The 57,671-nt window shown below is 51.2% G+C and carries 55 protein-coding genes (2 of these 55 cut by a window edge); 16 read left to right on the forward strand and 39 right to left on the reverse strand.

What is annotated here, in order from left to right; translation table 11 throughout:
• On the reverse strand, positions 1-805 hold the 5' portion of the coding sequence (locus tag EG028_RS11235; protein ID WP_120516430.1) for a sulfatase family protein. Its footprint begins 596 nt before the window's first position; only the first 805 of its 1,401 coding nucleotides appear in the window; it begins with the start codon at positions 803-805; its stop codon lies off the left edge, out of view.
• Between the two features lie 360 nt (positions 806-1,165).
• Between EG028_RS11235 and EG028_RS11240 the strand changes: the two genes are divergently transcribed.
• The gene (locus EG028_RS11240) at positions 1,166-1,831 is read left to right on the forward strand and encodes a class I SAM-dependent methyltransferase (protein WP_206614431.1); all 666 of its coding nucleotides are present in this window, start codon (positions 1,166-1,168) and stop codon (positions 1,829-1,831) included.
• Between the two features lie 272 nt (positions 1,832-2,103).
• Here EG028_RS11240 and EG028_RS11245 read toward each other — a convergent pair whose 3' ends face one another.
• The 3 genes from EG028_RS11245 to EG028_RS11260 form a co-directional block, all read right to left on the reverse strand.
• Positions 2,104-4,272 carry a TonB-dependent receptor gene (locus tag EG028_RS11245; protein ID WP_120516428.1) on the reverse strand — a complete coding sequence of 723 codons (2,169 nt, stop codon included), beginning with the start codon at positions 4,270-4,272 and terminating at the stop codon, positions 2,104-2,106.
• Between the two features lie 68 nt (positions 4,273-4,340).
• Entirely contained in the window at positions 4,341-4,661 is a 321-nt protein-coding gene (locus tag EG028_RS11250) for a DUF6660 family protein (protein ID WP_120516427.1), read from the reverse strand.
• A 429-nt stretch (positions 4,662-5,090) separates the two neighbouring features.
• The gene (locus tag EG028_RS11260; protein ID WP_120516425.1) at positions 5,091-5,321 is read right to left on the reverse strand and encodes a helix-turn-helix domain-containing protein; all 231 of its coding nucleotides are present in this window, start codon (positions 5,319-5,321) and stop codon (positions 5,091-5,093) included.
• An 82-nt stretch (positions 5,322-5,403) separates the two neighbouring features.
• Between EG028_RS11260 and EG028_RS11265 the strand changes: the two genes are divergently transcribed.
• From EG028_RS11265 to EG028_RS11280, 4 genes are read left to right on the forward strand one after another with little or no spacing between them, the layout of a single operon-like run.
• Positions 5,404-6,090, forward strand: coding sequence for a winged helix-turn-helix domain-containing protein (locus EG028_RS11265; protein ID WP_120516424.1), 687 nt, complete (start codon positions 5,404-5,406; stop codon positions 6,088-6,090).
• Between the two features lie 12 nt (positions 6,091-6,102).
• Entirely contained in the window at positions 6,103-6,321 is a 219-nt protein-coding gene (locus EG028_RS11270) for a hypothetical protein (RefSeq protein WP_123864639.1), read from the forward strand.
• Between the two features lie 6 nt (positions 6,322-6,327).
• Positions 6,328-6,777: an MbcA/ParS/Xre antitoxin family protein gene (locus EG028_RS11275; RefSeq protein WP_120516423.1), complete on the forward strand. Its 450-nt coding sequence runs from the start codon at positions 6,328-6,330 to the stop codon at positions 6,775-6,777.
• Positions 6,778-6,787: 10 nt separating this feature from the next.
• Positions 6,788-7,219 carry a hypothetical protein gene (locus EG028_RS11280; protein WP_120516422.1) on the forward strand — a complete coding sequence of 144 codons (432 nt, stop codon included), beginning with the start codon at positions 6,788-6,790 and terminating at the stop codon, positions 7,217-7,219.
• A 5-nt stretch (positions 7,220-7,224) separates the two neighbouring features.
• Here EG028_RS11280 and EG028_RS11285 read toward each other — a convergent pair whose 3' ends face one another.
• The 16 genes from EG028_RS11285 to EG028_RS11360 all read right to left on the reverse strand — a co-directional run bounded on the left by EG028_RS11285 (position 7,225) and on the right by EG028_RS11360 (position 20,193).
• A complete protein-coding gene (locus tag EG028_RS11285; protein WP_120516421.1) occupies positions 7,225-7,812 on the reverse strand; it encodes a hypothetical protein in 588 nt (195 codons plus the stop codon).
• Between the two features lie 15 nt (positions 7,813-7,827).
• Entirely contained in the window at positions 7,828-8,787 is a 960-nt protein-coding gene (locus tag EG028_RS11290) for a relaxase/mobilization nuclease domain-containing protein (RefSeq protein WP_120516420.1), read from the reverse strand.
• A complete protein-coding gene (locus tag EG028_RS11295; protein WP_120516419.1) occupies positions 8,768-9,166 on the reverse strand; it encodes a plasmid mobilization protein in 399 nt (132 codons plus the stop codon). The genes EG028_RS11290 and EG028_RS11295 overlap by 20 nt, the downstream gene beginning before the upstream one ends.
• A 122-nt stretch (positions 9,167-9,288) precedes the next feature.
• Entirely contained in the window at positions 9,289-9,597 is a 309-nt protein-coding gene (locus EG028_RS11300) for a hypothetical protein (protein ID WP_120516418.1), read from the reverse strand.
• A gap of 30 nt (positions 9,598-9,627) precedes the next feature.
• The gene (locus EG028_RS11305; RefSeq protein WP_120516417.1) at positions 9,628-10,587 is read right to left on the reverse strand and encodes a toprim domain-containing protein; all 960 of its coding nucleotides are present in this window, start codon (positions 10,585-10,587) and stop codon (positions 9,628-9,630) included.
• A complete protein-coding gene (locus EG028_RS11310) occupies positions 10,584-10,898 on the reverse strand; it encodes a helix-turn-helix domain-containing protein (protein WP_120516416.1) in 315 nt (104 codons plus the stop codon). Before EG028_RS11310 ends, EG028_RS11305 begins: the two co-directional genes overlap by 4 nt.
• Positions 10,899-11,136: 238 nt before the next feature.
• Complete coding sequence (locus EG028_RS11315; protein ID WP_120516415.1) at positions 11,137-12,135, reverse strand: hypothetical protein; 999 nt, start codon at positions 12,133-12,135, stop codon at positions 11,137-11,139.
• A 298-nt stretch (positions 12,136-12,433) separates the two neighbouring features.
• Positions 12,434-13,441, reverse strand: a complete 1,008-nt coding sequence (locus EG028_RS11320; protein ID WP_123864640.1) for a hypothetical protein — start codon at positions 13,439-13,441, stop codon at positions 12,434-12,436.
• A gap of 71 nt (positions 13,442-13,512) precedes the next feature.
• A complete protein-coding gene (locus EG028_RS11325) occupies positions 13,513-13,860 on the reverse strand; it encodes a helix-turn-helix domain-containing protein (protein ID WP_120516413.1) in 348 nt (115 codons plus the stop codon).
• 4 nt (positions 13,861-13,864) lie between these two features.
• Positions 13,865-14,992, reverse strand: a complete 1,128-nt coding sequence (locus tag EG028_RS11330; RefSeq protein ID WP_120516412.1) for a tyrosine-type recombinase/integrase — start codon at positions 14,990-14,992, stop codon at positions 13,865-13,867.
• Positions 14,989-15,384 (reverse strand): helix-turn-helix transcriptional regulator, encoded by a 396-nt coding sequence (locus EG028_RS11335; protein WP_120516411.1) that lies wholly within the window; start codon positions 15,382-15,384, stop codon positions 14,989-14,991. Before EG028_RS11335 ends, EG028_RS11330 begins: the two co-directional genes overlap by 4 nt.
• A 267-nt stretch (positions 15,385-15,651) precedes the next feature.
• Positions 15,652-17,034: a tRNA uridine-5-carboxymethylaminomethyl(34) synthesis GTPase MnmE gene (gene mnmE, locus EG028_RS11340; RefSeq protein ID WP_120516410.1), complete on the reverse strand. Its 1,383-nt coding sequence runs from the start codon at positions 17,032-17,034 to the stop codon at positions 15,652-15,654.
• A 79-nt stretch (positions 17,035-17,113) separates the two neighbouring features.
• Positions 17,114-17,950, reverse strand: coding sequence for an energy transducer TonB (locus tag EG028_RS11345; RefSeq protein WP_120516409.1), 837 nt, complete (start codon positions 17,948-17,950; stop codon positions 17,114-17,116).
• Between the two features lie 48 nt (positions 17,951-17,998).
• Positions 17,999-18,586 carry an ExbD/TolR family protein gene (locus tag EG028_RS11350; RefSeq protein WP_120516408.1) on the reverse strand — a complete coding sequence of 196 codons (588 nt, stop codon included), beginning with the start codon at positions 18,584-18,586 and terminating at the stop codon, positions 17,999-18,001.
• Positions 18,587-18,639: 53 nt separating this feature from the next.
• Entirely contained in the window at positions 18,640-19,287 is a 648-nt protein-coding gene (locus EG028_RS11355; protein ID WP_120516407.1) for an ExbD/TolR family protein, read from the reverse strand.
• Between the two features lie 72 nt (positions 19,288-19,359).
• Positions 19,360-20,193: a MotA/TolQ/ExbB proton channel family protein gene (locus EG028_RS11360; protein WP_241559101.1), complete on the reverse strand. Its 834-nt coding sequence runs from the start codon at positions 20,191-20,193 to the stop codon at positions 19,360-19,362.
• Between the two features lie 602 nt (positions 20,194-20,795).
• Between EG028_RS11360 and EG028_RS11365 the strand changes: the two genes are divergently transcribed.
• The gene (locus tag EG028_RS11365; RefSeq protein WP_120516405.1) at positions 20,796-23,357 is read left to right on the forward strand and encodes a zinc-dependent metalloprotease; all 2,562 of its coding nucleotides are present in this window, start codon (positions 20,796-20,798) and stop codon (positions 23,355-23,357) included.
• A gap of 166 nt (positions 23,358-23,523) precedes the next feature.
• On the opposite strand, the gene EG028_RS11370 is transcribed toward EG028_RS11365, so the two are convergent.
• Complete coding sequence (locus EG028_RS11370; RefSeq protein WP_120516404.1) at positions 23,524-24,087, reverse strand: HPP family protein; 564 nt, start codon at positions 24,085-24,087, stop codon at positions 23,524-23,526.
• A 64-nt stretch (positions 24,088-24,151) separates the two neighbouring features.
• On the opposite strand from EG028_RS11370, the gene EG028_RS11375 reads away from it, so the two are divergent.
• The 3 genes from EG028_RS11375 to EG028_RS11385 are packed head-to-tail and all read left to right on the forward strand — an operon-like array spanning position 24,152 to position 26,280.
• Complete coding sequence (locus EG028_RS11375) at positions 24,152-25,183, forward strand: LacI family DNA-binding transcriptional regulator (RefSeq protein ID WP_120516403.1); 1,032 nt, start codon at positions 24,152-24,154, stop codon at positions 25,181-25,183.
• Between the two features lie 27 nt (positions 25,184-25,210).
• Positions 25,211-26,029: a hypothetical protein gene (locus EG028_RS11380; RefSeq protein WP_120516402.1), complete on the forward strand. Its 819-nt coding sequence runs from the start codon at positions 25,211-25,213 to the stop codon at positions 26,027-26,029.
• 53 nt (positions 26,030-26,082) lie between these two features.
• Positions 26,083-26,280 (forward strand): hypothetical protein, encoded by a 198-nt coding sequence (locus EG028_RS11385; protein WP_123864641.1) that lies wholly within the window; start codon positions 26,083-26,085, stop codon positions 26,278-26,280.
• 188 nt (positions 26,281-26,468) lie between these two features.
• Here the strand turns inward: EG028_RS11385 and EG028_RS11390 are convergent, their stop codons facing one another.
• A complete protein-coding gene (locus EG028_RS11390) occupies positions 26,469-27,884 on the reverse strand; it encodes an alpha-L-fucosidase (RefSeq protein ID WP_120516400.1) in 1,416 nt (471 codons plus the stop codon).
• Positions 27,885-27,914: 30 nt separating this feature from the next.
• On the reverse strand, positions 27,915-30,464 hold the full coding sequence (locus tag EG028_RS11395) for a beta-mannosidase (RefSeq protein ID WP_120516399.1): 2,550 nt from the start codon (positions 30,462-30,464) through the stop codon (positions 27,915-27,917).
• A gap of 76 nt (positions 30,465-30,540) precedes the next feature.
• Here EG028_RS11395 and EG028_RS27680 point away from each other — a divergent pair, with 76 nt between their 5' ends.
• On the forward strand, positions 30,541-30,714 hold the full coding sequence (locus EG028_RS27680; RefSeq protein WP_162946431.1) for a DUF6728 family protein: 174 nt from the start codon (positions 30,541-30,543) through the stop codon (positions 30,712-30,714).
• Positions 30,715-30,734: 20 nt separating this feature from the next.
• Here the strand turns inward: EG028_RS27680 and lpxB are convergent, their stop codons facing one another.
• The 7 genes from lpxB to metG all read right to left on the reverse strand — a co-directional run bounded on the left by lpxB (position 30,735) and on the right by metG (position 39,334).
• Positions 30,735-31,835 (reverse strand): lipid-A-disaccharide synthase, encoded by a 1,101-nt coding sequence (gene lpxB, locus EG028_RS11400; RefSeq protein WP_120516398.1) that lies wholly within the window; start codon positions 31,833-31,835, stop codon positions 30,735-30,737.
• A gap of 25 nt (positions 31,836-31,860) precedes the next feature.
• A complete protein-coding gene (locus tag EG028_RS11405) occupies positions 31,861-32,160 on the reverse strand; it encodes a hypothetical protein (protein ID WP_123864642.1) in 300 nt (99 codons plus the stop codon).
• Between the two features lie 10 nt (positions 32,161-32,170).
• Positions 32,171-32,944 (reverse strand): 5'/3'-nucleotidase SurE, encoded by a 774-nt coding sequence (gene surE / locus EG028_RS11410; RefSeq protein ID WP_120516396.1) that lies wholly within the window; start codon positions 32,942-32,944, stop codon positions 32,171-32,173.
• Between the two features lie 53 nt (positions 32,945-32,997).
• On the reverse strand, positions 32,998-33,780 hold the full coding sequence (locus EG028_RS11415) for an ABC transporter permease (protein WP_120516395.1): 783 nt from the start codon (positions 33,778-33,780) through the stop codon (positions 32,998-33,000).
• A 23-nt stretch (positions 33,781-33,803) separates the two neighbouring features.
• Positions 33,804-34,697 (reverse strand): ABC transporter ATP-binding protein, encoded by an 894-nt coding sequence (locus EG028_RS11420; protein ID WP_241559100.1) that lies wholly within the window; start codon positions 34,695-34,697, stop codon positions 33,804-33,806.
• 33 nt (positions 34,698-34,730) lie between these two features.
• Complete coding sequence (locus EG028_RS11425) at positions 34,731-37,130, reverse strand: 3-hydroxyacyl-CoA dehydrogenase/enoyl-CoA hydratase family protein (RefSeq protein ID WP_120516394.1); 2,400 nt, start codon at positions 37,128-37,130, stop codon at positions 34,731-34,733.
• A 113-nt stretch (positions 37,131-37,243) separates the two neighbouring features.
• Complete coding sequence (gene metG, locus EG028_RS11430) at positions 37,244-39,334, reverse strand: methionine--tRNA ligase (protein ID WP_120516393.1); 2,091 nt, start codon at positions 39,332-39,334, stop codon at positions 37,244-37,246.
• Between the two features lie 150 nt (positions 39,335-39,484).
• Here metG and EG028_RS11435 point away from each other — a divergent pair, with 150 nt between their 5' ends.
• A complete protein-coding gene (locus EG028_RS11435) occupies positions 39,485-40,399 on the forward strand; it encodes a S66 peptidase family protein (RefSeq protein ID WP_241559099.1) in 915 nt (304 codons plus the stop codon).
• Between the two features lie 130 nt (positions 40,400-40,529).
• Here EG028_RS11435 and EG028_RS11440 read toward each other — a convergent pair whose 3' ends face one another.
• Genes EG028_RS11440 through EG028_RS11450 form a run of 3 tightly spaced genes read right to left on the reverse strand, consistent with a single transcriptional unit; the run spans position 40,530 to position 43,548 of the window.
• On the reverse strand, positions 40,530-41,348 hold the full coding sequence (locus EG028_RS11440) for an alpha/beta hydrolase (protein WP_120516392.1): 819 nt from the start codon (positions 41,346-41,348) through the stop codon (positions 40,530-40,532).
• A 20-nt stretch (positions 41,349-41,368) separates the two neighbouring features.
• On the reverse strand, positions 41,369-42,175 hold the full coding sequence (locus EG028_RS11445; protein WP_120516391.1) for a HesA/MoeB/ThiF family protein: 807 nt from the start codon (positions 42,173-42,175) through the stop codon (positions 41,369-41,371).
• Between the two features lie 29 nt (positions 42,176-42,204).
• Positions 42,205-43,548 (reverse strand): sensor histidine kinase, encoded by a 1,344-nt coding sequence (locus tag EG028_RS11450; protein ID WP_120516390.1) that lies wholly within the window; start codon positions 43,546-43,548, stop codon positions 42,205-42,207.
• Positions 43,549-43,999: 451 nt separating this feature from the next.
• Between EG028_RS11450 and EG028_RS11455 the strand changes: the two genes are divergently transcribed.
• Positions 44,000-44,551: a YqgE/AlgH family protein gene (locus EG028_RS11455; protein WP_120516389.1), complete on the forward strand. Its 552-nt coding sequence runs from the start codon at positions 44,000-44,002 to the stop codon at positions 44,549-44,551.
• A 93-nt stretch (positions 44,552-44,644) separates the two neighbouring features.
• On the opposite strand, the gene atpC is transcribed toward EG028_RS11455, so the two are convergent.
• Complete coding sequence (gene atpC, locus EG028_RS11460) at positions 44,645-44,896, reverse strand: ATP synthase F1 subunit epsilon (RefSeq protein ID WP_120516388.1); 252 nt, start codon at positions 44,894-44,896, stop codon at positions 44,645-44,647.
• 24 nt (positions 44,897-44,920) lie between these two features.
• Positions 44,921-46,420: a F0F1 ATP synthase subunit beta gene (gene atpD, locus EG028_RS11465; protein WP_120516387.1), complete on the reverse strand. Its 1,500-nt coding sequence runs from the start codon at positions 46,418-46,420 to the stop codon at positions 44,921-44,923.
• Between the two features lie 216 nt (positions 46,421-46,636).
• On the opposite strand from atpD, the gene EG028_RS11470 reads away from it, so the two are divergent.
• On the forward strand, positions 46,637-47,887 hold the full coding sequence (locus tag EG028_RS11470; protein WP_206614430.1) for an FN3 domain-containing metallophosphoesterase family protein: 1,251 nt from the start codon (positions 46,637-46,639) through the stop codon (positions 47,885-47,887).
• A gap of 213 nt (positions 47,888-48,100) precedes the next feature.
• Here EG028_RS11470 and EG028_RS11475 read toward each other — a convergent pair whose 3' ends face one another.
• From EG028_RS11475 to EG028_RS11490, 4 genes are all read right to left on the reverse strand, one after another.
• A complete protein-coding gene (locus EG028_RS11475; RefSeq protein ID WP_148086764.1) occupies positions 48,101-48,721 on the reverse strand; it encodes a hypothetical protein in 621 nt (206 codons plus the stop codon).
• A gap of 65 nt (positions 48,722-48,786) precedes the next feature.
• Entirely contained in the window at positions 48,787-50,259 is a 1,473-nt protein-coding gene (locus tag EG028_RS11480; protein WP_120516385.1) for a TolC family protein, read from the reverse strand.
• On the reverse strand, positions 50,252-51,598 hold the full coding sequence (locus EG028_RS11485) for an ABC transporter permease (protein WP_120516384.1): 1,347 nt from the start codon (positions 51,596-51,598) through the stop codon (positions 50,252-50,254). Before EG028_RS11485 ends, EG028_RS11480 begins: the two co-directional genes overlap by 8 nt.
• Positions 51,599-51,616: 18 nt before the next feature.
• Complete coding sequence (locus EG028_RS11490; RefSeq protein ID WP_120516383.1) at positions 51,617-52,864, reverse strand: efflux RND transporter periplasmic adaptor subunit; 1,248 nt, start codon at positions 52,862-52,864, stop codon at positions 51,617-51,619.
• 279 nt (positions 52,865-53,143) lie between these two features.
• On the opposite strand from EG028_RS11490, the gene EG028_RS11495 reads away from it, so the two are divergent.
• The 3 genes from EG028_RS11495 to EG028_RS11505 all read left to right on the forward strand — a co-directional run.
• On the forward strand, positions 53,144-54,310 hold the full coding sequence (locus EG028_RS11495) for a hypothetical protein (protein ID WP_120516647.1): 1,167 nt from the start codon (positions 53,144-53,146) through the stop codon (positions 54,308-54,310).
• A 128-nt stretch (positions 54,311-54,438) separates the two neighbouring features.
• Entirely contained in the window at positions 54,439-56,343 is a 1,905-nt protein-coding gene (locus tag EG028_RS11500; RefSeq protein ID WP_120516382.1) for a DNA polymerase III subunit gamma/tau, read from the forward strand.
• A 109-nt stretch (positions 56,344-56,452) separates the two neighbouring features.
• Positions 56,453-57,671, forward strand: partial view of a pyruvate dehydrogenase complex dihydrolipoamide acetyltransferase gene (locus EG028_RS11505; RefSeq protein WP_120516381.1) — the 5' portion only. 473 nt of this gene lie beyond the right edge of the window; 1,219 of the gene's 1,692 nt are visible here — the first part of the coding sequence; it begins with the start codon at positions 56,453-56,455; its stop codon lies beyond the right edge, outside the window.

A 57,671-nucleotide genomic window follows, 5' to 3' on the forward strand; every position in this document is an offset into this window, starting at 1 on the left:
CCGCCCAGCAAACAGCCAGGGGCAAACGGGCACCGCCGTCATATACATTTGCCTTTGCACGTGGAAATGGGATGCCGTTATCGCTGGTCACCACTATTAGGGTATTCTCCAGGCGGCCCAGGCTATCCAGGAGCGTCAATATTTTATCCAGGACATTGTCAAAGCGCTGTACTTCGTAATAATAATCCAGCATATCATTCCTTGTTACAGGTACATCGGGCAGGAACGATGGTACTTTTACCTTGTTTGCTGCCAGACCTGCCGATGCGCCGGAGCCTTCCACATAAGAGCGGTGCGGATCGTTGCTACCATACCAAAAGCAGAAGGGTTGATCTGCCGGGAGATTCCTGAAAAACTCACGGTATTGTACCTGCGGGCCTGCCGGGTTATGATGATAGCCTCCAGCCTGATAATTGCCCGGCCCCCAGCCTTTGCCCTCTGAACCAACAACATAGCCGGCCTCCTTCAATAATTGCGGAAAGGTAGGGAATTCGGAAGGCAGGAACCCCCACAGGTTCACTCCCTGTTGCAGGCGATGCGGATAAAGACCGGTAAGCATAGCGGCGCGGGAGGGCGTACACGAAGGTGCAGCGCAATAAGCATTGGTGAACAGCACACCGTTCTTTGCTATACGGTCAAAGCCAGGCGTTTTCACGACGGGATCACCATAGGCGCCGGCATGAGGATAACCCCAGTCGTCAGCTAGTACAAATAATATATTGGGACGATCTTTCTTCTGCGCATATGCTATATGGGTAGCCAACAACAATAAAGAAAAAAACAGTGGTGTAAGATATCGGTTCATTATTATGTTTATTTACTGTATGTCTGGAATAGCTACATGGCTACCAGCTTTCTTATTTTGCACCTCCATTCCTATTACTAATTTAGGGTGTAAAAGATCAACAAAGAGAATAAAATGTGGAAAAAGTTGTGAACCCTCCTAAAATAAAATACTGATAAGCATTTTATTAAGCAAATAAGAGAAAGTACGTGCCATTAAAAGTAAATAGAAGTAAATAAAGAAAAGGGCTTACTTCCCGATACAAAAAGTGCAAGTTATTAAATATCAGTACTTTATCAGCAAAATGGTACAGGAAAGTTCATAAACCGCCCAAATCAGCCAATCCTCTCCCTGGGCTGACGCATTCATCCGAAAAAGTAGATGGAACGTCAGGAGTTAAGTATTTTTACAGAAATATTATTGCAATATATGGCCGCAGAAAATAAAAATCATTGGGAAAATGTATATGAGCAAAAAGGTCCCAGCGAGGTAAGTTGGACACAGGAAAGCCCACAGACTTCCCTCGACTTCATAAATGGCTTTGGTGTCGATAAATCAGCCAGCATAATTGATATTGGAGGAGGGGATAGCAAGCTCGTTGATTACTTACTGGATGCGGGTTATGAAAATATAACGGTATTAGATATCTCGTCAAAGGCCCTGGACAAGGCTAAGGCCAGGTTAGGGGAAAAGGCAGCAAAAGTAAAGTGGATTGTTAGCGATATTACCGAGTTTGATCCCCCCACCAGTTACGATATTTGGCACGACCGGGCTACTTTTCATTTCCTTACCACTCCTTCTCAAATTGAGAAATATCTTCATATTGCAGGTGAAAATGTTAAGGGATTTTTATCGATTGGGACATTTTCAGAAAACGGCCCTGAAAAATGCAGCGGTTTATTTATAAAAAAATATTCGGAGGATGAACTTTCAAGTGCTTTAAATAAATACTTTGACAAACTCGAATGCAGAAAAGAGGATCACATTACCCCTTTCGGAACTTCACAAAATTTCCTTTTCTGTAGCTTCCAGAGAAGGAGGAACTAGTAATCTCACTACCGCTGGCTATATCAGTCTTCTTGTTGCCTTCTTGTAGTCTACATATTCCTGGCCATGATGCTGCTCCAGATGGGTTTCTTCCAGCCTGATCTGCATCTGTATAATAACATAGGTCAACACGGATAATCAGAAAGTTACTGCATTGGGCAGTATCAGGAAGATGCCCGCCACCGTTAGGATCATTTCACCGCCGAAGGAAATTTCCATAATGCTATGCAATAAAAACTCACGGCACCCAAAAGCGCCGTGAGAAGAGTTTCTTACAATCGCAGCTTCAGGCCGCCGTTCACCACGAAGCCGTCCAGCGGGGCGTAAATATCCCTGAAAACCGGTTGCGATACCGTGCCGGTGTAAATCGTATCAAAGCGGGTTTGCCTTGCATCAAGGAAGTTCTCAAAGTTCACAAACAGGGAAAACCGCTCCCATATCTTCTCCACCATGAAACCGCATATCCAATACGGTTTGCCGGTGGTGCCGTCGCTTAATTCCTGTTTGCTGTAGTAATAGGCTTCCAGGCCGATCTTCCATTTTTCCTCCACCTCATACATCAACACATTATTCAGGCGGTGGCGGGCGGTCAGCGGGTTTTCCCGCTTCATGCCGTTTTCATTCAGCTGCGCATCGGTAAAGGTGTATCCTACAAACAGCTTAAAATCGCCGTAGCCGAGCTTTACATTCGTCTCCCAGCCCTTCGTGTTGATATATCCATCAACATTTTCCAGCCTGAAAAGGTTGCCCGGGGCATTGTTCAGCAGCAGCGGATCGTTGATACGGGTGTAAAAGAACAGCTGATTGATGCTGAAGCTGATCTTATCATCAAAAAGCCCGGTTCGGTAGTTTACATCCAGGTTCACGCCGTAGGAGCGTTCCAGTTCGTTTTCGTCCGCGTTGATGGGCAGCACAGACTTATACTGTATCCGTTCTGTTTCCTCTGTGAAGATGGTGGGCGTTTTGTAGCCCAGCCCACCACCCAGGCGGGACGATACTTTCGGCGAAAACTTGAATAACGCGGAAAGCCGCGGCAGTACAACGAATCCATAATCTACAATGTAATCGCCGCGCAGGCCAGTCTCTAGCTGGAGCCATTCGGTAGCTTTCCAGGTGTTCTGCACGAAAGCGCCCACGGTGTTCTGGTCGTAATCCCTTTTGGGAATGGTATCAGTCTGCTTTTCTTTGAAGTTATCAGTGTAAACGTTCAGGCCCATCACCCAATCCATATTCTCCCGCTGACGGCTATAAGTCGCCTCTGTATAGGACGACAGCTGTTTGCCGTCAAAAACATAATCGGGGATGGATATTTTGCGGTTGAAAAAGTTAACGGAGTTTTTGACCGTCAGGCTGCTGCCTTCACTGAGCTGGTGATCGAAAGCCAGCTGGGTGGAGAAACGGTCGGTTTTGTTCTTTTCAAAATAGCGGCGCGTATTGTCACCGCGGCCTTTGATATATTCAATATCCCCACCGGTACGATCTTCCGTGATATAATTCACACCGAAATTCATTTTCGTCCGTGGGCTGAAGTACAGGAACAGCTTTGGATTAATGACATACCGCTCAAACTTCGGGATGGCGGTAAAGCCGGTATTGGAGGGGTCATAGGCGCGGTTACTGTTACGGGAAGCAAACACCGTTAGCCCAACTTTCTCAAACCGCTGCCCATAGAACCCGCTCAGGTCAAGCCCGCCGGCGGATGTGCCATTTACCAGGAAACGAAGATCGCGTTCCTCGGTGGGCGTTCGGGAAATAAGGTTCACCAGGCCGGCGATAGCCCCGCCACCGTACAGCGTGGAGGCCGATCCCTTTATCACTTCCACCTGCTTCAGGTCCAGCGGCGGGGTTTGCAGCAAGCCCAGCCCACCGGAGAACCCGGCGTATAACGGGAAGCCGTCTTTGAGAATCTGCGTATAGCGGCCATCAAGGCCCTGTATCCTGATGCTGGAGTTCGCGGAAGTGGCTGAAACCTGCTGCGTCTGGATGCCGGTGCTTTCGTTCAGCATCATACGAATATCACCCGGTTTCATGTTTCCCTTTTCTTCCAGTTCCTCACCAGCGATAAACTCTACGCGGGTAGGGATGTCGCTGATACTGCGGTTGCTGCGGGTGGAGGAAATGACCACCTCTTCAATTTCTTCGCCTTCATGCTCCAGCAGAATGGTCAAGGCCTCTGACAACGGGAAGGTAAGGGTGTCTGTTCTTTCGGCGTAACCGACGAACCGGAAAATCACGACCTGCTTACCGGAAGGGATACCCGTAATGGTAATAAGGCCGTTTTCGTCCGCCGTTGCTCCTTTGTTCGTGCCCGCCAGGATGGCCGTAGCGCCAGCTAAAGGTTCTTTACTATCTGCGTCTTTGATTGTTGCGTTCAGTGTATGCTGAGCCATGCCCATCTGCGCCATGCATAGCATGAGCAGGGTGCTGATTATCTTACCCATTTTAATTTTTGTGAGTGCCTTAAAAATAATTGCAAAGCCCGCGTGCAAGCGGGTCATAAGAATGATGGTCAGGCTGCCTGGGGAGGTTGCCAGATGGCGGTGGCATATTCTGAAAGGAAATGCTCGATATATTCAAACTGGATGTTCTTACTGATCGCGGGTTGTGGAGTTAGAGCCAGCGTGAACTGCGGGATCACAGCACCGTGGCAGGTACTACAGGAGAAAAAAGGGCTGCACGGTGGCTCTGGCCGGTTGTGGTCGTGATCCTCTTCACCTGCACCGCCATGTTGCATGGCTATTTCATCTTCGCAGCAGAAATCATCCCCACAGCAGGGTACTGCCGATAAGGTCAGCACATACAGTGAAAATAAGATCATCAGCCATTTCATATGGTCAAATATACGAATGATTGGATTCTTATGCAATGGCGTAAAGCGGTTGGATTAAGCAGGGTTTTGTTCAGTACTATGTGGAGCAGATTCTACAAACGCCACTTCCGGCAAAAAATCCTTTGGCGAACAATTGAATATAACCGCGAACTTATTAAGATGCTGAACATTATACCGCTTACTATACTTAGGGCTTTCCGCCTGGCCCACAAACCCGTTGGAATTGAACCCGGCCTTCTCTGAAAGCTGCTCCTGCGACATATCCGCCGCCTCGCGTTTTTCGCGGACCTTGTCAATAACGTATATATCGATAGCGGATCTCATAGTAATCACCTATTGGTAAGTACAAAGGTGCCGGGATACGAAAACTTTGTCAATCACCTATAGGTAAGTATTTCAAAAAATCCCCTATCTTTGATGAGGATGCTACTAGGATAACGGCTTCTTTGGCAGGAAGTCCTGGGGACTGCATTCAAGTATCTTAGCTAACTGGTTCAGGTGCTTGATGTTATAATGAGAAGGATACTTCGAACTTTCCACCTTACCGATAAAACCCACGGACATATTCAGCTCAAACGCCAGCTCAGCTTGCGAGAGATTCTTCTCCAGGCGTTTCTCCTTTACTTTATTGATTACATAAGTATCGATCTTGCTTTTCATAATCACCTATAGGTAGGTATAAAGGTCAGGTGTTCCTGTCTTTAAGACAATCACCTATAGGAAAGTAAATAAAACAGATACCATGGAAACAGTAAAAATTGTCGTCATCAGGGATGATGTACTGGCTGCGGACACGGAGAAACTTTCCGCACAGCTATCGCAGGAATTTAGCCAGGTAACAACCAAATGCTGGAAGGTGGCTAAATCGCCGGACATCAAAAACAATTTGCACATCATCGGGCCTGACCTTCGCCATGAAAAAGCAATACCTGTCACAAAAAGCATCAGGAACAAAAACGAGGCAGTGCCGATCATAGCCGTCCGTACGGAATCCAGTCTTCCTTTCAAGCTATCAATGTTTGATGCAGGTGTGGATGACTACTTAGGGACGCCTTATGATGCCGGGGAACTGATCCGCCGTATCAGGGTTTTCCTGAAATGGACAAAGCGCCTGGAAGCAGACGGGTCGGTAATTTTTAAAATGGCTGACCTGCTCTTTGACTATAACAACCTGGTCGCAAAATTCGATTGCGGCTCGGTTAGCAGGTTAACCCAGCGGCAGGCCGATCTGCTGCGCTTCTTCAGCGAACATCCTGATGTGATACTGGATCGGGGAGAGATTCTTTACCATGTATGGGGGAAAGACGATTATTTCCTGGGCCGGAGCATGGATGTAATCATTACCAGCATTCGAAAAGTCCTTTCCGCCAGCCTGGCGGTCAGGCTGGAAACCATCCACGGGAAGGGCTTCATCCTTCACACTAAATAAACTATGAACATCATGAATAACACAGCGAACCGCCTGGATTCTATTTCCACGGCATTCAGACAGTTGGACGATCAGTTTCGTAAAAAAGTATGTGAGAAATGCGCGTGGAGCGAGGCCACCTATTACCGCAAGCGGAAGGAAGCCGGTCGTTTGTCGCCAGCTGAAAGCGCCACCATGCTGACTATTGCCCGGCAGTTAATCGGAAATCTTACTAAAACAGTTTCTAAATAATAAGCTATGAAAAAGAACACCACTGAAGATAAAACCATGTTGCAGGAGTTCCTTACTTCACCAAAAGCCTTAGCCAGGCTGCAACATTTACCGCTACAGCAACGAATACAGTTCGTTCAGACGGGCATTTCCAAGGTCCAGCTGACGGCTGTAAAGAAAATCCTGCATTTTGACTATGATCTATTAAGCCGCCTGCTGCTGATCACCAACCGGTCCCTGCATTTGAAAAAAGAGCATGATCTGTTCAGCACCAGCGTCAGCGACCGGATCATGGCCGTCCTGGAACTGTATAGTTTCGGCTATGAAGTCATGGGAGGATATGCGGATTTCCATGAATGGATGAAACAACCCAGCGAAAAGCTGCTGGCCCAATGCCCGCTTGACCTGATCACAACGCATCCGGGCCTGCTTGCGGTAAGGAACGCATTAACTGACATCCAATTCGGTCACCCTTAAATTTATGCTCATGAAATTGTTCCGGTTTGCGCATGAGAATGTAGCACATCTGCTCGTTAAAGACGCTCTGTTGGGCTGCTCCTTACATAGCGGCAGCCCTTTTTTCTACGCCTTTGATTCCGTTCCGTCTGCAATTATTGAAAGCCCGGTCTATACTGCATTGGGCGAAATTCCTCCGAAAATATTAACGGTGGAATATACAGTTCCCGAAGGTAGCCTTTACGTGATGAACCAGCCGGGCAGTCCTGTACATGGTGATTACTCCCGCGGGAATTATTATTTGGGAGAGTGGGTAAGCGGCTTCCTTAAAAAGAATGCCGCCCTTCTCGCTGCATACCCTTCGAAACATTGGGTATGGCAGCAGAATTATATCGTCAACCCGAAACATGAGCTGTTCAGGCAGGTGAGGATAACGGACATCCGAAGCATCCACAGGAAATAACGATCTCATTCGTTAGCCCGCCTGCGCAACTCTTCAGCGTCGGCCTCTTTGCGGACGGCTTCCTCCAGCAATCCCCGGCGCCGTTGCTGTTCCTGCTCTTTGGCACTCACCGCATCACGCATAGAATCCGGGCGGGCCTGTAAAAGACTGTCCGCCTTATATATCCATAAAAGCAGCGCCTTGTCATGCTGCAGGTGAAGGAAGCGGTACTTTATATCGGAAGCCCGGAGGTCATTCAATTTCTGACCGGTGTTGTACCAACAGGCCAGAACCACGGAAAGCGCCAGGAGTAAACCGGCTGCTATCCATAGGACTTTAGGAATATAATGATGGTGTTCATGAGGCAGGGGCTTGGAAAGTTCCTGCTTCAGCCCATCGATCGCAATCCGCAGCTGCCGTTGCTCCGCTTCAATACTTCCAGCTTTTATGCTGGAAACATGCAAAGCCGACTCCAGCGATTCCATCTTCCCGCTCAGCTTTTCCAGGTTTACGTTCTGCTTATTTAGTTCCTGTACGTCCTGTACCAGCTTATTAAGAACAAACTCATGTCGCTCGGATGCTTCTCTTAAAATCTGTGAAAAAATCTCGCTCATAACATGCTCTTTAGGTTACTGCTTCCGGCCTTTCTTCTTCCGCTTCCTTGCCTCCTTTAATAATTCATACGGCAAAGTGTCGCCGCTATATTCAGGCTTCAGCAGATCTTCCAGCAGATCGCCCGCGCCTTTTGCCAAACCGTTCACAAGTTCGGATAAGGACTGATCGAGGCTGGTAATCATTTTTCCTACAGGCTGTTGAGGAGCGGATAAAACCTGAGCTTTCGGCGTGGCCTGCTGACTGTTCCGGAATTGTGCAGCCATGATCTTTTCCAGGTTAGCCAGCGAAAACTTTCGGTCAACCTTGCTGCCTTTAAATACATCATCGCCGTATTTGAAGCTCACGCCTTGCCGTTCGGTTGTTTGTCCTTTGTATTTGTATATGGTTTCTATGCCCATTTCTTTCAGCAACATTTCCAGGTCACCCATGTACCGGCAGGATGGCAAGCAGTGCAATATGGCTGCATACACCCGGTAGCGGTTTTCCTCCATTTGGCTGAGGGCTTCCAGGTTTGTTAGCGAAAGGTCTTTCCTATTCGCCGGGGTAAGCCGGTAGTCCTTGGTGAGTTGCTGCGCAACCTTCTTCCCCCTGAACGCGATCCAACCGTCGTCTATCCACACGCCACTATTATCTACCATATTGGCGATGATATGCAGGTGAAGATGCGCCCGGTCTGTGTGCTTGGCAATGGCGAACTGTGTATCGGTTACCCCGAGGCTCTCCAGGTATTTCCGGCCAATCTCTTCAAGCGTCTCATCGGTAGGCTTTTCCCCTGGATAAAAGCTCAGGACGGCGTGAAAACATGCCTGTGTTCTTGAAGGAAGCAGCCCGGCCTGCTGGATGAAATCGTCCGCCATGTATTTGTAATTGTATTCCCTTACCCCCTCCGCGGCGATCACTTCAGCCCCGTCCTTGTTGCATATATACCGGCAGGCATGATAAAAGTGATGGCCGTCAAGTACTTTGCTTATCATTCTTCAGAAATTTTAAAAGTTCATCAATTTTTGCAACTGTTTCCTGAAAGTGCGCGGCGGTTTTCGTCATCCCTGCCTTGTTAAATTCCCTCACCACCTGGTTCAGGTTGTTCCCCACTCCGGCGAATTGCCGGATATAAGCCATTTGTTCCCTGGTTAACCGCGCCACTATCACGCCTTTTATAGCCGCCTCCCGTATATACTTTGACAGGGATGCGCCGGCAGATTTTGCCTTTTCCCGCAGGATAAACAGGTCTTGCCTGTCTACACGGATGCGTATAACCATATCCTTTTTTATTGCCTTGGGCGGCCTGCCTCCTGTATTCCTCTTCTCTTGTCCCTCTTGCATTTCGCTGTATTTAGAATTTCCAGTTCTCATTTAGTCCCCCATTGCGACCAACGGGAGCAATGGGCAAGCAGTTTTCGTCCTACGAAAACACCGCTTGCCTTAAAACGTAGCAAACGAAATACGGCGCTGAGAGCGTTACCGCATACAATCTGTTACCTGATCGCTTCATGGTTAAAAACCTTTGGGCTGTCAATGCCATGTTTGCGGATGCTGGCCTTCAGGTTCATCCAGAGCTGGATATTAAAATCCGCCAGGTCCATCAGATCATCCCGGTTCAATCCGTGCGGATTTGTCACTTTGCCGGGCGCATCACCTCCAGTGGAATCTTCGGTGAAAGAAAAAATATTCGGCGCATATCCTTCGCCGATCTCCAGACTTTTTGAAATGGCGATACTGCTGCCGTACAATTTCAATTGCTTCCCGCTGGACAGCGCCAGCGTTTTCCTTTTGATGTCTGCCATTGTTGTTTTTTTTTAAAATGAAGAATTACGTTACCTGCGAATCTTTTTCCCGGTTGGCGGGTGATCTTCCGCCGACGAATGGCCCGGGCTTCTCGCCCTGACTTCCCGGGCGATCCGCGCTGCGTTCTGCACATGCCATTCGTTCAAATCCTTCGCGCCTGCATACAACCCGCTGCCGTCATGAAAGGCAGGACTTTGTTTTATCGCGTGGCTGGTAAGCGTGCGCCCCGCGTTGTCATGATCCAGGTAAAGATTGATCCGGGGAAACTGCTGCATAAACGGCAGGCTCGCCTCGAATGCGGAAAGAGAATTTAAAATGAGGTAATTAGTTTCCGGCAACGATTGTTGCGCACGGATAACCAGGTAAGAAAGGAAATCAAAACATCCTTCAAAAATAGAAAGCTCCGTTCCGGCGGTGCGGATAAAGGTGAAGAACTTTGGCGAACTGCTGCCTTTGAACTGAGCGTTCCGCAGTTCAAAACCGCCCTGATCATTCCTGAAGCCGATGGCGTAATATGACCGCTCGTTCAATTCAAAACGCACTTCCCGGCAATACTGACGCGCCAGCTCCAGCGGAATATTCCGTGCAGCCAGGTATTGAATGAGCGCCGGGGAAACGATCTCATGCTCTGAAAGCAGATGAATCTTTTTCTTTTCATCGGCTTCCGCGGAAATGCTGATCATGGTCCCGCGGCCCGCCGCGGGTTGTTGCCGGTGAAAAGAAAAACCATTGCCGAGCCTGTCCATAAATTCCGCAATGCCGCAGCCGAAGTACGCCACCCCAAAATCAATGATGCTGCCACCCTTCCCGTTCCCATGGTCGAACCACAGGTTCAGCTTCCGGTCAACCTTGAACGATGCCGTTTTTTCATCCCGAAGTGGCGAAAGATACCAGTGATCCGTTCCCCGCACCTTTTGCGGCGTGTGGCCGAGGGAGGCCAGGTAATCCACCAGGTCGATCCGTTTTGCCTCTTCAAATGTGAGCCTCATGACGGTTCGTTTTGGATGGGTAAATCCCCGCGTGACCGCAGGCGTTTAATATCTTCTTCCAGCTCTGAACGGTAGAATACCTTCTTGCGAGGCCCGAGGTCGTGGCGGCGTATTATGGACATTTCGACCAGCTTGCGGAGGGTGGGAGCGGAAATGCCCAACACTTTGCAGGCTTCCCTGATGGTCAGCGGAGTTTCAGCGGGATCTCTTGGCAGGGGGAGATTTTTCTGAAGGCAGGAGGTAACGATGCCTTCTATAAAGAGTCGGGCCTGCTCCAAACTAAAGCCTATAAACTGCATCTGTTCTGACATCTTCTAAAAGTTTGTTGCAGAACAAATATGCATCAGGCAAAATCCGGTTTAAGGCAAAGAGCGGAAAATGGGTGTAAAACCGGACTTTATTTTTTAATAATCAACTCTTTTTTTCATCTAACTACCTGAATATTAGCACATAGAACTCAAATAGAGGAAAATATATTCAACGATATAATACAGTATTTTTTTGCAGTAGATTTCCTAAAAACAGGAAAATGAGGGGTGCATTGGTATTCTAAGCCTCCGCTTCTTCACTTTCCAAAGCAGAAGCTCCTGCAAACAATTCTTCTCGGGTTATTGATTCTACTGTAAGTTTTCCAGTTTTTGAAGCGGATGTTTCAAAATTAAGGTTGACAAAAATGACATAGTAGACCTTACTATTAAATTCGATCCGGCAGGGGAACTGCGGCTTTACACCATTTTGCACAATCTCGATTTCCACAGGATCAACATTAAATACAACCAGGTAACCGACGTGTTTGTTGTAGTCATTCGTATACTTTACAATCTGACTGAAACCACTGATAACCCGGTTCTTTCTATATTGCTTGTCTTTATCATAGATCTTTATCTCCAGCACTAAAGGATTTTTAGTATCAATTAAACCTACAATATCTGTTCGTCCTGATGAAGTTTGAGGGGTCGAGAACGGATATTCAATCCCTTGGTCAAATAAATACATCCTAAGATCGTCCTCAAAAACTTTCTCAAAATTGGTCGCAACAGAACGATACTTTCCCAATAAGCTCCCTGCCAAGAACCATTCTGTCCGGCGTTTGTACTTTTCAAGTAAATAGAGTGTGGAATTTTCCTCGTCCAGTTGATCGTGGACATATGTTATCATAGGGTCAACATAATGCTCTGCAAAAAACCGCAGCTTATCGGTAAAACCTTTGCCCCATCCGTAAGTCTGAATTATAGCTACCGGCTGTCCATTCCTAAAAACTTGCATATTTAAAGCAAAAGCTACTGCTGCAGCAAATTTTGCGCTTGTATGCACTTTAGGGCGAACATTAGGATCATTATCAAGCTCTTCTTTAAATTCTGCTATCTTTTCTTGGGTTAAGCCACTATCGTCCACTGCTTCTTGAAGAATTGCCATTATATGAGCATTCCCCTCTAACTTTTCAATCAATTGGAAATACTGGCCTGCGGCACTGTGCAAGTCCGCTTTATAAAAGCGCGAACGCCATTCCTGCAGATTACTTCTTAAATTATGACCGGTATAAAGCATTCTTTGTTATTTAAACATTTTAAACAAATTGTCTAAGCCCTTTTGAATATCTCTTGCAGCATTATGAGCAGAACCACTATCGTCTATCAACTTAATATTTTCTTTGCAGTTATGGCATATGATGGTCCGCTCAAGCCGTACATCAATCAGCTCAATTTCGATCCCGAAGTCGCAGGTGGGGCACTCTATATTTAACGAAACAGAATCAATTTCAAACATGTTTGAGGATTTTCCAGTTGGATTTTTGAGTGTATCTAATTTACAGATTTCTTATAAATTAAAAAACACGCTGGGGCCATTACTTTTTCTTCCGAGTTTGTAAAAATTTATTAGTTATCTCGATCAAAGGGGATAAGGATTTCTGAACACGTCTTGCTTTCTCTGTATCAATCTTACCAGCGCTGAGTTCTGTAAAGTTTGCGAAGGGCTTTCCGTCTGCGCTAAAAACTCTGACTTTGCGATCAATCACAGGCCATGAAACAATAAGAATTCCACTATTCTTCAATTCCTGGAACAGTACTTTGTATTTCTGATTATCAAGATTCGGTCCCTTTACAAGTTCAAGCGTAGAACTGTCTTCTTTCGTGAAGAAAGTAGAAAAATCTTCTAATATATATGGTTGCCGGAAACCTTCTTCGAGATAGTCAAAAAGGAACTTTATTACCTTATGTATCTCGTCCGCCGGAATATCATCATTCAATTTCAAATACGTGTAAAGACTGGCCTCCCTTTCCCGCCGTTTCGCCGGTGCGGCTGGCAATTCCTCAGCAACATCTTCCGTCGTCTCCACATCCATATTCCGCAACAAAGTTTGCAGCTGTTCACGGAATTGCAGCCGCTGCTTTTTATCTATGTCCATGATATGAAGAAAATCCCCGTAATACTGAAACTTGGAATTTTTCAACAGCGCCCACTTCTGCCGGTGATCTGCATTCTGAAGATCGTACTGATAAGCCTGTGGAAACTGCTGTAGCAAATCGTCCAGGTGAAGTAATTGTTGCCGGCTCAGCTTCTCCAGTCGAGGGAAGATATCAAACAACAATATGGATTCCTCAAAATTGAAATACAGGTAACGACTGTACCAGTCGAAATGCGTTAGGAGGTTTTTATTATTCAGACGGTAGGGGCAGGTGAGAAAGGAAATGCAATAATGATTATACCGCGCGTGGGTAACTAACTTTTCATAATCCAGGGATATGATGGGGCGTTTCCCCTGGTCATTGTAAGGCACTTCCCGGAGATAAAAATTTGTCTCCGAAATCCTCACCATCATAGGCACATCTTTTACATCTTTCAACGTTGTCATACTCACAAGATTTTGCCGGTTCAATATATATGAATATACGAAATATGGCCCTTCGGACAAAATTCCCTCGTTTATCCCCTCAGGTTATTTTCCTGCAAATATCTGGTCACATAATCGTCTACCGAAAAACCACTGTCCTTATCCTGCTGCGCCATCCACCGCAGAATTTCCGACTTCCTGAATTTGTACAGCTTGCCTACCTTAAAGAATGGTATTTCTCCCCGCGAACATTTGCTGTAAATGATGTTGATGTCGAGCCGGAGAAAGTCCGCGACTTCGCGGGCGGACATGATGCTTTCCTCCAGATGCGGCTTCGATGCGTTGCGTGCCCATTCCAGCAGCTCCGCCAGCATTTCCTTCACACGGCGGATGTCTGATTCCATGTTTTCCAAACGTTGTTCAAAAGCTGTAACACTCATATCCTCAGTTTTTCATGTTATAACGAGCCTTGGCAGCGGCTTTCACCTTGTTCGTGTCCGGCACCTGGGCGTAAATCTGCGTAGTCTTAACGTGTTTGTGATTCAGCATTTTGCTGACGATGTAGATGTCTTCTCCTTTCTCGATGAGGTCGGTGGCGTAGCGATGCCGCCAGTTATGGAACTTCGCTTTATCGTGAACGCCCGCGCGGGCAAACCAATCCTTCAGCTTACTGCGGGTACGGTGATAATTCAGGTCCGGGAAGATCAACGCATCTTTCTCACCTGGCTTCCCCAAGATGTTCACCGCCTGCTGGCTGATGTAATGTTTAAACGAACGTTCCGGCTTTGGATCGATAATGTGGAAGTACCACGAATCCAGCGAGGCAGAATGATGCAGGTCACCCCACTTAATGATCTTGATGGCGCTGAACCTGAAGCCGGTCAACAATGCAAAGAGCGAAGAGCGGAAAACAGTATCATCATCAATCAGCGTTTCCATCAGCAGGCGCAGTTCTTCATCGTCGATGATGTCACGCGGTGAATCTACGTTACTGATGCGCGGCACACGCAGCGTATAATCTTCCGGCAGATACTTATCAAGGAAAGCAGTCTGTACGATCAGCGCGAACTTGTCATAGTATGATGCGGCGGAGTTTTGATTGAGCTTGATGGATGCGGATTTCAGCGATTCCGTGGACAGCAGGAAGAATTTAAACTTCTTCATGAATTCTTCATCGATATGCCGGAACGGAAGAAAATCACCTACCCACTTTTTCAGGTATTTCACAGCGGTTTCGTAATGATTGGTATCTACTTTCTCTTTCTGCTTGCCGCGTATAAAGTTGAGTGCATACAAGTAAAAATCAGCTTCCAGTGCGTCTTTGTTGAAGATGCCATTTGCGTCCAGCATGAGCGCCTTCATGCGCTTCAGGTATATCTTCTCCGCTATCTCCATGAACAGCTTGTTCTCCTGCACTTCCAGCGATGAAACAGGATTGGCATGAATATACAGGTTCAGGAATTCGCGCCGCGTGTACTGCTTCGTATGCGGGTTCCATACGGAAGGGTAATAATCGATGTAAAGGCTCAACCGCCCGTTCTTCAGCGGCTTCTTCCTCAATGTCCCTCTCATACGTTACTGAATTTGGTGACGAGATATTTGACAACGGTTTCCCGGTGAAAAAGAAGACTGCGCCCCACTTTCATCTTCGGGAAGCCAGGTTCTTTTATCAGCCTGAACAGCGTGCGTTCGCTGATGCTGGTCACTTCAGCCAGTTTCTTTATATCGATCAGATCGCCCGCCTCTTGACTGACAGCAGCCTCCGCAGGCTTTTCTCTCATGGAAGTCTGCACCAGCCGTTCCTTCACGCCGTCCGTTGCTTTCTTGATCCGTTCTTTCTTCTCACGCAGTTTGTAATTCCGCCGTGCACAATTCAGCGAACAATATTTCGTCGTCGTTTTTTGCGCGACAAAAATTTCGTTGCAATGCTCACAAACTTTCTTAATCCTCAAATTGCTGCTCATGGATAAAATTTTAAGCGAAAGATGCTGGTTCAAACTGTCCGAAAATGCCTTTTACCGCCTAATACTGCCTTAAACTGTCAAATACTGCCATTATTTCCCTATTTCCCCTACGTAGTTTGTACCTCAGTATCTTGATACTAAACTACGGGAATACTGTCCAACAAAAAAATAAATCAATGGAAAAAATAGAGAATCATTCAGAATGCAGTACTGATAAGCATTACGTTAGGTAATTATAGAAAACTATATGCAATTAAAAGAAAGGGCTTACTTCCCGATACAAAACTTCGAAAATATAAAATCTAACCTATCCTCATTCGTCACCTCCCCCGCAATATCCGCGAGATAATGCAAACACCTGCGTATATCCAGCGCCAGCAGATCTCCCGGCAGTCCCGCATCCATCCCGCCTTTCACATCGCGGAGAGAAGTGTACACTTCCTGTAAAGCGGAGTAATGGCGTACATTGGTAATGATCGTGTTTTCGGTGTTTACCGCGCCGCCCATTACCTGGTATACCAGTTGATCTTTGAGCGCGCCGATCTGTGCATGGTCGCGGGCGGAGATAAAAATGATACCGGGTATCATCGCGAATTTGGCGCGGGTTTCTTCGGCGCCCAGGACGTCCGTTTTGTTCCCGACCAGCAGGTACGAAATTCCTTCTTTATCAAATTCATGTACCTGGTGCAGCACATCATCCACTGATAATTCCGATACGTCAAAAAGATAGATGACGATCCCGGCTTCGCGCATTTTTTCGAGAGACTTCCGCACGCCGATGCTTTCGATCGTGTCCGTGCTTTCGCGGATGCCCGCGGTGTCTATCAGGCGGAACAGGATGCCGCCGATGTTGAGTATTTCTTCGATGGTATCGCGGGTAGTGCCGGCTATCTCGCTTACGATGGCCCTGTTTTCGTTCAAAAGTGTATTGAGGAGCGTCGATTTACCGGCATTGGGGCGGCCGATAATCGCGGTGTTTACGCCGTTTTTGATCACATTGCCTACTTTGAAGGAAGTAACCAGTTTTTCTACCTCTGTCAGCGATTCGTTCACGAGTGTGTAAAGCGCGGTGCGGTCGGCAAACTCTACGTCTTCCTGGCTGAAGTCCAGCTCCAGTTCGATGAGGGCGGAGAACCGGATCAGCTGCTCGCGCAGGGCCTGCAGTTCGCGGGAGAAGCCGCCGCGCATTTGCTGGAGCGCGGTTTGATGGCTGGCTGCCGTGTTGCTGGCGATGAGGTCTGCTACGGATTCGGCCTGGGTGAGGTCCAGTTTGCCGTTGAGGAATGCGCGCTGGGTGAATTCACCGGGCCTGGCCAGCCGGGCGCCGGAAGCGATGCAGGCTTCCACGATCTGCTGCTGGATGTAGGGAGAGCCGTGGCAGGATATCTCCACAACCTCTTCACCGGTATAGGAGCGCGGGGCGCGGAAAAGGCTCACCACCACCTCGTCTATCACCCGGCCCTGGAAATGCAGCCCTCCGAAGTGGAGGGTATGGCTGGGCTGTGCAATAAGGTCTTTGGAGGGGAATAACTTGTCCGTAATGCTGATGGCCGCCGCGCCGCTGAGCCTTATTACGGCTATGGCACCTACCCCCGGGGCTGTAGCGATGGCAACAATGGTATCGTCATGACCGCCTAACTTTCCTATCATGGGCCAAAATTAAATAAAAAAATTCCCCCGGCGGACTGCCGGGGGAACTTAATATTTCATACTAGCTTGAGACTAAATACTACTCTTGGAGGGTAAAGCGGATCGGCAGGTTGAACTGCACAGATACCTGGCGTCCGTTCTGTTTACCGGGTTTCCACTTCGGCATTTTTTTCACCACGCGGATGGCTTCTTCTTCAAGACCGCCACCTTTGGGTGCGCCTACGGTTTTCACATCCTTGATCTGACCTTCTGAGTCAACCACAAAGGATACGAATACTGTACCGGAGATGCCGTTTTCAGTTGCCAGATGCGGATAACGGATGTTATTGCTCAGGAACTTGTTGAGTGCATCGTCACCACCCGGGAAGGTAGGAGGCTGCTCCACGAAGGTGAAGATTTCCTCTTTCGGGGGCGGGGGCGGAGCATCTACTACGCCGGAACCTTTGGAATCGTTGATCAGACCCGGGTCGATACCGTTAGGATCGCCTTCCACCGTTTTGGTAGATACGGCTTTATCCTTGATCTCGTCGAGTTTCACCAGTTCTTCTTCGGCTTTTACTTCTTCATCTTTTTTGATCACCGGCGGCGTGAACTGCACTGAAGGTTTCACGGGCGGCGGTGGTGCGGGCGGCGGCGGAGGCGGCGGCGGAGTTTTCGGATCATCCGGCAACTTCACGTCCTCCAGTTTAATATCCTCGATTACAGGCTTAGTGTTCTTGTCTGCGTCGCTGCCCTTCAGATTCAGATAAATCAGATAGCTACCGACGATCAACAAGGCCAATGCAGCTGTACCCAGAATGGAGTTCCGCACGCGCTGGTCGTACTTCTTGCGAAGTTCATAAGCGCCGTAGTTCTTGTTCCTGTCTTCAAACAGGATGTCAAGAAAGTCGGACTTAAGGATTTTAGCTGAATCCATTGTTACATGTTTATTGATGGATGCAAAAAATTAGTTTTTCCATAAATCCTACTGAATGCCGTTGGAGGCTTCAGTGGATTTGATCCATTGCTTGTCCTGGTCGCTGATATCCACCGTTGCATAACGCTGGATACGGTTGATAGCCATTTCATCCAATAAATCTACAAAGTTCTGATAAGTGGCGCCATCATCTGCCTTGATGATCACAACCACATCTTCGGGCTCTCCCTTAAAGTTACGCAGCCTGGCTACTTCATCGCGCTTCTTGATGATCACGTCGCGGATGCCGCCGGTATTGGCAAACGATGTTGCTTTAAAGAAGTCCGGGTTACTGGAGGCATTGGGGTCTTGAGCCAATCCCTCGTAGTAGTATACCTGGTTCTTTTTGCCAAGGAGGATCGTGAGAGCGGTACTTTCCTTCACTTTGTTCTGCTCTTCCTGCTTCTCAGTATCCTTGGGCATGATCAGATCCATGGTCTTGGGCTTAGACATGGTGGTAGTCAACATGAAGAAGGTGATCAGGAGGAATCCCAGATCCACCATCGGAGTCATGTCTACACGGGTGGAAAGCTTTTTCGATTTCGTTCCACTATCGTGTTTACCACCGCCCTTACTACTGGTATCCATTTCAGCCATGGTAGCAAATTTTTTTTGGTCTGTTAATGTTGTTTACTGTTCGCCTGCAGCCATTACTGGTGCTCGGCTTCAAATATTGCAGCTGCGGAACCCGCCGGTTTGGATTCCAGGTTGGTCACCAGGTTCAGCTTCTGGATCTTCTTCTCTTTGAAGGTATCCAGGATCCTTTTGATCACCGGGTAAGGCGTTTCGTTGTCAGCTTTGATGCAATATTTCAGCTTGTTGTTGTTTCCCTGGGCGGAACGGGCATATTCGATCCAGATGGCGAGCTCATTGTTGGTAGAGTCCATCGGGATACCCGTTTCAACTTTGGAATTCTTACGCTGGTCCGCTGACAGGTTCAGTACCTGTTTCAGGTTCTTAAAATCCGAGCCAACGCTGGAACCGATCGTAAAATTCCTGATTTCAGCAGGGCCGAGACCAAGTTTAAAGTTGGTATTCAGGTCCTCGATCAGTTGTTTTCTTTTGGGCTGACCGTCCATGCTGAAGAAAACCCTGCCATCCTTGTCTACCGTCAGCAAAATCACGTCGGAATCCGGCAGTAATTGCGTGTTGATAGAGGACGGAGTAACCACAGCCACCGGCTCGTCCGGCTTAAACTTGGTCGCCAGCATGAAGAAGGTCAGCAGCAGGAAGGCCACATCACACATCGCAGTCATGTCGATGAGGGTGCTTTTCCTGGGCATTTTTACCTTTGGCATCTTACTCTCCTTTTATTTGGTTCACTTAATTAGATTCAATTCTCCGCAGATTCCACACTATAATTTACGAAATTATTTGTGGTTGGCAGCGAAAGACTGTGTCAAAGTAAAGCCAGATTCGTCAATAGCGTAAGTGATGCTATCGATATTGGTAGTGAAGTAGTTGTACATAACGATCGCTACAGCGGAAGTACCGATACCTAAAGCGGTGTTAATCAACGCCTCAGAGATACCAAGTGCCAGCGCAGCAGAGTCAGGTGCACCGCTGGAAGACATCGCGGAGAACGCCTTGATCATCCCGAGTACTGTACCGAACAGGCCGAGCAGGGTAGCTACGGAAGCGATAGTGGACAGGAACACCAGGTTCTTTTCCATCATCGGCAGTTCCAGCGCAGTGGTTTCTTCGATCTCGTTTTTGATGGTCAGGATCTTCTGATCCGTGTCCAGCTCAACGTTGGAGATCATTTCTTTGTACTTTTTCAGACCTGCTTTCAGTACGTTACCTACAGAACCTTTCTGTTTGTCGCACTCAGCGAGAGCAGCGTCAACATTTTTGTTAGCCAGGTGATACTGTACTTTACGTACCAGCTCAGAACCACTGAATTTACCTTTGGCTTTTGCCAGGTACAGGAAACGCTCAATTACGAAAGTGAGGCAGATCAACAGGGTAGAGATCAGAATAGGCACGATTGCACCGCCTTTGTGTACAGTACCAAACCATTTGCCGATACCTGCTTCAACCGGGTGATTCTCAGGATTGCCGCCTTGGAAATTCGCAGCATTTCCTAATACGAAAGCATAAAAAACGTACCCGATGACAATACAAATGGGCACAGCCAGGATCGCAAATAAGTTGGAAGACTTCTTGGCCTGATGAGAGGATGTTTTGGCAGCAGCTGCAGTCACAGTTGTTTTAGTCTCAGCCATGTTGATTGAATTTTAGTGTTAAAAATTAAACTGTTTGTTTGTTAGTAATTAAGATTTAGATCGCATTTTTTCTCAAACTCACAAAAATAACCAGCTTATAATCAGTGATTCGCAAAGTTATAAGCCTTCCTCAAAAAAACAAGTGTCACCCAAGAAATTTAACCATGCACCTCAAAGCCCCGTCAACAGAGCGTTTCCACCTTTCACATTTATTGAGCAAACACTTAAATAAGTAAAACAAATAATATAACTAGTTCTGTCCTCTTCCAACCAGGCCCTCACTGTTAAGGGAATCGATTGATATTTTTTCAAAGTTGGACGCACAATTTAAGAAAATTTTCAAATGTTCCAACAAAAATTTAATTCATTGCTTAAACGCGGGCTACCTTCACTAGCGTGGAGTTTCGGTCGTTGGCATGGCAATTAGTGTTCTCACATCCGTTCCCGGCAATTTACAGCTTTTTCTTTCCGTTCCTACCCCTCTTTTGCACATTTATGGATTTTTATCTGTTAATTTAACACTTATCCCTTTCTTTGTTTACAATAATTCCTTTACAAATCAATAAAACCACCAACAACCAATGTATTTACCGAGCAAATTAACGGCTGCGGTCGCAGGCCTTATCTGCGCCGCATGCACGTTCACCCCCTATACCGCCGGGGCACAGAGAAAGAAAAAAGACGACAAATCTAAACCCGCCGCCACAGCTCCTGCCAAAGACTCTACCAAACCCGCCGGACCTCCCGCGGGCGGACCACCCAAACCCGCTCCCAAAAAGTTCACGGAGTTCATCACTCCCAAAGCGAAAGCGGACTCCGGTATGTTCAACATCTACAAACAGGACGATAAGTTCTTCGTAGAGATCCCGGACAAACTGATCGGAAGGGACATCCTCGTGGTAAACCGTATGTCCAAAGCTGCCGCAGGCATGCGCGTGGGAATGTTCGGCTTCGGTGGCGACCAGATCAACGAAAACGTGATCCGCTTCGAAAAAGGACCCAACAACCGCGTCTTCCTGAAGAACATCTCCTTTGCCGAGCGTTCTAAAGACTCCACCCAGCCCATGTACATTTCCGTACTGAACTCCAACATCCAGCCCATCGTTGCTTCTTTCGACGTGAAAGCCTTCTCCAAAGACAACAACGGCTCCGTTCTGGACTTCACCGACTATATCAGCGGCGATAACGATATCCTGTTCTTCGACAGCGGCCTGAAAGGTATGCTCAAACTGGGCCCTCCCCAGGCGGACAAATCCTATATCCAGGACGTACGCTCCTACCCGGGCAACGTGGAGATACAGACCGTTAAAACTTACTCAAAATCCGGCTCCTCTCCCATGCCCGGCATGCCCCCCACCGGCGGCGGATTTGCTACCCTCGAGCTGAACAGCTCCCTGGTACTGCTGCCTGAAGTGCCCATGCAGCCGCGCTACTTCGACCCCCGCGTTGGTTTCTTCGCAACCAGCCTTACAGACTTCGATGCGGACCCCCAGGGCGTAAAACGCCTCACCATGGTGACCCGCTGGCGCCTTGAGCCCAAGGCCGAAGACGTGGAGAAATGGAAAAAAGGAGAACTCGTGGAACCTAAAAAACCCATCGTATTTTATATTGATCCCGCTACCCCCGCCAAATGGCGTAAATACCTCATCCAGGGTGTGAACGACTGGCAGGGCGCTTTCGAGCAGGCCGGTTTCAAAAACGCCATCTACGCTAAAATGGCGCCTACCAAACAGGAAGACTCCACCTGGAGCCTTGAGGACGCCCGTTACTCCGCTATCGTATACAAACCTTCCGATGTGCCCAACGCCTCCGGCCCGCACGTACACGATCCCCGCTCCGGCGAGATCCTGGAAAGCCACATCAACTGGTATCACAACGTAATGCGCCTCCTGCGCAACTGGTACTTCATCCAGGCCGCGCCAAACGATGAGCGCGCCCGTAAAATGACCTTCGACGATGAGCTGATGGGCGAACTGATCCGCTTCGTATCTTCCCATGAAGTGGGCCACACCCTCGGCCTGCGCCACAACTTCGGCTCCAGCTCCGCGTACCCGGTTGAAAAACTGCGCGACAAGAACTGGATCAAAGAAAACGGCCACGCGGCTTCCATCATGGACTACGCCCGTTTTAACTATATCGCGCAGCCCGGAGACGGCATCACCGGCGCAGACCTTTACCCCCGCATCAATCATTACGACAAATGGGCGATCGAATGGGGTTATAAAGCCATCCCCGGCACCGATGAAAATTCCGAAAAGAGCACCCTCAACAAATGGGTGATCGCCAAAATGCAGGATAAAAAGTACTGGTTCGGCACCGAATCAAACCCTGACGATCCCCGCAGCCAGAACGAAGACCTTGGCGACGACGCCATGAAAGCCAGCGGTTACGGTATCAAAAACCTCCAGCGCATCATGCCTAACCTCATGGCCTGGACCCGTACCGAAAATGAAGGTTATGCCACCCTGGGCGAGCTGTACGGCGAAGTACTGGGCCAGTATACCCGCTACATGGGCCACGTGGCCAAAAACGTGGGCGGTATCTACGAAACACCGAAAACGGTTGAGCAAAACGGCGCCATTTATGAAATCGTGCCGAAAGCCAAACAGAAAGAAGCGGTAAGTTTCCTCCAGGCACAACTGTTCACCACCCCTACCTGGCTGATCAACAAAGACATCCTGACCAGGATCAAGGCGGACGCGCCCACCCTCATCCTGGGCCGCCAGGAAGCCGTACTCGGCCGCCTGCTGAGCGCAGCCACGCTGAACAAACTGCTGAACGCCGAAGCCATGGAGTCCGACTCCTACAAAGCAGCGGATTATATGAACGATCTGAGGAAAGGCGTATTCTCCGAGCTGGCTACCCGCAAACCGATCGACATTTACAGAAGGAACCTGCAGAAAGCTTACGTGAAAAGCCTGACCGGGCTGCTCAGTATGCCGGACCTGAGCGGCATGTCCCTTGCTTTTGCCGTTACGGTCCCCAATCCTACCCGGACGGACGTAACGAGCCTTGCCCGCGCACAGCTCGCAGCCATCCGCACCGAAGCACGCAGCGCAGCCGCGGGCGCACCGGACGCTATGAGCCGCTACCACCTGCAGGACCTGGCAGACCGTATCACCACGGCGCTGGATCCTAAATAAGGAACGCATTTACACTGTATAAAACAAAACCGCCCCCGCAGCAATGCCGGGGCGGTTTTTTAATAAGAAAGGCCCGCCCGGGATCGGGCGGGCCTGTTATTTACCCTATACTAATAAAAGTACAGTGTAAAAATACCGGCTTGTTATGCATTGTATCTGCGCACTGTCACCACCATTTCCCGTTTGCGGGATAATTGCGGTTCCCGGGGATGTTGTTCACGATAAAAGCCACCAGTATCAGCAGGAACACACCGGTAGCCACCGGGCTCAGCACATACAGGTACCCCAGCGCCCTGATCTTCTGGCTGCCGGCTACGGCCAGCAAAGCGGTGGCCCCGCCGGGCGGGTGTACGGTCTTTGTCATCTGCATGACAACTATAGAACAGGCTACGGCCAGCGCCCCGGCCAGCCACTCCCAGTCCGGGTTCGGGATGAGCATACACATGGTAACCCCTGTAATCGCGCTCAGCACATGCCCGCCGATCACATTGCGGGGCTGCGCCAGCGGGCTTTGGGTATGGCCGTAAATGAGCACGGCGGACGCCCCGAAAGAGCCCAGCACAAAGAGGTTGTCCCTCGCGGGCAGGTAAAAATGGTTCAGCGATCCTATCAGGCCTACGCCCAGTAAGGCCCCGAGAAAAGACCAGGCCATATCTTTCTTGTCTACCAATGTTTCGCGGTATATTACATAACGCGCTATCCTGTAAGTCCGTTTAATGCGATGCTTCATGGGATGCAAAAATACACCTATCAATAAATTTTCTTAATATCGCCCTAAATCTACATGCCTCAACGTGAAAGAACGTCAAAACACCAATAAGATAACGATCTACGACATAGCACAGGCATTGGGGCTCAGCGCATCCACCGTCAGCCGCGCATTGCAGAATAACCCGCTGATCAACGAGGAAACCCGTTTAAAGGTGCAGGACACTGCCGCCGAAATGGGCTATGTACCCAACTGGATCGCTTCCAGCCTCCGTAAAAAACGTTCCAACATCCTGGGTCTCATCGTGCCCAGAACGAGCATGTACTTTCAAAGCACCGCCATCAGCGGTATCCAGCACGAAGCCCATAAATACGGCTTCAGCATCGTGATCGGCCAGTCGGACGAAACGGTGGCCATGGAAAAAGAACTGGTGCACACCTTCTTTTCCCTCAGGGTGGACGGCCTGCTGGCCGTAGCCTCCATGTTCACGACCAACTTCGATCATTTTTCGCCATTTATCCGCAACAACATCCCGCTGGTATTTTACGACCGCGTGCCTATCGACTTCCCGGGGTATTCCATCACAGGAGACGATTTTAAAGGCGGATTCCTGGCCACCGAGCACCTCATCAAACAAGGCTGCAAACGTATCGCGCATTTCTCCGGCCAGCTTACCTGCAATCTTTACCAGCAACGCCTGGCAGGTTACAAAGCGGCATTAGCCAAATACAAGATCCCCTACGACGATTCCCTGATCTACGTTCACAACCTCACCCTGGACGCCGGCGCCGAAGCCGCGCGCCAGATCTTTGCATTGGACAAGCTGCCTGACGGGCTCTTTGCCGCAAACGACAGTTCCGCCGTCGCTTTTATCCAGGAAGCACGCCGCAAAGGTATCAAAGTACCCGAACAGGTAAAGGTGGTAGGTTATTCCAACGACCTGTCCAGCCGTATTATCAGCCCCTCGCTCACCACCATCGAACAGAGCGGTTACCGGATGGGCGAAAAAGCGGTAGAAACAATGGTGCAGCTGATTAACAAAGAAGATAAGATCAAGATCACCCGGAATTACGTATTTGAAGTAGAGCTTATTCCAAGGGAATCATCTCTGCTGTAGTTCTTATTTAAAACCTACAACAACTTTATGAAAAAACTTATCCGCACCATCATCCCGGTACTGGTCATCCTGTGCCTGGTTTCCTGCAGCCGGGACATCTACGTTCCCAACCAGGTGAACGCCCCGCTGCTGAAGGAAAAAAACGAATTCAAAGCCAATCTTTCCCTTTCCAACTGGCAGGCCGCCTACGCCATTACCGACAACATCGGCATAATGGTGAATGGCCAGTATGTGAACCGCGCCATCTTTTTTGACAGCGACGGCGACAACAACGATGACGATCTGTTCGTGGACAGGAACACCCGCGGCGGCATCATCGAAGGCGGTATCGGGTTCTTTAAACCGGTAGACACTAAAAAACGCGCGGTATTTGACGTATACGCCGGTTACGGCAACGGCTCTTTCAAAACGCTGGACGGCAACTATACCTCCGCCCCCGACGGTACCCCCAGGGACGGTTATACCCTGCGCACACAGTTCAACAAGTTTTTTGTCCAGCCCGCCTTCGGCCTGAGCCATAAAGTAGTGGAGGCTTCCTTCGCCACCCGTTTTTCCCTGGTAAAGTTCTACGGGCAGTCCATGGGCGCAAACGTATTTGAAAATGACGAAAACCGCCGGATGAACTTCCAGCGCCTCAGCGACAAACTGACTCCCTTCTTTGAACCGGCCTTTACCGTAAAAGTGGGTTACCGCTACGTGAAATGGTTCGGCCAACTGATGTTCTCCGTGCCCATGAACGACGAAACCTACAGCGGGTATGAAGTGAACGAATATTTCCAGCCGGTGTCCGTCACCATGGGCGTATCGCTCAATTTCGGGCAGTGGGTGAAAGATGCGGGGAAATAACCAGGCATTCCAATATCTTTAAAGGCGCTTTAACCGGCGCCTTTTTTATTTCAATGGAGACGATCTGGAATATTATCATTGAAACCGTTCTGCTGATCCTGTTTCATTATCCAGGGGCAGCTATCCGCTGGGTATTCCTGCTTGGCAGAAAACCTTTCAGGCAACTGCTCAAAGACGACGGTTATCTCAACGGGAGCATAGGAATAGTAGTCGTCAGCTTTGCTGTATGGCTCACAACAAAGGCTTTATAAGCGCCAAACCTTCGGTGACCGTTCGGTGATCCTTCGGTCATCCTTCGGTTAAACACCCTCAAACCCGTACCACGACCGAACACCACCGAAGGATCACCGAAGGATGTCAGCAGGATGTCAGTAGCCTGGCCGGGCACAAAAAAGGCCATCCTTTGCAGAACGGCCTTCATTATCAATAGTTTATAGGTTTATTGTATCCGGATAGCCACCGCGTCCGCCCACTGGCGTTTCAGCGCGGCGCCGGGCAGGCGGATATCCACGTTCTCCCCTTCCTGTTTCCAGCTCAGCTTCCCTTTGTAACCCAGCAATTCCATTTTAGCGCCCTTTTTAGGCGAAATACCGGCAAAACTGATCACAGACGGGAGTTGCTCCCCGGCATCCAGCAGATAGATGGCATAAATGGCGCTTCCGTCCTTTTTCTGGGTGAAACACACTTTGCCGTTTTTGTAGGGGGCAATGTAACGGGTGCCGTAAATGGCTTCGCCGTTTGTGTTCATCCAGGCGCCGATGCTGTCCAGTTTACGGTAGGCTTCGTCGTGCCAGGCGCCGTCAGGGCCGGGGCCTACGTTCAGCAGGTAGTTGCCTCCTTTGGCCACAATGTCCACCAGGTTGTGCAGTATTTTATTCACGGGTTTGTACTGGTCATTGGGTACGTAGCTCCAGGAACCCGCCATGGTCATGCAGGTTTCCCAGGGATAATCCAGCGGTTTGTCGGGGATGGATTGCTCAGGCGTGCGGTAGTTCTCAAAGGGGCCATGCACGCTCCTGTCCACCACGATCAGGCCGGGCTGGTTCTTACGCGCCATCGCGGTAATGCCGGCCATATTGATGTCCTGGTCCTGCGGGGGCGTTTTGCTCCAGCTCAGGGATTCTTTCGTCTGCATACTCAGCGGGCGCACCCAGCCGCCATCCAGCCAGAGGATGTCCACTTTGCCGTAACCCGTCATCAGTTCCTCGATCTGTTTGTAAGTGAAGTCCTGGAACGACTTCCAGCGTTCGGGATATTTAGCGATCTCGTAGCTGGGGTTGCGGTCCTTCGGCGGGAAATAACTCCACCAGTAAGAATCCACATGCCAGTCCGGTTTTGAAAAATATGCGCCGATGTGAATGCCTTCCTTGCGGAAAGCGTTGAATGTCTCTTTGGTCACGTCCGCGCGCGGATCTTTGCTGAAAGGCACGTTTGGCGAAGTGATCTTATAATCGGACTGTTTGGTGTCAAACATATTAAAACCGTCATGATGTTTGGTGGTGAACACCATGTATTTCATACCGGCCCTTTTTGCGGCGGCGGCCCATTTGGCGGGGTCGAACTTCACAGGATTGAAGGTCTTCGCCAGGGCTTCGTATTTCTGCACGTATTCGTAATAGGGAATGCCTGCGGGCTTGCGTTGCGTCCATCCTTCGTCTTCCGGGCAAATGCTCCACGATTCCACTACACCCCACTGGGAATAGGTACCCCAGTGCATCATGAGGCCGAACTTCCAGTCCTGCCACTCGTCCAGCTTCCGCAGCACGAGAGGGTCTGTTTCTTTCACGTACGGCTCGTTCTGCGCCTGGGCGCCAAGAGCGGCCAACATGCAGGCTGCTAAAATGATTTTTTTCATGATCGTTCGTTATGCTTGTTTGTTCACTGTTTATTTCTCACACGCATTCGCGATATGCAGGATGCGTAATTTGTTGCTTACTTCGGCGGCGGATAATTGTGTCACCAGTTGCAATGTGCGGCTCGTGCCGGGCAGCAGGTCGAAATAATTGTCGGAGAACAACGAAACGCCTTTGTCTTCTTCCAGCATCAGGCAGATGTTTTTCGCGAGTTTGTCCGTGCTTACCTGTACGCTTATCTTTCCTTCGTTTACTGTAACATGCGTGGTCACCACCGGCTCCGGCAATTGCAGGTACCGGGGTGCGGCAAAGTAAAACACATTCTCAGACACGGACTGGTTGTTCTTTACCAGTTTGGTGTACAAAATTACCCTGTTCGCATCCGCGCCGTTCAGCAGCTCTTCTTTTGAAATGCTATGCACCGCTTCGCTGGCATTGGCCTTTGCGGTGACGGGCAATGTCTTTTCGTTCAGTATTTTCCCCTCCATATCCATAAGCTGCATGACCACCTGAAGTTTTTCATCCGCAAGAAGATCGTTCACCACATAGGTCTTTATTTTGCCTTCTTCCAATGTATTGCTGACCAGTACCGGCTCGTAAGCTTTTTTCACAAAATACTGCATGGCCTTCCATCTCCCGAAATAGTCGATACCGCTCCAGGATGCGCCGGGCCAGGTATCGTTGAACTGCCAGTAGAGCGTGCCCATACAGAAAGGCATGGCACGGCGGTGCGCTTCCATACCTACTTTCATGCCTTCCGCCTGCAATACCTGGCTGAGATACAGGAAGGCGTTGAAGTTGCGGGGCTGCTTATAATAGTGATCCATATAGGTCTTGATGGCCGCGTTCCCACGGGTGGCGCTTTTCTGGTGCGCCTGCATCACGAAGGAGTTGATATCCCACTGGCTGCTGTCCGCATAGGTACGCACGGTATTCAGCTCGGGGAAGGACTGGAAACCGTATTCGCTCATGAAACGCGGTACGTGCGTGGTAAGGGCTTCGAACCATTCCATGCCGTGCCATACACCCCAGTAGTGATTATCACCATGGCGGAAATCTTCCGCTTTGCCCCAGTTGCTGATCGGGGAAGAAGGAAAATAAAATCTCCCGGGATCATGCTGCTGCACTTCCTGTCTGAGCATGTCCTGGAACAGGGTGTCGTAACCTTTGAGCATCTGCTGCCACTGCGCGTCCGAATAAGCATAACCGTCTTTCCAGCCCCAGTTTTTGATAGCCACCGCTATTTCATTGTTGCCGCACCAGAGCGCCAGGGAGGGGTGATTGCGCAGGCGGGTAATGTTGTAGGCGGTTTCTTCTTTTACCTGGTCCAGGAAGTTTTTATCGGAAGGGTACAGCGTGCAGGCGAACATAAAGTCCTGCCATACGAGGATGCCTTTTTCGTCCGCGAGGTCGTAGAACTGGTCGTTTTCATAAATACCGCCACCCCATACGCGGATCATGTTGAAGTGGGAGGACTGCATATCCGCGAACATCTTTTCGTACTGTTGCGGGCTTACGCGGGGCAGGAAGTTGTCTGAAGGGATGTAGTTCGCCCCTTTCATAAACACGGGGTGGCCGTTCACCTTCAGGTAAAAACTGGTGCCCATATTGTCTGCTTCGTTCACTACTTCCACCGTTCTCAGGCCTATCTTCCGTTGCATCCGCTGTAAGGTATCCTTCCCTTTTAAGATGGCCACGGTGACGGGGTACAGGCGTTGCGCGCCCAGCCCGTTGGGCCACCAGCGTTCCGGTTTGGGGATCGTAAACGGAATGTCCATTTCCTGGTTGCCGTCCGCCCATTGTCTTGTGAGGGATATTGTTTTGAAAGCGCCATCGTTGCTTTGTACGATCACGTGGTAGGCTCCTTCTTTTATCGCGTTCAGTTTTACATGCGCTACCAGTTCGGCGGTGGCACCGGCCAGTTTTTTTTGTTCAATCCATACATCCTGTAGCTGAAATTCATTCCAGGCCACCATATATACCGGGCGCCAGATGCCGCTGGTCACATAACGCGGCCCCCAGTCCCAGCCATAATGATAGGGCGCTTTGCGGGCGTGAATGCTAAGGGGAATATCGTCCGCGTCGTTGCCGGCGGGGTACACCAGCCTGTCTTTCATGAACTTCGGCATGTCATGCGCAATGGGGCTGTGGAAGAAGATACGGAGCTGGTTGGCGCCTGCTTTGAGGAACTGCTTCACCGGTACCTGTTTGCCCACGAACATATTCTCCGCTTTTAAAACAAGCTGATCGTTCAGGTATACGTCCGCGTAGGTATCCAGCCCGGTAAAGTCGAGCGCAATACCATCGTGGTTAAGCATTTCGGGTGAAACGGAAAAAGAAGTGCGGTATTCCCAGTCCTTTTTATCGATCCATTGCAGGCCTTTTTCATTGGCCCCGGCGAATGGGTCGGGAATGAGTTTGTGCGCCAGCAGGTCCGTATGCACGGTGCCGGGCACAGTGGCCATTCTCCAAATGTTTTCATCTGTTCTTCTGAATTCCCATCCGTCTTTCAGTTCGGTACGAAGCTGTGCAAACGCCGGCAGGGACAAGGCCAGGCATAATCCCAATAGTATTTTCCTCATATCTGTAAACGCGCGGTTAAAGCGGAGTAAAAATAACGGTTATTGGCAAAATGGAAACATTGCGGATATTTGGGTCATGAAAAGCATCTGGCGCCAAATACTGCAATATCTCTTTATCAAAAAGCGCGATAAGTCCGAGCCGCTCAATACGAACACCAAACTGATGCACGGCATGAACCGGATCTCCATCATCGTGTTCCTGATCGCGATCATCGTGATGCTGATCAAAGTGATCAGGCATTACCTGTAAATAAGACTATCTGTTTTCTGTTACTTCACCATACTCACGATCGCTTCCGCGGCTTTGCGGGAAGCCGTGCCATCGCCCAGCAACGTCCACAGCATGGCGTAGTCCGCTTTCATCTGCTGGTGGCGGGCGGTGTCTTTTAAAATGAGGGTCAGCTCTTTGAGGAGATTTTCTTCCGTGAGGTCATGCTGGATCAGCTCTTTTACAACCGGCTTGTCCATAATGAGGTTCACGAGGGAGATGTATTTTACTTTGATGAGATGTTTGGCGAAGAAATAAGACACGGGGCTGCCTTTGTAACACACTACTTCCGGTACGCCGAACAACGCGGTTTCCAGCGTGGCGGTGCCCGAGGTGACGAGCGCGGCGGTGGCCTGCAGCAGCAGCGGGTAGGTCTGGCCTTTCACGACGGACACATTGGGATAAGCGCCGGTGAACCCGTTGATAAAACTGTCTTCCAGGCTGGGCGCCTGTGCCATGATGAACTGGTATTCCGGGAAATACTTCGCCATGGAAAGCATCACCGGCAGTTTCTTTTCCACTTCCTGTTTGCGGCTTCCGGGCAGGAGGGCGATAATGGGTTTGTCTGAGAACGGGGGCAGGGCGGGCGCTTCCTTGGCGGCCTTTACGGCTTCAATGAGGGGGTGGCCTACGTATTCCACTTCAAAGTCCCACTTTTTATAAAAGTCCTTCTCGAAAGGAAGGATCACGAGCATTTTGTCCACCGTCTCGCGGATCTTTTTCACGCGGCCTTCTTTCCAGGCCCATACCTGCGGGCTGATGTAGTAGATTACTTTCAGGCCCTGCTGTTTGGCCCATTCGGCAATGCGGAGGTTAAACCCGGGATAATCGATCAGTACGAGCACATCGGGTTTCCAGGCTTCGATATCTTTTTTGCAGAGGTCCAGGTTTTTGAAGATGGTGCGCAGGTTCATCACTACTTCCACAAAACCCATGAACGCGAGATCTTTGTAGTGTTTCACCACGGTGGCGCCGGCCTGTTCCATCAGGTCTCCGCCCCAGCAGCGTATATCCGCCTGCGGATCCTGTAGTTTGAGCTGTTTGATCAGGTTGCTGCCATGCAGGTCCCCGGAGGCTTCCCCGGCTATTAAATAATACTTCATCCCTAAACGAATTTCACTGTACTGATCAGATAATTTTGAGCAGCAAGATAACGATTGCGTACAACAATGTAACCAGGAATATGCCCCTGGCGGTCAGGTCCAGGCGGGTGCGGGTGTAGAGGTAAAAGATGATACCGTTTGCCAGCAGGCAGATGCTGATCACTTTGGGTATCTGCTGACGGGCATTTTTGAGATAGATCAGGAAGTCCGGCAGGTTCACGTCTTTAGGCACATATACCGCCAGCAGCCAGTACAGAAGAAAGGCGGCTATCGGGGTGAGAAGCCCGAGGAGGATGCCGAGTGATAATTTGTCTTGTTTCAACATGGTCATAGGATTATTGGAATTGCCATTCTTTTTCCAGTTTTTCCTTCAGGCGGTAATCCGTAAGGTCGAACTGTACAGGCACAAGGGATGTATAGCCATTCTCGAGGGCCCACACGTCCGTATCGTTCCCGAAATCCTGGTTCGAGAATTCGCCGGTGAGCCAGTAATATTTTTTGCCATGCGGATCTCTCCGTTCGTCAAACTCCTCTTTCCATTTTGCGTTGGCCTGCCGCGCTACCCTAATGCCTTTGTAGTTTTCCAGGGGCACGTCGGGGATGTTCACGTTAAATAATGAATGCGGCGGCAAAGCTGTTTCCAGCATCTTTTTGGTGACTTCCTGCGCCACCTGCCGGGGCACGGTGAAGTCCGCATCGTAAGCGTAGTTGAGAAAAGAAAAACCGACGGAGGGAATGCCTTCAATGGCCGCTTCCATGGCGGCGGACATAGTGCCTGAATAGATGATGTTGATGGAATGGTTCGCCCCGTGGTTGATGCCGCTCACGCAGATGTCCGGCCGGCGGCCGAGTATCTTGTCCCGCGCGAGTTTCACACAGTCTACCGGGGTGCCCGAGCAGGTCCATGCTTCTATTCCTTCAAAGATATCCACCTGGTTCAGCCGTAGCGGAGAGCCGAGGGTGATGGCGTGCCCTTTACCGGATTGCGGGCTGTCCGGCGCTACCACCACCACTTTCCCGAGCGGCCTTACGGCTTCTATCAGGTTGCGTATGCCAGGGGCGGTAATGCCATCGTCGTTCGTCACCAGTATCAGGGTTTCCTTCTTCACGATTTTACTTTTGTCAACAAATTTACATGCTGGGATTTACAAATCACTGTTAATTATAAGTCCGCTTTTTTCATTTTGTACCATGCGGCGCCGTTGAAAAGGAAGATCCAGACGAACGCGATGATGATGTAAGTGGTGCGGGATGGGCCCGATCCACCGCGCTGTATGATGTCGCGCAGTATTTTGGATTCCCCTCCTATCAGCCTGTCCGTACTTTCCAGCGGCAGGTAGGTGCCGGAATGGAAAGCCACTTTGTATTCCAGCAGCATGGAAATGGCAAACTCGCCGATGTACACATACATCACGTAAATAGCAATGGCAATGCCCGCCCTTTTCATATATACGCCCAGGAAAAACGCCAGGGACAGGTAAGTAAGGCTTTGAACAAAGGTGTACCAGATAAAGATGGAACCGTCGGACACTTCGCTGTCTCCGCTCCTTAAGCCGAACACGAGCGCGGTAATGGAGATCACGAGGGTCATGAACAGCGCGGCGGACACCAGTACGCCGTATTTCGCGGTGATGTACTGGTCGCGGCTCCAGCCGTCGATGATATTCTGGCGGATGGTGCGGAAGTTATTTTCATTCGTGAGGAAGATCACCAGCAGGATGCCCATCACGGGCGTCACCCAGCTGGCCAGCCAGGCGGTGTTGTCCCATACTTTCGGGAAGGACATGGAGTTCAGGAAAGCGGCAACGGGCTTCGGGCTTGTACGGATGATGCTTTCGAAGGCCCACATCAGCAGCGGTACCGCGATGAGGAACAGTCCTGAAAGTATCCAGAACGTGCGGTAGGCTTTTACTTTCAGCCATTCTATTTTGAGAAGTTTTATCATTTCTGCGTAAGGTTAGAGGGAGATCAATTGGTGAGTTCGATGAACCTTGCTTCGAGGCTCTTGCGTTTTACGGCGAGGTAACTGAGGGTGACGCCCTGTTCGAAGCAGGAACGGTTCAGCTGTTCGGCCGTCTGCCCGTTCTCGAATATCACCTGTATGCTGCCGTTGTGCCGGCGGAGGCTTTTCAGGCCGGGCATACTGTTCAGCAGGTTTTCCAGCTGTTCAAGGTTGGCGGAACCCAGCTCTATCATATCCTCATTGGCCAGTACTTCATCCACATGCCCGGCCGCCATAAGCGTGCCTCTTTTGAGGATGGCTACGTGCGTGCACACTTTCTCCACTTCGTCCAGCAGGTGGCTGGCCATGATCACGGTGGTGCCTTCTTTGCCGAGGTTGCGGATCAGTTCCCTGATCTCCGCGATGCCGGCAGGGTCCAGGCCGTTGGTAGGCTCATCCAGCAGCAGTACATCGGGGCGGCCCAGCAATGCGTTGGCAATGGCCAGGCGCTGTTTCATCCCGAGGGAAAAGGTGCTGAATTTGGAATCTTTCCGCTCCCATAGTTCCGTGAGGCGCAATACGCGTTCTATATCATCCCCGCCCCGGCCTTTGATGGCCGATGTGATCTCCAGGTTGCGGACGGCGGAATAATAATGATAGAAGTTCGGCGTCTCCAGCAGGGTACCTATGCGTTTACGCTGGTCCGCGTGCGGCGGCTGGCCAAACCAGCTGTACGTTCCGGCATTGGCTTTCAGAACGTCCATGATGATGCCGAGGAGGGTGGTCTTTCCGCTGCCATTTGGCCCCAGTACTCCGAATACGCTGCCTTCGGGTACGCTGAAGGATACGGATTTGAGTGCTTGTATAGGCCCATAGTGCTTGGACACCTGGTGAAGGGACAGGATTTGCTTATTTTCCAAAGTCGGTTATATTAAATTCTATGCAATATATAATTAATTACGCACGGGCTTTCCTGTTTTCAGCACACTTTGCAGTCTTTCCAATGTTTTTCTTTCGCCGCTGAGGCTCAGGAAAGCTTCCCTTTCCAGGTCCAGCAGGTACTGCTCGCTCACGAGGGCCGGCTCGGAAAGGTCTCCGCCGCACATTACGTACGCCAGTTTCCGGGCTATTTTGGCATCGTGCTCTGAAATGTAGTTACCGAAGTGCGTGGCGTTGATGCCGGTGAGGATAGCGCCCAGGGCGGAGCGGCCCAGTACACGGATGTCCGTGCGTTCAATGGGTTTTACATATCCCGCGTTCGCCAGCTCAATGGCTTTTTCTTTTGCGTCCGCGATCACGCGGCTCTGGTTCAGGCTGATGGCGTCTATGCCTTCGCGGAGCAGCCCCAGCTCAAACGCTTCCTGGGCGGAAGTGGCCACTTTGGCCTGCGCGATGGTAAGATACCGCTCCTGTAATATCGGGTTTTCGATCTGCCCTTCCCTGTATTGGTCGGATGCGCGCAGCGTCAGTTCCTTGGTGCCGCCGCCGCCGGGGATCAGGCCCACGCCCAGTTCCACCAGCCCGATATAGGTTTCCGCCGCCGCCTGCACATGGTCCGCATGAAGGCTCATTTCGCAACCGCCGCCGAGCGTGAGCCCATGAGGGGCCACCACTACGGGGATGGAGGAATAACGCAGGCGCATGGTGCTTTTCTGGAACAGGCGCACGGCCATATCCAGTTCGTCGAATTCCTGTTCGGCCGCCAGCATGAATATCATGCCCACGTTCGCCCCCGCTGAGAAGTTCGCCGCATCGTTCGCCAGTATGAGTCCGCGGAAATCCTTTTCCGCGCGGTCTATCGATTTATGCACGCCTTCCAGCACCTCGCCGCCGATGGTGTTCATCTTGGTTTTCCATTCCAGCGACACGATGCCGTCTCCCAGGTCGTAGAGATTGCAGGCGCTGTTTTTCCAGATGATATTGTTCGACTTGTTTTCGAGGATGATGAACGCGTCTTCGCCCGGCACCGGTTTGTACCCTTTGGTGGCCAGGTCGTAGTAGTACTTTTTACCGTTCTCTATTTTATAGAAACTTTTCGCACCGGCAGCCAGCATGTCCTGCACCCAGGAAGCCACGGTGAGGCCCTTGTCCGTAATGGTTTTGATACCGGTTTCCACACCCAGCAGGTCCCAGGTTTCGAATGCGCCTATTTCCCATCCGAAGCCCGCTTTCATGGCATCGTCCACTTTGTAGAGATCGTCCGCTATTTCGGGGATACGGTGAGAGATATACGAAAACAGCCTGGCATGGAATGCCTGGTAGAACTGGCCGGCTTTATCGGAAGAGGCGGCCAGCATTTTGATGCGCTGCTTCAGGTCTTCGATGGGTTTGGCGGCTTCCACGCTGGCGAATTTCGCTTTCACTTTCGGGCCGTATTCCATCGTGTTCAGGTCCAGGGTAAGGATCTCTTTGCCGCCGGCGCCTTTGGTCTTTTTATAAAAACCCTGGCCCGTCTTGTCGCCCAGCCAGTTGTTCTCTACTACTTTTTGCAGGAAGGGTGGTATTTCCATGATAGCGCGCGCTTCGTCGTTTGGACAGTTATCCGCAACGCCTTTGGCCACTTTCACCAGCGTGTCGATGCCGACCACGTCCGCGGTGCGGAAAGTGGCCGATTTAGGACGGCCGATCACGGGGCCGGTGAGCGCATCCACTTCATCTATGCCCAGGCCCATTTCCTGCATGATGTGGAAAATGGCCATGATGGAAAACACCCCCACGCGGTTCGCAATAAATGCCGGGGTGTCTTTACAAAGCACGGTGGTCTTACCAAGATAAAGATCGCCGTAATGCATGAGGAAATCCGTTACGGCGGGGTCTGTATGCGGGGTGGGAATGATCTCCAGCAGCCGCAGGTAACGCGGCGGGTTGAAGAAGTGGGTGCCCAGGAAATGTTTCTGAAAGTCTTCACTGCGGCCTTCCGCCATCAGGTGGATGGGGATGCCGGATGTATTGGAAGTGATCAGCGTGCCGGGTTTGCGGAACTGCTCCACCTGCTCGAATACTTTTTTCTTGATGTCCAGGTTTTCCACCACCACTTCTATCACCCAGTCGCAGTCCGCGATGGACTTCATATCATCCGTGAAATTGCCTGTTTTGATATGCCGGGCGTCTTCTTTGGAATAAAGGGGCGAAGGATTGGATTTGATGGCGGCCTGTAATGCCTCGTTCACGATCCTGTTCCTTACAGCGGGATGTTCTGTCGTTAATCCTTTGGCCTTTTCCGCGTCGCTGGGCTCTTTGGGCACAATGTCCAGCAGCAGCACCTTCACGCCTACGCCTGCAAAAAGACAGGCAATCCTTGAGCCCATTACGCCGGAACCCAGCACCGCAACTTTATTGATCCTTCTTTGCATAATATTTCCGCTTTAGAATGATGAATTTAGCATTTTTCCCGGTTGAACGACGCAACGAAATGAAAAAAGGCCCCGGTGATATGCCGGGGCCTTTTTATGTTATGTTTTCATGATCAGCTCACCCCGCTGCCGGGCGCTACAGCCTGGTCGGGGTTTACGAACACCAGTTTGCCGTCTTTGTCTTCGGCCATCAGTATCATGCCCTGGCTTTCAATGCCTTTCATCTTACGCGGCGCCAGGTTGGCCACCAGCGTCACCTGTTTGCCGATGATGGCTTCAGGCGCGTAATGCAGGGCAATGCCGGATACAACGGTACGCTGTTCCGTGCCGAGGTCTATCGTGAGCTTCAGCAGTTTATCCGCTTTGGCTACTTTCTCCGCATGGGTGATGGTGCCTGCTTTCAGTTCCAGCTTCGCGAAATCGTCGTATTGTATCTCGGGTTTCGCGGGAGCGGCGGGGGCTTCGGCGGCGGGCGTGGCAGCGGCCTGCTGCGCGGCGGCGGATTGTTTGAGGCCGGCGTGCAGTTTTTCTACCTGTTCTTTCACCTGCTCGTCTTCGATCTTTTTGAACAGCAGTTCAGGCGCGCGCAGGGAATAACCCACGCTCACGAGTTTCATACTGCCGGCGTTCTCCCAGTCCAGCATACGGTCCACCACTTTCAGCATATGGCAGATCTTCTGCGCGGTGAACGGCAGGAAGGGATTGATGAACACGGCAAGGTTCGCCGTGAGCTGCAGGCATACGTGCAGGCAGTTGTCTATCAGCTGCTGGTTCTGCGCCTGGAGCTCGGGCGTTTTGGCCAGTATCCAGGGTTGTTTTTCCTGGAGGTAACGGTTCCCTTCGCGGGCCACGTTCATAACCTCATTCAGCGCATCGCGGAAGCGGAAGGTTTCCAGGGATTCGGCGATCTTCATCTTCTGGTCCTGCAGCATGGTGAAAATGGCGTCATCTGCGGCATTTTTCACGTCCGCGTGCATGGCCGGTACTTTACCGCCGCAGAGTTTGTGCATCAGCACCATCGTGCGGTTCACGAAGTTGCCGAGGTTCGCTACCAGTTCGTTGTTATTACGGTCCTGGAAATCTTTCCAAGTGAAATCGTTGTCTTTTGTTTCAGGCGCGGTGGAGCACAGCACATACCGCAATACGTCCTGCTGGTCCGGGAAATCCTTGATGTAATCATGTACCCATACGGCCCAGTTGCGCGAGGTGCTCACTTTTTCCCCTTCGATGTTGAGGAATTCGTTCGCTGGCACATTGTCCGGCACGATATATCCGCCGTGCGCCTTGAGCATGGCGGGGAAAATGATGCAATGGAATACGATATTGTCTTTCCCGATAAAGTGTACCAGGCGGGTATCTTCCTTGCACCAGTAATCGGCCCAGTTTGCGGTGAGCTCTTTGGTGGCGGAGATGTACCCGATGGGCGCGTCGAACCAGACGTAGAGTACTTTCCCTTCGGCATCGGGCAGCGGCACTTTGATGCCCCAGTTACTGTCGCGGGTCATGGCACGGCTTTGCAGACCGTTGTCCAGCCAGCTTTTGCATTGCCCGTATACGTTAGCCTTCCATTCCTTGTGATCTTCGATGACGTATTGTTTCAGCCATGGTTCATAGTTTTGGAGCGGCATGTACCAGTGTTTGGTTTTCTTTTTCACCGGTACGGCGTCGCTGAGGGCGGAGCGGGGGTTGATCAGCTCCTCCGGGCTGAGGGAGGTGCCGCAGCGTTCGCACTGGTCCCCATAGGCTTTATCGTTGCCGCAGTTCGGGCAGGTGCCTATGATGTACCGGTCCGCGAGGAACACCTGTTTGATCTCGTCAAAATATTGTTCGGACTCCTTCTCTTCGAAAAGGCCGTCGTCGTACATCTTTTTGAAGAAGTCCGCCGCCGTCTGGTGATGCACCTGGTTGGAAGTACGGGAAAATATATCGAAAGAGATGCCCATGGAGGCAAAAGAATCTTTGATGATCGCGTGGTATTTGTCCACAATATCCTGCGGAGTTACGTTCTCCTGCATTGCCTTGATCGTAATGGGAACGCCGTGTTCGTCGGTTCCGCAGACGAATTTTACGTCCGCCTTCCTGGCCCTGAGATACCGTACGTAGATGTCAGACGGCAGGTAACAGCCGGCCAGGTGACCGATGTGAACCGGACCGTTGGCATAGGGCAGCGCTGCCGTAACAAGGTATCTGTTAAATTGTTTCATTGATGCTTCCTCCGTTGAAAAAATTGTAAATATTCAGAAAAATAGGGAAATGGATTTGCAGTTAACCCAATAACGACTACTTTGGTCATCAAATGGGATAAGATTCCTTCTTCCTCATTTAATCAGCAAAGGTAAACTAAAGCAATTAGAATGATCAAAATTCCGCCCTATCTTAAAAAAGGCGACCTCATAGGGATCACTTGTCCCAGCAGTAAAATGGAGCTTCACGCCGCCGAATTCGCCGCCAAAGTGATCGAATCCTGGGGTTACCGGGTGCACCTCGGTATTACCGTGGGCACCAGTTTTCATAATTTCTCCGCCCCGGACGAGCTGCGGCTGGAAGAGCTGCAGGATATGATGGACGATCCGGAGATCAAAGCCATCGTGTTCGGCCGTGGCGGGTACGGCATGGTGTCTATCCTGGACAGGCTCAAATTCTCCCGCTTCCGCAAGGATCCGAAATGGCTCTGCGGCTACAGCGACATCACCACGCTTCACACCCATATCCAGGAACGTTATAACATTCCTGGCATCCATTCCCTGATGTGCAGCGGCATCACCGCGTCCACAAAGGAAAATGTGTATGTGAATAGCCTGCGGGAGGCCCTGGAAGGCAAACGCAGCAAATACGAGGCGCAACCCCATAAGATGAACCGCGACGGTAAGGCCACCGGCAAACTGGTGGGCGGCAATCTCACGCTGCTGGCAAACCTCTCCGGTTCCATATCCCAGCCCGATACCAAAGGGAAAATACTGGTGCTGGAAGATGTCGGGGAATACCGTTACAACGTGGATCGCATGATGTATAACCTCAAACGCGCGGGCTGGCTGAATAAACTGGCCGGGCTGGTGGTAGGCTCATTTACGGAAGAACGGGAGACGGAAGCGCCTTTCGGGCAAACGGAATACGAGATCATCCGGAATATGGTGAAAGAATACGATTACCCGGTGTGTTACGACTTCCCCGTCGGCCACCAGGAAGCGAACTATGCACTTAAGCTGGGCATCCCGCACGAATTAAAGGTGAGTGATAAAGGTGTGATAATCAAGGAGATAAAAGATTAAGTACTTATTTTAACAACGACCTGGTACTCAATCAGATATGAGGTATCGTTATGGGAAAGTACTATGATAACTATATGATTACTATAGGAGTTACGGACATGAGGCGGACTTGATGCGGGGTTGATGCTGATTACAGCTTCAGTAATGAATCCAGTTTGGCCTGGAACAGCGGATAGTCGTGCAGGTTGTTATGTTTGCCGCCTTTCAGGGTAAACTGGGTGTCCCCGGGCTTAAAACACTCTTCCGCCAGCTTTTTCCCCGAAGAATAAGGAATTGTTTCATCTTTCGTGCCATGGAATGCGGCTACGGGCGCCGCTACTTTGGGCAGGAATTCGTTTGTAGGCAGTTTATATTCCAGCATGAGGCTGTGCGGGTAAATGGGAATGGAAGACGCGGCCACATCGGACAGGCTGTAATAGGGCGATTCCAGTATAAGCCGCCTGCAATCCCTCACAGAGGCCAGTTGCGCTGCAATGCCCGTACCCAGGGACCGTCCGTAGATCACGATCTGCCAAGGCGCAAAACGGCTGCGGGCCACTTTGTACATCAGCAGAGCATCTTCATACAGCGCCGCTTCCGTAAGCCGGCCGGTGCTTTTCCCGAATTCCCGGTAATCCATGATCAGTACATCGTATCCATTGCGGGTGAATTCCGGCATGTATTGCGCGTAGCGGTTGATGTTGGCCGAGTTCCCGTGAAAGTACAGCACCATCCCCCTCGGGCGTTCCGCCTTAAAGAGTACGGCGCTCAGCTTCACTTTTTTATTAACGGGTATCAGCAGTTCCTGGAAAGGAATGTCAAACTTGTATTGGTAATTGGCCGGCAGCACCTCCGGGTGAAAGATCAGCTTGTCCTGTACAAAGTACAGCGCCAGCCCCGCGGCCAGGTAAATGCCGATGGCCCAGAGCGCGATCTTTTTTAAATTTTTCCGGAGGTCAGGCATTGGCATATGAAGTGACTTTATTTGGCTTAATCTTCTACGTCCGGCACTACTTCCAGCCCGTATTCATCCGGGGTGAGCAGGCCGGTTTCCTTCACCGCGGCGATCTTTTCCGGGTCGCTGGAGAGGTCCGTGACGGTGAACTGCTGGTGCAGGTAATTGAACGTATGCAGTTTGCCCGCAAGGCCCGGCACATCCGCGAGGTATTTGATGATCTCGTTCACCATCAGCAGCGCGGTGGCGCCGTGAGTGGCGCCCATGGCCCCGGCGTCGAAGTTGCGGAACTCGTCCAGCAGGTATTCGTTGCAGCGGTAAGAGGCGAGTATGGGATTGTTGTCCGGCTTCATATTGAATCCGCCCCACCAGGCCATCCAGTTGTGTACTTCGCCGGTCACAAAAGGTTTGTCCAGCAGGATGCAGGCATCGTTCACCACCAGGTGGGTAGCGCGGTGCTGCGAGCAGTCCACGATAAGGTCGAAACCGCTGAACACCTGTTTGGCATTGTCCGGCCGTACCTGTATAAGTAACGGGTAATGTTTGTTCCAGGGGTTGAGGGAAAAGAGCCTGCTGGCGGCCATTTTGGCTTTGTGTTTACGCAGGTCCTGCATATTGTAGAGGGGCTGGCGGTGCATGTCTTCCTCGAGTATCACGCCATAGTCCGCAATGCCTATCACGCCTACGCCCGACGCGCTGAGGTATTGTATCACCGGGCTGCCGAGGCCGCCCGCGCCTATCACCAATACCCGGCTTTGCTTCAATTTTTCCTGCAAGCCTACTCCCATGCCCGGCACCGCAATCGGGTGCTTATATCTTTCCAGTTCTTTTTCTGACAACATGCTCTTTCTGTTACTCGTGCAAAGATAGCCTACTCCTGCGGAAACTCCATCGTGAAGCGGCTTCCCCTCCCTAAAATACTTTCCACTTTGATGCGGCCCTTATGCGCATCCACAATGGCTTTCACATAAGTAAGCCCCAGCCCGAACCCTTTTACGTTGTGAACGTTGCCGGTATGCGCGCGGTAAAACTTCTCGAATATCCTGGATACGGTATCCCTGCTCATGCCAATGCCGTTGTCTGCAATGGAGATTACGAGGAATTTGCGTGTAGTGGCGGTAGTGATGCGCACTTCCAGGTTGTCTTTCGAATATTTGATCGCGTTGTCCAGCAGGTTAAAAATGAGATTGGAGAAGTGTACTTCATCCGCTTTGATGATGGGCTGGATGGCATTCAGCTGAAGGTCCACCTTCCCGTTTTTCCCTTCCAGCTGCAATTGCAGGTTCTCCACCGTGCTGGTGATCACCTGGTGCACGTCTATCGGCTGAAGGTTGAGCGTCAGTTCTTCTTTCTCCATGAGCGCGGAATTCAGGATGGATTCCACCTGTTTGTTCATGCGTTTGTTCTCTTCCTTGATGATGCCCGAGAAGTAACGGATCTTGTCTTTATTGTCCATCACGCGTTCGTTGCCGATAGCGTCTATGGCCAGCGAAATGGTAGCCAATGGCGTTTTCAGCTCGTGCGTCATGTTGTTGATAAAGTCGCTTTTGATCTCTGATAGTTTCTTTTGCCCGAGCATCGTCCGTATCGTAAGCGCGAATGCCGTGACGATGATGGCGGTGAACAGGATACCGCCAAAGATCATCCAGCCAAGGGATTTAAAGACGGTCAGGCTGCTCTGCGGCACAAATACGTGCAGTACTTCAAAGGTGGGCGAATTGATATTTTCAGCCAGCGGCACGATGATCTCCTGGTACAGCGCGGAATCCGTATCCCGTTTGTTCAGCCTTTCAATAAAGTTGGAGGAGTACATCTGTATCAGCGCGTTGCTTACGATACCGAATTCGAACATGGTATCCAGCTTACGTTCTTTCATGGCCCTTTTCAGCAGGCCGGACACTTCTGTTCCTTCAAACTGGGCGCTTACGGGTATGGTCGGTTTGATGATACCGTCCGTGACCGGCTCCAGCGTAAGGCGGTTAGATGCGCCGTCCTGTTTAAAGCGGTCGATCTTGATACGTGCGATGGGCGCGAGTGCGCGGCTCATCAGTTCATTGCGGACAGCCTCTACGGCGTCCACCATTTTCTGTTCCTTTTCTTCCTTTTTGATGTGGGCGGCATTCAGGATCCAGCTATACTGGATATAAATGATCCCCAGCAGGGACAAGGTGATCAGGGCAATTATGACAGGAAATATCTTCTTTAGTGGCAACATGTTACGGATCTATAAAACGCTAAATATAGCGAATTTCCCCACGGGGGAAACTGTTTGCTATAGCAACTATGATACAAAATTAAACCCTGAAAAGCCTTATCTGTAGTGATATATGTTAAAAAACATCACTTTAACGTAATTTTAACGCAGAATTTATGCTATAATTATTGGTTGTCCCCTTATCTTTGCAATGTTATCTGGTACCAAATTTGATACTATATAACAAATACAAAAAAGCGAATAAACTTTCTACATACATCGACGTGGATTCGTTCCATAAGCGATTTAGATTTTGGTTGATAAAATGGTAAGGGATCTGTCTAGGTCCCTTTTTTTTTATTTATACCCTCTTATACATCCTGCTGGTTTCCCGCATATTATCGAAAAAATAACGACTGGTTTGGCTTTTGTTGGTTAAATTTGGTTAGAGCTTAAGGAAAAACGGTAAGTCATGGAAACACTTGCGCCTGGTATATTGCTGATCGCGGACCCTTTTCTGAAAGACCCGAATTTTGCCCGCACCGTAGTCCTGCTGTGTGAACACCAGGATGAAGGCAGTTTTGGCTTCGTGGTGAACAGGCAATTCGATCAGCGGCTGGATGAACTGATCCCCGCGGTATTAACCCCCAATATCCCCGTTTATTTCGGTGGCCCCGTACAGATGGACACCATTCATTTCATTCACCAGATGCCTGAACTGATAGAAGGGGGCTTCGAGGTGTTTCCCGGTATTTATTGGGGTGGAGATTTCGCCACAGTTGTAGAATTGTTGAACAGGGGCGAGCTGGACCTTCAGAAGATCAAATTCTTTATCGGGTACTCCGGCTGGAGCAGTGGTCAGCTGGAGGGAGAACTGACCGAAAAGAGCTGGATACTGAGCCGCATCAACCCTCCTTTGCTTTTCTCGGGAGACGAGCAGGAGATCTGGAAACAGAGCCTGCAGAATATGGGGAACAATTTCGCCATGATGGCGAACTTCCCGATAGACCCTTCGCTGAACTGATGACCAGCATATCCCCCGCTGCTCCTCACAATGGACATAAACAAAAAGGCCGGGCATTAAGCCCGGCCTTTCAAATATATGCCTTCGGGTGAATTACAAGGCTGTAGCGCCTTCTACCAGCACCGTCGCTTTGTTATTCAGCACCTCTACGAAGCCGCCTTCGATGGTGAACAGCTGCGTGTGGCTTTTATCTTTCAGCACCTTCATTTTGCCTTTACCCAGGGCGGCGATCAGCGGGGCGTGGCGGTCCAGTACTTCAAAGGACCCGTCTGTGCCCGGCAGCTGGATGCCGTATACTTCTCCTGTGTACAGCTTTTTTTCCGGTGTTAATATTTCCAATAACATGTTAATCGGTTTTGTTTAGAAGCCTTATTTAGCGGCAGACATCATCTTCTTACCTTTCTCGATAGCATCGTCGATGGTACCTACGAGGTTGAAGGCAGCTTCAGGATACTCGTCCACTTCTCCGTCCATGATCATATTAAAACCACGGATGGTTTCCTCGATGGGAACCAGTACACCTTTCAGACCGGTGAACTGCTCCGCTACGTGGAAGGGCTGGCTCAGGAAACGTTCCACACGGCGGGCGCGGGATACGGTCAGTTTATCGTCGTCGCTCAGCTCGTCCATACCCAGGATGGCGATGATGTCCTGCAGCTCTTTGTAGCGCTGGAGGATCATTTTCACGCGCTGTGCGGTGTTGTAATGAGATTCACCTACTACGGAAGGGCTCAGGATACGGCTGGTGGAATCCAGGGGATCCACAGCGGGGTAAATACCCTTATCCGCGATCTTACGGGACAGTACGGTGGTAGCATCCAGGTGGGAGAAGGTAGTAGCGGGAGCCGGATCCGTCAGGTCATCCGCGGGTACGTACACCGCCTGTACGGAGGTAATGGAGCCGTTTTTGGTGGAAGTGATACGTTCCTGCATCAGACCCATTTCGGTGGCCAGGGTGGGCTGGTAACCTACCGCTGAAGGCATACGGCCTAACAGGGCGGATACTTCGGAACCTGCCTGGGTGAAACGGAAGATGTTGTCTACGAAGAACAGGATGTCGCGGCCGCTGCCTGCTGTACCGTCGCCATCACGGAAGTATTCCGCCATGGTAAGACCGGAGAGGGCCACACGGGCACGGGCGCCGGGAGGTTCGTTCATCTGGCCGAATACGAAGGTAGCCTGTGAGCCTTTCAGTTCTTCCTTGTCCACAGAGGCCAGATCCCAGCCGCCATGTTCCATGGATTCTTTGAATTTATCGCCGTAACGAACGATGTTCGCTTCGATCATTTCGCGCATCAGGTCATTCCCTTCACGGGTACGCTCACCTACACCCGCAAATACGGAGAGACCGGCGTGGCCTTTTGCGATATTGTTGATCAGTTCCTGGATCAATACGGTTTTACCTACACCCGCACCGCCGAACAGACCGATCTTACCACCTTTTGCGTAAGGTTCGATCAGGTCGATCACTTTGATACCAGTGAAAAGCACTTCGGTATCGGTAGCGAGGTCCTCAAAACGGGGGGGCTGACGGTGGATGGGAGCGCCATTGGTGTTGTCCAGCTGGCCAAGACCGTCAATCGCCTCACCTACCACGTTGAACAAACGGCCTTTGATGGCCTCACCGGTAGGCATTTTGATAGGCGCCTCGTTATCAACAACTTCCATACCGCGTACCAGGCCGTCAGTGGAATCCATGGCTACCGTACGAACGCTGTCTTCCCCGAGGTGCTGCTGAACTTCCAGCACCACTTTCTGACCGTTCTCACGGATCAGGTAGAGGGAGTTATAAATTTCGGGCAATTTTCCTTCAAAATGCACGTCCACAACGGGACCGATGATTTGTTTGATCTTACCTGTGTTAGGCATATTTCTTAGAAGTTTATAGAATGCAAGTAAATGTGCTGATGCAAAATTTCGCGCAAAGGTAATCATTGAAGCCAGAAAACCCAAAATTCCGGAAATATGATTGGGGTGATTTTCGTCAGGTTTTGGGTCATGGGGTTACAAATATATTAAGTTTCGGCAATAAGATATGATTTCTAAACAACGCCTGTTATTTTTATCGTTCAATTACTCTTTATCATGATACAAGATAAGCCCTCATTAAACCGCAGGAATTTCCTCGGCAACATCACCAAAGCAGGCATTCTCGGCGCTATCGGCCTCTCACCCGTAGCCCGCGTGGCAGCAGCCACCACCGAAGAAGAGATGCGGGAGGCTGAAAAGGCCTTCACCGAAGGCGAACACGCCTTCCTCTGCCAGCCTTATCTCCAGAATCCCGGGCCCACGGCCATGACCGTGATGTGGATGAGCAACAAACCCACCTACAGCTGGGTGGAATACGGCGAAACCAATGCGCTCGGCAGCACCGCCCGCAACATACAGGCGGGTATCGTGGACTCCTACGACAGGCTGCACAGCATCCGCCTCAGCAACCTGAAGCCCGGCACCACCTATCATTACAAGGTCCTGTCCAAAGAGATCACGGAATTCAGGCCTTATAAACTCACCTACGGGGAAACCATCACCTCGGATACCTTCTCCTTTACCACCCCGGCCAAAAACCCGAAAGAGGTGAGCTGGCTGGTATTCAACGATATACATGACCGCGGGGCGGATAGTTTCCCCCATCTCATGGCCCTGAACAAAGATCCTTACGACTTTGTGTTCCTGAACGGCGATATGTTCGACTACCAGGAAGATGAGCAGCAGATCCTCGATCACCTGCTCACGCCGCTCAGCAAAACCTTCGCTGCTGAAAAGCCCTTCCTGTTCACCCGCGGCAACCACGAAACCCGTGGCAAATACCGCCGTGAGCTGGCCAATTACTTCGACGGGCCGTACATTTTCGCCAAACAATGGGGCCCGGTGCATTTCACCGTGCTGGACACCGGCGAAGACAAGGAAGACACGCATCCCGTATACGCGGGCATCGTGGATTTTGACGAATACCGCCGCCAGCAGGCGGAGAACCTGAAACAGGTCGTACTGTCCCCCGCTTTCAAAAAAGCGAAGTTCCGCGTGGTAATGATGCACATCCCGCACTATTATTCCGGCGACTGGCACGGGCCGATGGAATGCCGCAAACATTTCGGGCCTATCTTCGAACAGTCAAAGATCGACCTGTTCATAGCCGGGCATACTCACCGCCCCGGCATTCACCAGCCGGTAGCGGGCCAGCACTCCTACCCGATCGTGATCGGCGGCGGCCCGAAAGACGGCAACCGCACGCTCATCAAAGTAAAGGCCACCGAAAAGGACCTGAGCCTGGTGATGCTGAAAGATGACGGGTCTGAAATGGGCCGTGTGGACCTGAAGAGCAAGAGGGGTTAATAAACCGCTTACAATGACGCTACCCGGCTTCACAACGTGATTGCCCGGCAACGTCATTGCGAGAAGCAGCAGAGCCAAAGCGGGAGGGGCGACGAAGCAATCTCCTTCATGGAAGTGACGTACTCCAATATTGGGAGATTGCTTCGTCGCGGCTCCTGCACACGCCTCCCCGCTGCTCCTCGCAATGACGGCTTAGTTACTTTCAGAAATGAATTACTGTGGAAGCGGCTTGGCGGCGGCCACGCAGGCCCAGGGGTCCTGGTCGCCGGGCATTACCTTTTTATCGTGGCTCCAGCAGAAGTTCATCGCCTGGCTGGTAACGCTGATCAGCCGGATGTTCACCTTCGTGCCCTTCCTGCTGTTGGACGCATGTACGGTCTGCACCCCTTTTGCCGGTATGTTGTGGATCGTATAAGGCTCGCTTTTGAACACATCGCCATTCCCCCTCACGTACTCCACCATCACCACGGCATTGTCCACCGGGTATTCCGTCTGGTTGCGCAGTGTGATCTCCAGGTTTTTGATACCCCCCAGGAAACCTGTCTTATAATCCCCCGTGTTCAGCGATATGTATTGTTTCCAGTTTTTGCGGAAATATTCCCTGCGGTCCACAAACGTGGCCTGGGCCTGCACCTGCATGTCCTTGCGGCCGGCGATCTGCTCCGCAGTGCGGTTGCTCAGGGTTAAACTGTTCTTCAGGTCCCGGTTCTCATTCAGCAACTGCTCGTTCACCCGCAGCAGCTCTTTGGCTTTCCGCTGGTCCCGGCAGGACTTCACCACCAGTATGGCAATCATAAAAAGCATGATAACAGGTACTATCCATCTTTGACTCATACGGCAGTAATAGAAAAAATAATGCCGGATTTCATTCGAAACCCGGCACCGTTCTCAGCTAACCTTTATTTCTCGGTAAACTCGTAGCGTATCTTCTCATTCCTTTCAAAGTCGTACAGCGTGAGCCTGCGCACCGTGTAATAGGCCCTCCAGAAGTTGCGGAGTGCAAATACATAACTCTGCGAAGCCTGGTCTTTTTCGCTTTGCGCAAGGTTCAGGTCCGTGATGCTGATCTTGCCGATCATATACCGGGCCTTGGTGATCTCGTACCGCAGGCGCGCGATAGTATCCGCTTTGGTGGCGCTGGCCAGCAGGTTCTTCTGAATGTTGAACTGCTGGGTTTGCAGGTATACCTCCTGTTCAAACTGGCGTTCGGCCTGTTGTATGTCAATTTCTATCAGATCACGGTTCGCCTTGGCCTGGCGTACCCTGTAGCGGGCGCGGCCCCAGTCCAGCAGCGGGATGCCGATGCCCACGGCGAAGTTCTGCTGGATCTCCCCGCCGGAATATACCCCGCCAAAGGTGGTCCCGTTATTGGTCTGCCCCAGCTGCGCGCGGAGATTAAACTCATAACCACTGTAAGCGCGGGCTTCGGCCACGTCTTGCTCGGCTTCCAGCCTTCTGCGGCGGAATTCGAGCACAGACTGCCGGTTGTTCCCCGCTTCAGCCACCGCTTTGTCCAGCGGCACGCTGAACAGCGGGACGACGGCGGGAGCCGTGAGCTGGATCGCCGCATCTTTGGGCATGTTCAGGAACCTTTTCAGTTCCTGGTAGGCCATTTCCTTTTGCAGGGTGGCCTGCTCCAGGGTATTACGGGCGTTCAGCAGGCTGAGCTCTATCTGCAGCAGTTCGTTTTCCGCGATCCTGCCGAGGTCAAAGCGGCCCTGGGATATTTTGAACAGGGTATCCTGGTTGGCCACGTTCTGCTGGTAAATACGTTCCTGCGTCTGGGCGGACAGTGCTTCGAAAAACAGCGAAGCCCCGTCCAGCGCTACCGTCTCCAGGTCTTCGATGTACTGGCGTTTGCTTTCATCGTAGGCGATGGGCGATATCTTACGCTCCCAGTAAAACGGGTTGTATACGATACTGGGCTGGTTGTAGTTGATGGAAAAGGGCGTGGCCAGGTAATTGGTCTTGGTGGTACCGGTGAATTCGTCAAAGCGGTTCAGGTTCGACTGTACGGAAAAGGTACCGCCGGTCCAGGGCACATTCTGGCGGAGGCCAAGGTTCACGGCTGTATTGGAGGTGGAGCGGCGTACATATTCCACTTTACCATCGGGCTGCAGCACCTCCACTGTTTCGCCGAAGGGGCTGCTGCTGTTATTGATGCCCAGTACAAGCTGCGGCAGCTGCCCCGCCCTGAAATAGCGGTAAGCGTACAGCGAGTTCAGCGCGCGGCTTTGCGCACGGTAATAACTGGGGGAGTTGCGCTGCGCGGTGGCCACTACTTCCTGTAATACTAATTGTTCCTGCGCCTGGGACACGGTAAAGGGTGCACTGCCCAGCAGGCAGGCTATTGTGAATCTGAATTTAAGCATGTCGTAAACATTCAATTGGGTTCTGGTTTGCCGCCTTGCGCGCGGGAGAGATACCAAAGATGAGACCTACGGAAGAGGCCAGCACAAAGGATAACAGGATGGAGATCGCGGAGATGATCGTGCGGATGTCCGCCACTTTGTCCACCGTATAGGCCCCGGCCACGCCAAGGATAATACCGATGATGCCGCCGCTGAGGCTGATCAGCACGGCTTCAAAAAGGAACTGCATCACGATGTCGCGCTTCTGCGCGCCCAATGCCATCCTGATACCGATCTCTTTGGTACGTTCCAGCACGCTGGCCAGCATGATGTTCATAATACCGATGCCGCCCACCAGCAGGGAAATGCCCGCGATGGCGCTCAGTACGATGTTAAACACATCTTTGGTTTTCTGCTGCTGCTGGAGCAATTGCTCGGGGATGGATACTTCAAAATCCATCACGTCCGAGTGGCGGCGTTTCAACATGCGGCTGATGATGCCGGCGGATTCCGTAAGCTGTTCTGGTTGCGCTATTTTTACGACCAGCTGGTCCAGCTGGTGCAGCGGCATGTCCGGCGGCTGCTGGCCTCCCCCTTCTTCAAACCAGCTGCGCTGCTCGATCCGGATAGCCGGGTTGCGGTAACGGGTGAGCGTGGTCTGGATGGGCACATATACGTCCATGTTGTAATCCCTGATACCGAGGTTTTCCTTGGTGGCGCTGCTGATCAGCTTTTCATCGGTTACGCCGATCACCTTCAGCCATTGCTGGCCGCATTTGATGGTTTTACCCAAAGGGTCTTCGGACAAAAAGAACTTTCTTTTCACGCCGGCGCCGATGATACATACGCCGTCACCCACTACCAGCTGCTCGTGGTTGAACATCTTTCCTTCGGAAAGACCGATATTGTTGAGCTCAAAAAACGCGGGCTCCACGCCCACCATTTTCAGCTTTTTGCTTTTGCCGTTGTAGATCATGTCCTGGTCCAGGATCATCTCCGGGCTGATGGCGTCCACGGTGGGCACCATCCGCTGGATGCTGTGCGCATCTTCAAGGCTCAGGCCTTTGGAGAATTTCTTTTTGTCCTTTTCCTGCCCGCCCGCTTCTTTGTTTGTTTTTTCGTCTTCCTCTTTTTTCTCTTCCAGCAAGGGTTTGATCACAATGTTATTCACGCCCACCAGTTTCATCTGGTTCATGATCTCTTCTTTCGCGCCCTTGCCGATGGCCAGCATGGCTATCACCGCGCCTACGCCGAATATAATGCCCAGGGCAGTCAGGAAAGACCGCAGCCTGTTGGCCACGAGCGAATCCAGCGCAATGCCCAGATTGTTCATGTTACGGGTACCCCATAATTTTCGCATAATGTCTGTTTTATGAGGTTATTTTAAAACGACGAGAGTGTGGTTCTTGGCGGATTCCGGCTCGGACATGTATACTTCGTCCCCCGCTTCAAGCCCTTTGTCAACGATCACTACTTCATCGTTGCTCTTACCCAGCTTCACTTCGCGCTTTTCGATGGAGTTGCCCCTGCGCAGGTATACGAAGCTTTTGGATTTTTCGCTGAATACGGCTTCCAGCGGGATGGTGAGCTTGTTAGGCACTTGATTGATAAGGATATTGTTGGAGGTGGTCATGCCGGGTTTGAGGATGGAGTCCACTTTGTCCAGCTTGATGAGCACTTCGAATACTTTTGCATTGGAACCGGGGCGGTTTTCACCGATATTGGCCACGGAGGTCACGATGCCGGTGAGTTTCACCTCGGGGAAGGCATCCAGGCCCATGGACACTTTCTGTTCTTTTTTGATCTTGCTGATGTCCACCTCGTTGATATAGGTTTTGGACAACATGCTGCTCAGGTCGGGCAACATACAGATGCGCGGGTCCCAGGAGCGGATGGCGGAGCCTGCTTTCTTTTTGCCGCCGGTGGCATAATCGGGGATATATACCAGCAATCCTTTTTTGGGTGCGGTGATGCGGAAATTGTTGCGGAGGTCTTCCAGCGCGGCCAGCTGCTCCTGCTTACGTTTCACTTCCCTGGCGGCCTGTTCCATTTTGGCGGAAGCCTGCCGCTGCTGGATCTTGTATTTTTCGCCCAGCTGTTTAAAATCACGGTCTGCCTTCTCCAGGTCCAGTTCTGCCTGGCGGATGGTAGCGGGCGGCTCGAATTTGCTCAGCTCCAGCGCGATCTTTTTCTGTTCCATCTGGAACTTGAGGTTGGTGATATTGTCGCGGGATTCGCGCATCTGGAGCGTGGTGTCCAGCGCGGTCTGGGACAGGGTGGTGATGGAACGGTCCAGCTCCATCTGTACGTCCCCGATCTTTTTGTTCACCACAGCGGGGTCCAGCGTGGCGATGTAGTCCCCTTCCTTGACGGTGATACCTTCCGTAACCATGTCCTGGATTTTGATCTCTTCGTAGATCTGGTGGGTCTGGAGGGGTGGTGACTGGATGTACACCGTGTTTTCGGCCATCAGTTCGCCGGGGCTGACCACCACGTCCCGGAAGTTTTCTTTTTTCACTTTAGCTACGGCACTGGGGCCGGCGGCCTTTTTACCGAAAACAAAATACGCGGTAATCGTACAAACGAGGAGTAACGCGGCAATAAGCCACCATTTTTTCTTAAACATAGGTCAATTAGTGTGTGGTATATACAAGGGTGAATAGCTACTTATTAATTACGCACGGCTTCGGCTAAACATGGAATTTTATCTAGATGCACGGGTTCAACGATTCCATAAAAATATACGGGGAATACTAAACGAAACGTTAATTGTGACGGATAGAGGGATTTGCATTATAAACAGCGTTTTATAAGGGATAGACTTCACTCGGTGCTCATACACAACAATTTGCATTTCCCTGATAACGGTCTCACAATTACTTTTATTTTTGCCCAAATGTCCCTGATGAAATTATTTGTGGTAAACGATGCCCGCACAGCCCGGGAATTCCTGGATGTACATGTCACGCTGAACAAGGATCACGAAGGCTGGATACAGCCGCTGGACAAGGATATAACAGATGTATTCGACCCGGCAAGGAACAAGGCTTTCCGTTTTGGCGAGCTGGTGAGATGGGTGATGAAGGACGAAAACGGCAGGTTCACCGGCCGCATCGCCGCTTTTGTGAATAAAAAATATAAAACCCTCGGGGACGAACAACTCACCGGCGGGGTGGGCTTTTTTGACTGCATCAACGACCAGCGGGCGGCGAACCTCCTGTTCGACACGGCGAAACAATGGCTGGAAGAAAGAGGTATGGGCGCCATGGACGGGCCGGTCAACTTCGGGGACCGCGACCGCTGGTGGGGCCTCCAGGTGGAAGGGTTTGTGAACCCGCCGTACGGCATGGCCTACAACCCTCCTTATTACCGCAACCTTTTCGAGGGATATGGTTTTGAGCCTTTCTTTAACCAGGTCTGTTTTGCACTGGACGTAAAAAACCGCATACAGGACAAGTTTTATGAGCGTCATGCCGCCCTGGCGGAGGACCCGGACTATTCCGCCCGGCATATTGATAAAAAGAACCTCGAAAAATACGCGCAGGATTTCACGACCGTCTACAACAAAGCCTGGGCCCAGCATGGCGGCGGCAAGGAGATCACGAAGGAGCAGACCATGCTCCTGTTCAAAAAGATGAAACCCGTGCTGGATGAAAAGATCGTATGGTTCGCCTATTATAAGGAAGACCCGATCGCCATCTGGATCAACCTGCCGGAGCTGAACCAGTATTTCAAACATATGGGCGGCAAATTCGGCCTCCTGCAAAAGCTGCAATTCCTCTGGCTGAAGATGACGGGCGCCTGCCGCAAGTTCACCGGCATCGTGTTTGGCGTGGTGCCGGAGTTCCAGGCAAAGGGCGTGGATGCCTATATTATCGTGGAAGGGGGCGTAAAAGTGATACAGGAGCAGAACCTGTATGATGACTATGAAATGCAGTGGATCGGGGATTTTAACCCGAAAATGATGAATATCGGCCAGAACCTCGGGGCCTATCCCAGCCGGCGGCTGATCACTTTCCGCTACCTGTTCGACCGGACGAAGGAATTTAAGCGCCACCCCATCCTGAAGTAAAGGCCGCGAAAACATCCGTGCCGGCCTGAAATAGCCCGATGGGCCATGGTGGCTGGCGCGAGCTTTTTCCCTTTTTACTTTTTATTTTTTGCGTTACTTTCGGCTTTTGGAAAGGAGCGACTCCCATCATGGAAAATTTTATAGTATCCGCCCGCAAATACCGTCCGCAGAACTTCTCTACGGTAGTTGGGCAAGCCCATATCACCACTACACTCAAAAATGCCATCCGCAACAACCAGCTGGCCCATGCCTTCCTGTTTTGCGGTCCGCGCGGCGTGGGTAAAACCACCTGCGCGCGCATCCTGGCCAAAACCATCAACTGCGAGAACCTCCAGGCAGATGGCGAGGCCTGCAATGAGTGCAACTCCTGCCGCACCTTCAACGAAGGCAGCTCCTTCAATATCCATGAGCTGGATGCGGCCTCTAACAACTCCGTGGATGATATCCGGACGCTGGTGGACCAGGTGCGCTTTGCCCCCCAGGCCGGTAAATACAAGATCTATATCATCGATGAGGTGCACATGCTCAGCTCCTCGGCCTTCAACGCGTTCCTGAAAACGCTGGAAGAGCCGCCCTCCTACGCGATCTTTATCCTCGCCACCACGGAAAAACACAAGATCCTGCCCACCATCCTCAGCCGCTGCCAGATCTTCGATTTTAAGCGCATCACCATACAGGACACGGTGGATCATCTCCAGGAGATCGTCACCAAAGAACATATGACCGCCGAAGGCGACGCCCTTCACCTGATAGCCCAGAAAACGGACGGCTGTATGAGGGATTCCCTCAGCACGCTGGACAAGATCGTGAGCTTCACCGGCGGCAAACTCACCTACCAGAACACCCTCGAACACCTCAATATCCTCGATTACGACTATTTCTTCAGGGTCATGGAATCAGTACTGGCGCAGGATATAGCCGGCGCCCTCCTGATATTCGACGAAGTGCTGCAGAAAGGATTTGAGGGGGACAACTTCCTGGGCGGATGGGCGGAGTTCCTCCGGAACCTGCTGGTGTGCAAAGACGATAAGGTGTTGCACCTCATGGAAGTGAGCGCGAACCTGAAAGACCGTTATAAACAGATGAGCGGCCGCGTAAGCTCCGCCTACCTGGTGACGGCCCTGCACCTGCTGAACGAAACCGAGATCGGTTACCGGATGGCCCGCAACAAAAGGCTGCACGTGGAAATGGCGCTGATCAGGCTGTGTTACCTCCAGCAGGCGGTAACCCTCGTGAGCAACGACCAGACGGGCGAAGTGGTAAAAAAAAACCTGATTCCTGAAGGAGCGCCCCAGCGCCTGCGGGCCCCGCTGCCCACGCCGATCTACGGCAAACCCGCTACCAGCAAAACAATACAGCCACAGGAACCTAAATTGACGATTGAAGTGGAAAAAGGCGCCGCGCAACCCGCTTACACTGCCCCGCAGGAAAAAGCGCCCGCCGCCTATACTCCTTCACCCGAAAAAACGGCACCGGCTTATACGCCGCCGGCCTCACAGCCGGCCACGCCTTCCTACACCGCCCCACAGCCTTCACCGGCCACAGGCGCCGGGAACGGTGCCGCCAGGCCCAAGCTCACCGGCCTTGCCGCCATGAAAGAAGCCATGGCAGCCAAACAGCAGCAGTCCCCGGCCACCGCGACCAGCAGCATCCCCCTTACAGCAGGCGCCATCGCCGTGTATTGGGACGAGTTCATAGACCGGTTCATGCAGGCGAACAAAATGACGGTGGTGGGCAACCTCCAGCTGGCTCAAACCTCCATGGTGGGGCCCGAGGAGATCTGCATCGTGAGCCGGAACATTGTACAGTACCGCTTCATGGAAGAAGAAAAGCTGGAAATATCCGAGTTTTTCAAGGTAAAATTCCGCAACAACGCCCTTATACTTACCCTCCAGCTGGACGAGAGCCAGCAGCAGACGGCAGATACAGGCCCGGTACCACTCTCAAGCCGGGAGCAATTCACGCGCATGGTAGAGAAATACCCGCTGGTGAAAGAATTGAAAGACAGACTGAACATGGAACTTGATTTCTAAACCGTTGCCCGGTACGGGTAATAGGTTATTTTTTAAACACCCGCCCCCCGCATGCGTTGCGTTTTTGCGCAAAAACATGTAGGTTTGGGCAAAATTTCGAAGAAACACTATGGCAGAAGTTATCAGAATGCCCCTTTTAAGCGATACGATGACAGAAGGGGTGATTGCGGAATGGCATAAGAAGGTAGGCGATACCGTAAAGTCCGACGATATTATTGCTGAAGTGGAGACCGACAAGGCCACCATGGAGGTAATGGGATATGTGGACGGCACGTTGTTATATATTGGTGTGGAGAAAGGAAAGGCCGCCAAGGTAAATGCGATCATTGCCATTGTCGGGAAACCGGGCGAAGATTACAAACCCCTGCTGGAAGGCAACGGAGGCGCAGCCGCCCCCGCTCCCAAAGCAGATGCAGCCGCACCTGCCCCCAAAGCGGAGGCCGCACCTGCCCCTAAAGCGGAAGCCGCTCCGGCAGCTCCTGCCGCAGCTCCCCAGGTAGACAAAGGCGCCCTGGACGCAGCCATGAAAGACGCTACCGTGATCCGCATGCCGCTGCTGAGCGATACCATGACGGAAGGCAAGATCGTGGCATGGAACAAAAAAGTAGGCGATACCGTTAAATCCGACGATGTGCTGGCGGAAGTGGAAACCGACAAGGCAACCATGGAAGTGATCGGTTACGCGGATGGTACCCTGCTGTATGTTGGCGTTCCCGAAGGCCAGGTGGCTAAAGTGAACGGCATCATTGCCATAGTAGGTAAAAAAGGAACAAACGTAGAACCCATACTCGCGGCTGAAACATCAGGCGGCGGCGCAGTCCCCCAGGCGGCACCCGCAGCGGATTCAGCAGCGCCGGCCGCTACCGCTCCCGCGGCGGAAGCAGCCCCTGCAGCCGGCGGATCTGCCGACGGAAGAGTGAAAGCCTCTCCCCTGGCTAAAAAGCTGGCAGAAGAAAAAGGCATCGATATCAGCCAGGTACCCGGCAGCGGGGACGGTGGCCGTATCGTGAAAAAAGACGTGGACGGCTTCGTACCTTCCAAAGCCGCTCCCGCAGCAGCACCTGCTGCCGCACCCGGCGCACCCGCTCCCAAAGTGGCCGCATTTGCGCCCGCGGGACAGGAAGGCCATACCGATACCCCCGTATCGCAGATGCGCAAAGCCATCGCACGACGCCTTGCAGAAAGCAAATTCCAGGCACCGCACTTCTACCTCACCATGGAAATCAACATGGACAAGGCAATGGAAGCCCGCGAAGCCATCAATAAAGTATCCCCCGCCAAAGTTTCATTCAACGACATGGTGATCAAAGCCTGCGCTATGGCGCTGC

It is taken from the genome of Chitinophaga barathri (assembly GCF_003807585.1).
Lineage (GTDB): Bacteria > Bacteroidota > Bacteroidia > Chitinophagales > Chitinophagaceae > Chitinophaga > Chitinophaga barathri.

Bases quoted from the DNA above. Each gene is read 5' to 3' on its own strand.
- EG028_RS11455 (WP_120516389.1), top strand. From the start codon at position 44,000: ATGGAAACACTTGCGCCTGGTATATTGCTGATCGCGGACCCTTTTCTG.
- EG028_RS11390 (WP_120516400.1), bottom strand. From the start codon at position 27,884: ATGAAAAAAATCATTTTAGCAGCCTGCATGTTGGCCGCTCTTGGCGCC.
- EG028_RS11380 (WP_120516402.1), top strand. From the start codon at position 25,211: ATGAAAAAACTTATCCGCACCATCATCCCGGTACTGGTCATCCTGTGC.
- EG028_RS11320 (WP_123864640.1), bottom strand. From the start codon at position 13,441: ATGACAACGTTGAAAGATGTAAAAGATGTGCCTATGATGGTGAGGATT.
- EG028_RS11405 (WP_123864642.1), bottom strand. From the start codon at position 32,160: ATGTTGAAACAAGACAAATTATCACTCGGCATCCTCCTCGGGCTTCTC.
- atpC (WP_120516388.1), bottom strand. From the start codon at position 44,896: ATGTTATTGGAAATATTAACACCGGAAAAAAAGCTGTACACAGGAGAA.
- EG028_RS11345 (WP_120516409.1), bottom strand. From the start codon at position 17,950: ATGGATTCAGCTAAAATCCTTAAGTCCGACTTTCTTGACATCCTGTTT.
- EG028_RS11500 (WP_120516382.1), top strand. From the start codon at position 54,439: ATGGAAAATTTTATAGTATCCGCCCGCAAATACCGTCCGCAGAACTTC.
- EG028_RS11310 (WP_120516416.1), bottom strand. From the start codon at position 10,898: ATGTCAGAACAGATGCAGTTTATAGGCTTTAGTTTGGAGCAGGCCCGA.
- EG028_RS11270 (WP_123864639.1), top strand. From the start codon at position 6,103: ATGAATAACACAGCGAACCGCCTGGATTCTATTTCCACGGCATTCAGA.
- EG028_RS11350 (WP_120516408.1), bottom strand. From the start codon at position 18,586: ATGGCTGAAATGGATACCAGTAGTAAGGGCGGTGGTAAACACGATAGT.
- atpD (WP_120516387.1), bottom strand. From the start codon at position 46,420: ATGCCTAACACAGGTAAGATCAAACAAATCATCGGTCCCGTTGTGGAC.
- EG028_RS11365 (WP_120516405.1), top strand. From the start codon at position 20,796: ATGTATTTACCGAGCAAATTAACGGCTGCGGTCGCAGGCCTTATCTGC.
- EG028_RS11415 (WP_120516395.1), bottom strand. From the start codon at position 33,780: ATGATAAAACTTCTCAAAATAGAATGGCTGAAAGTAAAAGCCTACCGC.
- mnmE (WP_120516410.1), bottom strand. From the start codon at position 17,034: ATGATAGGAAAGTTAGGCGGTCATGACGATACCATTGTTGCCATCGCT.
- EG028_RS11325 (WP_120516413.1), bottom strand. From the start codon at position 13,860: ATGAGTGTTACAGCTTTTGAACAACGTTTGGAAAACATGGAATCAGAC.
- EG028_RS11370 (WP_120516404.1), bottom strand. From the start codon at position 24,087: ATGAAGCATCGCATTAAACGGACTTACAGGATAGCGCGTTATGTAATA.
- EG028_RS11330 (WP_120516412.1), bottom strand. From the start codon at position 14,992: ATGAGAGGGACATTGAGGAAGAAGCCGCTGAAGAACGGGCGGTTGAGC.
- EG028_RS11490 (WP_120516383.1), bottom strand. From the start codon at position 52,864: ATGTTTAAGAAAAAATGGTGGCTTATTGCCGCGTTACTCCTCGTTTGT.
- EG028_RS11305 (WP_120516417.1), bottom strand. From the start codon at position 10,587: ATGAGGCTCACATTTGAAGAGGCAAAACGGATCGACCTGGTGGATTAC.
- EG028_RS11435 (WP_241559099.1), top strand. From the start codon at position 39,485: ATGATCAAAATTCCGCCCTATCTTAAAAAAGGCGACCTCATAGGGATC.
- EG028_RS11335 (WP_120516411.1), bottom strand. From the start codon at position 15,384: ATGAGCAGCAATTTGAGGATTAAGAAAGTTTGTGAGCATTGCAACGAA.
- EG028_RS11245 (WP_120516428.1), bottom strand. From the start codon at position 4,272: ATGGGTAAGATAATCAGCACCCTGCTCATGCTATGCATGGCGCAGATG.
- lpxB (WP_120516398.1), bottom strand. From the start codon at position 31,835: ATGAAGTATTATTTAATAGCCGGGGAAGCCTCCGGGGACCTGCATGGC.
- EG028_RS11285 (WP_120516421.1), bottom strand. From the start codon at position 7,812: ATGAGCGAGATTTTTTCACAGATTTTAAGAGAAGCATCCGAGCGACAT.
- EG028_RS11395 (WP_120516399.1), bottom strand. From the start codon at position 30,464: ATGAGGAAAATACTATTGGGATTATGCCTGGCCTTGTCCCTGCCGGCG.
- EG028_RS11425 (WP_120516394.1), bottom strand. From the start codon at position 37,130: ATGCAAAGAAGGATCAATAAAGTTGCGGTGCTGGGTTCCGGCGTAATG.
- EG028_RS27680 (WP_162946431.1), top strand. From the start codon at position 30,541: ATGAAAAGCATCTGGCGCCAAATACTGCAATATCTCTTTATCAAAAAG.
- EG028_RS11240 (WP_206614431.1), top strand. From the start codon at position 1,166: ATGGAACGTCAGGAGTTAAGTATTTTTACAGAAATATTATTGCAATAT.
- EG028_RS11480 (WP_120516385.1), bottom strand. From the start codon at position 50,259: ATGCTTAAATTCAGATTCACAATAGCCTGCCTGCTGGGCAGTGCACCC.
- EG028_RS11265 (WP_120516424.1), top strand. From the start codon at position 5,404: ATGGAAACAGTAAAAATTGTCGTCATCAGGGATGATGTACTGGCTGCG.
- EG028_RS11280 (WP_120516422.1), top strand. From the start codon at position 6,788: ATGAAATTGTTCCGGTTTGCGCATGAGAATGTAGCACATCTGCTCGTT.
- metG (WP_120516393.1), bottom strand. From the start codon at position 39,334: ATGAAACAATTTAACAGATACCTTGTTACGGCAGCGCTGCCCTATGCC.
- EG028_RS11385 (WP_123864641.1), top strand. From the start codon at position 26,083: ATGGAGACGATCTGGAATATTATCATTGAAACCGTTCTGCTGATCCTG.
- EG028_RS11290 (WP_120516420.1), bottom strand. From the start codon at position 8,787: ATGATAAGCAAAGTACTTGACGGCCATCACTTTTATCATGCCTGCCGG.
- EG028_RS11315 (WP_120516415.1), bottom strand. From the start codon at position 12,135: ATGCTTTATACCGGTCATAATTTAAGAAGTAATCTGCAGGAATGGCGT.
- EG028_RS11475 (WP_148086764.1), bottom strand. From the start codon at position 48,721: ATGAGTCAAAGATGGATAGTACCTGTTATCATGCTTTTTATGATTGCC.
- EG028_RS11440 (WP_120516392.1), bottom strand. From the start codon at position 41,348: ATGCCAATGCCTGACCTCCGGAAAAATTTAAAAAAGATCGCGCTCTGG.
- EG028_RS11275 (WP_120516423.1), top strand. From the start codon at position 6,328: ATGAAAAAGAACACCACTGAAGATAAAACCATGTTGCAGGAGTTCCTT.
- EG028_RS11470 (WP_206614430.1), top strand. From the start codon at position 46,637: ATGATACAAGATAAGCCCTCATTAAACCGCAGGAATTTCCTCGGCAAC.
- EG028_RS11300 (WP_120516418.1), bottom strand. From the start codon at position 9,597: ATGGCAGACATCAAAAGGAAAACGCTGGCGCTGTCCAGCGGGAAGCAA.
- EG028_RS11355 (WP_120516407.1), bottom strand. From the start codon at position 19,287: ATGCCAAAGGTAAAAATGCCCAGGAAAAGCACCCTCATCGACATGACT.
- EG028_RS11260 (WP_120516425.1), bottom strand. From the start codon at position 5,321: ATGAAAAGCAAGATCGATACTTATGTAATCAATAAAGTAAAGGAGAAA.
- EG028_RS11485 (WP_120516384.1), bottom strand. From the start codon at position 51,598: ATGCGAAAATTATGGGGTACCCGTAACATGAACAATCTGGGCATTGCG.
- EG028_RS11250 (WP_120516427.1), bottom strand. From the start codon at position 4,661: ATGAAATGGCTGATGATCTTATTTTCACTGTATGTGCTGACCTTATCG.
- EG028_RS11450 (WP_120516390.1), bottom strand. From the start codon at position 43,548: ATGTTGCCACTAAAGAAGATATTTCCTGTCATAATTGCCCTGATCACC.
- EG028_RS11445 (WP_120516391.1), bottom strand. From the start codon at position 42,175: ATGTTGTCAGAAAAAGAACTGGAAAGATATAAGCACCCGATTGCGGTG.
- EG028_RS11295 (WP_120516419.1), bottom strand. From the start codon at position 9,166: ATGAGAACTGGAAATTCTAAATACAGCGAAATGCAAGAGGGACAAGAG.
- EG028_RS11495 (WP_120516647.1), top strand. From the start codon at position 53,144: ATGAAATTATTTGTGGTAAACGATGCCCGCACAGCCCGGGAATTCCTG.